Source organism: Streptomyces sp. 15-116A, from assembly GCF_025290915.1.
GTDB lineage: Bacteria > Actinomycetota > Actinomycetes > Streptomycetales > Streptomycetaceae > Streptomyces.
Map to the genome: position 1 here is coordinate 1 of NZ_JAOCQE010000024.1, position 43,626 is coordinate 43,626.

General features: G+C 72.4%; 43 protein-coding genes and 2 pseudogenes. 21 read left to right on the top strand and 24 right to left on the bottom strand.

From position 1 onward, the window contains the following. A pseudogene (locus tag N4P33_RS07155) lies at nucleotides 1-332 on the top strand (SWF or SNF family helicase); the annotation flags it as partial. Nucleotides 333-337: 5 nt separating this feature from the next. On the opposite strand, the gene N4P33_RS07160 reads toward N4P33_RS07155, so the two are convergent. Together N4P33_RS07160 and xylA are read right to left on the bottom strand one after the other, a co-directional pair. Further along, nucleotides 338-838 carry a hypothetical protein gene (locus N4P33_RS07160; protein WP_260825451.1) on the bottom strand — a complete coding sequence of 167 codons (501 nt, stop codon included), beginning with the start codon at nucleotides 836-838 and terminating at the stop codon, nucleotides 338-340. 522 nt (nucleotides 839-1,360) lie between these two features. Then, the gene (gene xylA / locus N4P33_RS07165; protein WP_260825452.1) at nucleotides 1,361-2,527 is read right to left on the bottom strand and encodes a xylose isomerase; all 1,167 of its coding nucleotides are present in this window, start codon (nucleotides 2,525-2,527) and stop codon (nucleotides 1,361-1,363) included. A gap of 95 nt (nucleotides 2,528-2,622) precedes the next feature. On the opposite strand from xylA, the gene xylB reads away from it, so the two are divergent. Next, nucleotides 2,623-4,068, top strand: coding sequence for a xylulokinase (gene xylB, locus N4P33_RS07170; RefSeq protein ID WP_260825453.1), 1,446 nt, complete (start codon nucleotides 2,623-2,625; stop codon nucleotides 4,066-4,068). Nucleotides 4,069-4,266: 198 nt separating this feature from the next. Continuing rightward, nucleotides 4,267-5,478, top strand: a complete 1,212-nt coding sequence (locus tag N4P33_RS07175; RefSeq protein ID WP_260825454.1) for an ROK family transcriptional regulator — start codon at nucleotides 4,267-4,269, stop codon at nucleotides 5,476-5,478. A gap of 24 nt (nucleotides 5,479-5,502) precedes the next feature. Here the strand turns inward: N4P33_RS07175 and N4P33_RS07180 are convergent, their stop codons facing one another. The 6 genes from N4P33_RS07180 to N4P33_RS07205 all read right to left on the bottom strand — a co-directional run bounded on the left by N4P33_RS07180 (nucleotide 5,503) and on the right by N4P33_RS07205 (nucleotide 10,782). Continuing rightward, a complete protein-coding gene (locus N4P33_RS07180) occupies nucleotides 5,503-5,697 on the bottom strand; it encodes a hypothetical protein (RefSeq protein ID WP_260825455.1) in 195 nt (64 codons plus the stop codon). A gap of 103 nt (nucleotides 5,698-5,800) precedes the next feature. Beyond that, nucleotides 5,801-6,664, bottom strand: a complete 864-nt coding sequence (locus tag N4P33_RS07185) for a phosphatidylinositol-specific phospholipase C/glycerophosphodiester phosphodiesterase family protein (protein ID WP_260825456.1) — start codon at nucleotides 6,662-6,664, stop codon at nucleotides 5,801-5,803. Nucleotides 6,665-6,842: 178 nt separating this feature from the next. Next, complete coding sequence (locus N4P33_RS07190) at nucleotides 6,843-7,919, bottom strand: acyl-CoA dehydrogenase family protein (RefSeq protein ID WP_260825457.1); 1,077 nt, start codon at nucleotides 7,917-7,919, stop codon at nucleotides 6,843-6,845. After that, nucleotides 7,916-9,097, bottom strand: a complete 1,182-nt coding sequence (locus tag N4P33_RS07195) for an acyl-CoA dehydrogenase family protein (RefSeq protein WP_260825458.1) — start codon at nucleotides 9,095-9,097, stop codon at nucleotides 7,916-7,918. The genes N4P33_RS07190 and N4P33_RS07195 overlap by 4 nt, the downstream gene beginning before the upstream one ends. Next, on the bottom strand, nucleotides 9,094-10,071 hold the full coding sequence (locus N4P33_RS07200) for an NADPH:quinone oxidoreductase family protein (RefSeq protein WP_260825459.1): 978 nt from the start codon (nucleotides 10,069-10,071) through the stop codon (nucleotides 9,094-9,096). Before N4P33_RS07200 ends, N4P33_RS07195 begins: the two co-directional genes overlap by 4 nt. Nucleotides 10,072-10,200: 129 nt before the next feature. Beyond that, complete coding sequence (locus N4P33_RS07205; RefSeq protein WP_260825460.1) at nucleotides 10,201-10,782, bottom strand: helix-turn-helix domain-containing protein; 582 nt, start codon at nucleotides 10,780-10,782, stop codon at nucleotides 10,201-10,203. Between the two features lie 76 nt (nucleotides 10,783-10,858). Here N4P33_RS07205 and N4P33_RS07210 point away from each other — a divergent pair, with 76 nt between their 5' ends. From N4P33_RS07210 to N4P33_RS07230, 5 genes are all read left to right on the top strand, one after another. Then, nucleotides 10,859-11,794 carry an NAD(P)/FAD-dependent oxidoreductase gene (locus N4P33_RS07210; protein WP_260825461.1) on the top strand — a complete coding sequence of 312 codons (936 nt, stop codon included), beginning with the start codon at nucleotides 10,859-10,861 and terminating at the stop codon, nucleotides 11,792-11,794. Nucleotides 11,795-11,860: 66 nt separating this feature from the next. Beyond that, nucleotides 11,861-13,399: an ATP-dependent DNA ligase gene (locus N4P33_RS07215; RefSeq protein WP_260825462.1), complete on the top strand. Its 1,539-nt coding sequence runs from the start codon at nucleotides 11,861-11,863 to the stop codon at nucleotides 13,397-13,399. Next, nucleotides 13,396-13,860 (top strand): NUDIX domain-containing protein, encoded by a 465-nt coding sequence (locus N4P33_RS07220; RefSeq protein WP_260825463.1) that lies wholly within the window; start codon nucleotides 13,396-13,398, stop codon nucleotides 13,858-13,860. Before N4P33_RS07215 ends, N4P33_RS07220 begins: the two co-directional genes overlap by 4 nt. A 73-nt stretch (nucleotides 13,861-13,933) precedes the next feature. Next, complete coding sequence (locus tag N4P33_RS07225; protein ID WP_260825464.1) at nucleotides 13,934-15,319, top strand: NADP-dependent succinic semialdehyde dehydrogenase; 1,386 nt, start codon at nucleotides 13,934-13,936, stop codon at nucleotides 15,317-15,319. A gap of 25 nt (nucleotides 15,320-15,344) precedes the next feature. Beyond that, nucleotides 15,345-15,581, top strand: coding sequence for a DUF6213 family protein (locus N4P33_RS07230; RefSeq protein WP_190096812.1), 237 nt, complete (start codon nucleotides 15,345-15,347; stop codon nucleotides 15,579-15,581). 31 nt (nucleotides 15,582-15,612) lie between these two features. Here the strand turns inward: N4P33_RS07230 and N4P33_RS07235 are convergent, their stop codons facing one another. Next, entirely contained in the window at nucleotides 15,613-16,275 is a 663-nt protein-coding gene (locus N4P33_RS07235; RefSeq protein WP_260825492.1) for a transcriptional regulator, read from the bottom strand. Between the two features lie 97 nt (nucleotides 16,276-16,372). Continuing rightward, nucleotides 16,373-17,599, bottom strand: coding sequence for an acyl-CoA dehydrogenase family protein (locus tag N4P33_RS07240; protein ID WP_260825465.1), 1,227 nt, complete (start codon nucleotides 17,597-17,599; stop codon nucleotides 16,373-16,375). 172 nt (nucleotides 17,600-17,771) lie between these two features. On the opposite strand from N4P33_RS07240, the gene N4P33_RS07245 reads away from it, so the two are divergent. Further along, complete coding sequence (locus tag N4P33_RS07245; RefSeq protein WP_260825466.1) at nucleotides 17,772-18,413, top strand: TetR/AcrR family transcriptional regulator; 642 nt, start codon at nucleotides 17,772-17,774, stop codon at nucleotides 18,411-18,413. A gap of 64 nt (nucleotides 18,414-18,477) precedes the next feature. On the opposite strand, the gene def is transcribed toward N4P33_RS07245, so the two are convergent. Continuing rightward, the gene (gene def, locus N4P33_RS07250) at nucleotides 18,478-19,023 is read right to left on the bottom strand and encodes a peptide deformylase (protein WP_260825467.1); all 546 of its coding nucleotides are present in this window, start codon (nucleotides 19,021-19,023) and stop codon (nucleotides 18,478-18,480) included. Nucleotides 19,024-19,171: 148 nt separating this feature from the next. On the opposite strand from def, the gene N4P33_RS07255 reads away from it, so the two are divergent. From N4P33_RS07255 to N4P33_RS07275, 5 genes are all read left to right on the top strand, one after another. Further along, nucleotides 19,172-20,410 (top strand): MurT ligase domain-containing protein, encoded by a 1,239-nt coding sequence (locus tag N4P33_RS07255; protein ID WP_260825468.1) that lies wholly within the window; start codon nucleotides 19,172-19,174, stop codon nucleotides 20,408-20,410. Between the two features lie 17 nt (nucleotides 20,411-20,427). Beyond that, a complete protein-coding gene (locus tag N4P33_RS07260; protein ID WP_260825469.1) occupies nucleotides 20,428-21,156 on the top strand; it encodes a type 1 glutamine amidotransferase in 729 nt (242 codons plus the stop codon). Nucleotides 21,157-21,322: 166 nt separating this feature from the next. Then, complete coding sequence (locus N4P33_RS07265) at nucleotides 21,323-22,348, top strand: 6-phosphofructokinase (RefSeq protein WP_260825470.1); 1,026 nt, start codon at nucleotides 21,323-21,325, stop codon at nucleotides 22,346-22,348. 205 nt (nucleotides 22,349-22,553) lie between these two features. Next, nucleotides 22,554-23,504 carry a cytochrome c oxidase assembly protein gene (locus N4P33_RS07270; protein ID WP_260825471.1) on the top strand — a complete coding sequence of 317 codons (951 nt, stop codon included), beginning with the start codon at nucleotides 22,554-22,556 and terminating at the stop codon, nucleotides 23,502-23,504. A gap of 97 nt (nucleotides 23,505-23,601) precedes the next feature. Beyond that, nucleotides 23,602-23,778, top strand: a complete 177-nt coding sequence (locus N4P33_RS07275) for a membrane protein (RefSeq protein ID WP_030865508.1) — start codon at nucleotides 23,602-23,604, stop codon at nucleotides 23,776-23,778. Between the two features lie 3 nt (nucleotides 23,779-23,781). Here the strand turns inward: N4P33_RS07275 and N4P33_RS07280 are convergent, their stop codons facing one another. The 4 genes from N4P33_RS07280 to N4P33_RS07295 are packed head-to-tail and all read right to left on the bottom strand — an operon-like array spanning nucleotide 23,782 to nucleotide 27,837. Then, on the bottom strand, nucleotides 23,782-24,984 hold the full coding sequence (locus tag N4P33_RS07280; RefSeq protein ID WP_260825472.1) for a sensor histidine kinase: 1,203 nt from the start codon (nucleotides 24,982-24,984) through the stop codon (nucleotides 23,782-23,784). Further along, nucleotides 24,981-26,693, bottom strand: a complete 1,713-nt coding sequence (locus N4P33_RS07285; RefSeq protein WP_260825473.1) for a cation acetate symporter — start codon at nucleotides 26,691-26,693, stop codon at nucleotides 24,981-24,983. Before N4P33_RS07285 ends, N4P33_RS07280 begins: the two co-directional genes overlap by 4 nt. Before the next feature lie 18 nt (nucleotides 26,694-26,711). Continuing rightward, entirely contained in the window at nucleotides 26,712-27,071 is a 360-nt protein-coding gene (locus N4P33_RS07290; protein ID WP_260825474.1) for a hypothetical protein, read from the bottom strand. Nucleotides 27,072-27,081: 10 nt separating this feature from the next. Next, nucleotides 27,082-27,837 carry a LytTR family DNA-binding domain-containing protein gene (locus N4P33_RS07295; RefSeq protein ID WP_260825475.1) on the bottom strand — a complete coding sequence of 252 codons (756 nt, stop codon included), beginning with the start codon at nucleotides 27,835-27,837 and terminating at the stop codon, nucleotides 27,082-27,084. Between the two features lie 99 nt (nucleotides 27,838-27,936). Here N4P33_RS07295 and N4P33_RS07300 point away from each other — a divergent pair, with 99 nt between their 5' ends. The 5 genes from N4P33_RS07300 (at nucleotide 27,937) to N4P33_RS07320 (ending at nucleotide 34,478) form a co-directional block, all read left to right on the top strand. Continuing rightward, nucleotides 27,937-28,440 carry an Lrp/AsnC family transcriptional regulator gene (locus tag N4P33_RS07300; protein WP_260825476.1) on the top strand — a complete coding sequence of 168 codons (504 nt, stop codon included), beginning with the start codon at nucleotides 27,937-27,939 and terminating at the stop codon, nucleotides 28,438-28,440. 124 nt (nucleotides 28,441-28,564) lie between these two features. Then, on the top strand, nucleotides 28,565-29,377 hold the full coding sequence (gene ddaH / locus N4P33_RS07305) for a dimethylargininase (protein WP_260825477.1): 813 nt from the start codon (nucleotides 28,565-28,567) through the stop codon (nucleotides 29,375-29,377). Next, entirely contained in the window at nucleotides 29,374-30,600 is a 1,227-nt protein-coding gene (rocD, locus tag N4P33_RS07310) for an ornithine--oxo-acid transaminase (RefSeq protein WP_260825478.1), read from the top strand. The genes ddaH and rocD overlap by 4 nt, the downstream gene beginning before the upstream one ends. A gap of 145 nt (nucleotides 30,601-30,745) precedes the next feature. Beyond that, complete coding sequence (locus tag N4P33_RS07315) at nucleotides 30,746-33,229, top strand: SpoIIE family protein phosphatase (RefSeq protein WP_260825479.1); 2,484 nt, start codon at nucleotides 30,746-30,748, stop codon at nucleotides 33,227-33,229. 19 nt (nucleotides 33,230-33,248) lie between these two features. Further along, on the top strand, nucleotides 33,249-34,478 hold the full coding sequence (locus N4P33_RS07320; protein ID WP_260825480.1) for a PP2C family protein-serine/threonine phosphatase: 1,230 nt from the start codon (nucleotides 33,249-33,251) through the stop codon (nucleotides 34,476-34,478). Nucleotides 34,479-34,512: 34 nt separating this feature from the next. On the opposite strand, the gene N4P33_RS07325 is transcribed toward N4P33_RS07320, so the two are convergent. Beyond that, on the bottom strand, nucleotides 34,513-34,962 hold the full coding sequence (locus tag N4P33_RS07325; RefSeq protein ID WP_260825481.1) for an RpiB/LacA/LacB family sugar-phosphate isomerase: 450 nt from the start codon (nucleotides 34,960-34,962) through the stop codon (nucleotides 34,513-34,515). Between the two features lie 162 nt (nucleotides 34,963-35,124). On the opposite strand from N4P33_RS07325, the gene N4P33_RS07330 reads away from it, so the two are divergent. Next, nucleotides 35,125-35,856 (top strand): 1-acyl-sn-glycerol-3-phosphate acyltransferase, encoded by a 732-nt coding sequence (locus tag N4P33_RS07330; RefSeq protein WP_260825482.1) that lies wholly within the window; start codon nucleotides 35,125-35,127, stop codon nucleotides 35,854-35,856. A 71-nt stretch (nucleotides 35,857-35,927) separates the two neighbouring features. Here N4P33_RS07330 and N4P33_RS07335 read toward each other — a convergent pair whose 3' ends face one another. From N4P33_RS07335 to N4P33_RS07370, 8 genes are all read right to left on the bottom strand, one after another. Further along, complete coding sequence (locus N4P33_RS07335; protein ID WP_260825483.1) at nucleotides 35,928-37,535, bottom strand: alpha/beta hydrolase; 1,608 nt, start codon at nucleotides 37,533-37,535, stop codon at nucleotides 35,928-35,930. Between the two features lie 119 nt (nucleotides 37,536-37,654). Then, complete coding sequence (locus N4P33_RS07340; protein ID WP_260825484.1) at nucleotides 37,655-38,434, bottom strand: urease accessory protein UreD; 780 nt, start codon at nucleotides 38,432-38,434, stop codon at nucleotides 37,655-37,657. Then, nucleotides 38,422-39,096: an urease accessory protein UreG gene (gene ureG / locus N4P33_RS07345; protein WP_260825486.1), complete on the bottom strand. Its 675-nt coding sequence runs from the start codon at nucleotides 39,094-39,096 to the stop codon at nucleotides 38,422-38,424. The genes N4P33_RS07340 and ureG overlap by 13 nt, the downstream gene beginning before the upstream one ends. A 134-nt stretch (nucleotides 39,097-39,230) precedes the next feature. After that, nucleotides 39,231-39,905, bottom strand: coding sequence for an urease accessory protein UreF (locus N4P33_RS07350; RefSeq protein ID WP_260825487.1), 675 nt, complete (start codon nucleotides 39,903-39,905; stop codon nucleotides 39,231-39,233). 11 nt (nucleotides 39,906-39,916) lie between these two features. Then, complete coding sequence (locus N4P33_RS07355) at nucleotides 39,917-41,638, bottom strand: urease subunit alpha (RefSeq protein WP_260825488.1); 1,722 nt, start codon at nucleotides 41,636-41,638, stop codon at nucleotides 39,917-39,919. Beyond that, nucleotides 41,631-41,942 carry an urease subunit beta gene (locus tag N4P33_RS07360; RefSeq protein ID WP_260825489.1) on the bottom strand — a complete coding sequence of 104 codons (312 nt, stop codon included), beginning with the start codon at nucleotides 41,940-41,942 and terminating at the stop codon, nucleotides 41,631-41,633. The genes N4P33_RS07355 and N4P33_RS07360 overlap by 8 nt, the downstream gene beginning before the upstream one ends. Nucleotides 41,943-41,958: 16 nt before the next feature. Next, a complete protein-coding gene (locus N4P33_RS07365; RefSeq protein ID WP_260825490.1) occupies nucleotides 41,959-42,261 on the bottom strand; it encodes an urease subunit gamma in 303 nt (100 codons plus the stop codon). Between the two features lie 137 nt (nucleotides 42,262-42,398). Then, the gene (locus N4P33_RS07370; RefSeq protein ID WP_260825491.1) at nucleotides 42,399-43,028 is read right to left on the bottom strand and encodes a TetR/AcrR family transcriptional regulator; all 630 of its coding nucleotides are present in this window, start codon (nucleotides 43,026-43,028) and stop codon (nucleotides 42,399-42,401) included. A gap of 120 nt (nucleotides 43,029-43,148) precedes the next feature. On the opposite strand from N4P33_RS07370, the pseudogene N4P33_RS07375 reads away from it, so the two are divergent. Further along, nucleotides 43,149-43,626: pseudogene (locus N4P33_RS07375) on the top strand (ABC transporter permease); the annotation flags it as partial.

Here is a 43,626-nt window from a genome sequence, read left to right on the forward strand (position 1 = left end):
CGCTGGCGGTGCTCGACGAGGAGTGGACGGTGGACGGCGAGACCCTCGCACGTGCGCGTGCGGCCCTCGACTCGGCCTGGGAGGAGGACGAACGCCCGCGCCTGAGCGCCCGCGCCAACCGCTGGACCGTCGTAGGCACACCGCACCAGCTGCGCCTCGGACGGGACGGCCGCTGGTGGCCCTACCGCAAGGAGCGCGGCCGCTGGACCCCGGCGGGAGCCCCCGCCCAGGACCCGGCGACCGCACTGGCGACGGCGGAAGGCGCCGCCGGCGACCAGGGCTGCCCGCCTGGGTCGGGGCGCGGATCGGGGGAACGGCAGGCCCTCGGCTGAGCAGGTCACCTCGCGGCGGCCTCGCCCAGGGACGGCAGCAGCGACTCCAGGCCGCTCGGCAGGTGACTGGGGAACCCGGACGGCCACGCCGTCGGGAAGTCGGACGGCACCTCGGACGGGAAACCTGACGGGAGTTCGCTCGGGAGCTCGGTGGGGAATCCGGACGGCAGCCGGCTCGGCAGACCGCTGGGGAGCTCGGAAGGGATGCCCAGGGAGGGGTCGGGCGAGCCACGGGTGCCTGTTCCGGTCGGCTCCGTGTCCGGAGAGCCCTCGTCGCCCGAGGCGAACAGCACGATCAGGGACAGGGCCGTGACGGCCACGATCGCGGCGAGCAGGACGAGCAGCACCCTGCGCCCGCCGGGCCCGCGGGCCCCGCCGCCGTGGTCGTCCGGGGGCTCGGGCGGCGGTGCGCCACCGTACGAGGGCGGTCCGAAACCACCGCCCGGAGGCGGCACGTCGTCCGGCGGTCCGGCCGGCGGCCGGGGCGGTACGGGTGGAATGGCCATGCGCCCCATGGTCGCCGCCGACAGGACACGACGCGAGCATGCCGCGCGGAAGGGAGGCCGTCACCGAAGCACACACACGCGCACGTGGCGACACACCGGCATCAACACGGGCCGGGCGCCCCATCGCATGCACGCCCAGGCGCCCCATCGCACCCACGCATGCACGCCCGGGCGCCCCATCGCACCCGCGCACGCACGCCCGGGCGCCCCATCGAACCCACGCACCCCACGCCCAGGCGTCCCGCCGCCGCACGGACGCCCGGCGCCCCACCGACACGCACACGTGCGCGGCAGCTCAGGCGCACGCACTGACACGCGCGCGTGGTGTCCCGCCGTCACCCTCGTGCCCAGTGCCGCTCACGGCACGGAGACACGCGCCTGGCCATTGCACCGGCACGCACGCGTGCGTGACCCCCACGCCGCACGTACGCGTGCAGCACGTCGCGCGGACGACACCGCGGACGCGGACTCTCACCAGACACACCGTCAGGCGAGAGCCCGCGCCCGCACCGTCCACGACCCTCAGCCTCGCGCCCCCAGCAAGTGATCCATCGCCAGCTGGTCGAGCCGTTCGAAGGCCATGCCTCGTGCCGCCGCCGCGTCCACGTCGAAGTCCTCGAAGGCCGACCGGTCGTCCAGCAGCGCCTGGAGGCCGTCCGCCGCGGTCGGCTGGGCCAGCTCGTCCAGGCGGGCCGCGCGCAGCGCCTCCCGCACCTCGGGGTCCGCGCGGAAGGCGGCCGCGCGCTCCTTGAGGATGAGGTAGTTGCGCATGCAGCCCGCGGCCGACGCCCACACACCGTCCAGGTCCTCGGTCCGCGGCGGCTTGAAGTCGAAGTGCCGCGGGCCGCTGTAGCCGGCCGACTCCAGCAGGTCCACCAGCCAGAACGCGGCCCGCAGATCACCCGCGCCGAAGCGCAGGTCCTGGTCGTACTTGATGCCGGACTGGCCGTTGAGGTCGATGTGGAACAGCTTGCCCGCCCACAGCGCCTGCGCGATGCCGTGCGGGAAGTTCAGCCCGGCCATCTGCTCGTGGCCGACCTCCGGGTTCACGCCGTACAGCTCGGGCCGCTCCAGGCGCTCGATGAACGCCAGGGCGTGCCCGACGGTGGGCAGCAGGATGTCGCCGCGCGGCTCGTTCGGCTTCGGCTCGATGGCGAAGCGCAGGTCGTAGCCCTGGGAGGTGACGTACTCGCCGAGCAGGTCGAAGGCCTCCTTCATCCGCTCCAGCGCCACCCGTACGTCCTTCGCCGCCCCGGACTCGGCGCCCTCACGTCCGCCCCAGGCGACGTACACCTGCGCGCCCAGTTCGACGGCGAGGTCGATGTTGCGGATGGTCTTGCGCAGCGCGTAGCGGCGCACGTCGCGGTCGTTGGCGGTGAACGCGCCGTCCTTGAACACCGGGTGGGTGAACAGGTTGGTGGTGGCCATCGGCACCTTCATGCCGGTGGAGTCCAGCGCCTGCCGGAACCGCTTGACGTGCTGCTCGCGCTCGCTGTCGCTCGAGCCGAAGGGGATGAGGTCGTCGTCGTGGAAGGTGACCCCGTAGGCGCCCAGCTCGGCCAGGCGCCGCACCGACTCGACCGGGTCGAGGGCGCGCCGGGTGGCGTCGCCGAAGGGGTCCCGTCCCTGCCAGCCGACGGTCCACAGGCCGAAGGTGAATTTGTCCTCGGGGGTGGGCTGGTGGCTCATGCCGCGGCTCCTTGCTCGCTGAGGCTATTTCGTCATGGCGGTTTACAAATTAGTATGCGAACGCGTTCCTGGGAACCCGGAAGAGGGAGAGACCGATGTCAGCAGCCGAGGGTCCGCTCGTCGTCGGCGTGGACTCGTCCACCCAGTCCACCAAGGCGCTGGTCGTCGACGTCGCCACCGGCAGGGTGGTGGCGAGCGGCCAGGCGCCGCACACGGTGACCTCGGGCGCGGGCCGGGAGAGCGATCCGCGCCAGTGGTGGGACGCGCTGTGCGAGGCGCTGCGCCAGTGCGGTGAGCCGGCGCACGAGGCCGCGGCGGTGTCGGTCGGCGGGCAGCAGCACGGACTGGTCACCCTGGACGAGCACGGCGAGCCGGTGCGTCCGGCGCTGCTGTGGAACGACGTGCGCTCCGCGCCGCAGGCGCGCCGGCTGACCGAGGAGCTGGGCGGCGCGAAGTTCTGGGCCGAACGCACCGGCAGTGTCCCCGCCGCCTCCTTCACGGTCACCAAGTGGGCCTGGCTGGCGGAGCACGAGCCGGAGGCGGTCCGCGCCACCAGGGCGGTACGGCTCCCCCACGACTACCTCACCGAGCGGCTCACCGGGCAGGGCACCACCGACCGCGGCGATGCCTCCGGCACAGGCTGGTGGGCGTCCGGGACCGAGGCGTACGACGAGGAGATCCTCGCCCACGTGGGGCTGGACCCGGCGCTGCTGCCGCGCGTGGTGCGCCCCGGCGAGGTGGCGGGAACCGTGCGCGACAGCCACGACCTGCCGTTCTCGAAGGGCACCCTGGTGGCGTGCGGCACCGGTGACAACGCGGCCGCCGCGCTGGGCCTCGGGCTGCGGCCAGGTGTGCCGGTGATGAGCCTCGGCACCTCGGGCACGGTGTACGCCGTGTCGCGCCGGCGGCCCGCCGATCCGAGCGGCACCGTGGCGGGTTTCGCCGACGCCCGCGGCGACTGGCTGCCGCTCGCCTGCACCCTGAACTGCACCCTCGCCGTGGACCGCGTCGCCGCGCTGCTGGGCCTGGACCGCGAGGCCGTCGAGCCGGGCGGCGAGGTCACGCTGCTGCCGTTCCTGGACGGCGAACGCACCCCGAACCTCCCGAACGCCGCCGGACTGCTGTACGGGCTGCGCCACGACACCACCGGCGGCCAGCTGCTCCAGGCCGCCTACGACGGTGCCGTGCACTCCCTCCTCGGCGCGCTCGAGCTCGTCCTCGACGAGGACGCGGACCCGTCGGCGCCCCTGCTGCTGATCGGCGGCGGCGCCCGCGGAACGGCCTGGCAGGAGACGGTACGGCGGCTGTCGGGACGACCCGTGCAGGTGCCCGAGGCGAAGGAACTGGTCGCGCTCGGCGCGGCGGCCCAGGCGGCCGGGCTGCTCACCGGCGAGGATCCGGCGGCGGTCGCCCGCCGCTGGAACACGGCAGCGGGTCCGGTCCTGGACGCCGTGGAACGGGACGACAGCACGCTGGCCAGGATCGCCGGGGTACGCTCCGACGCGGCCCCGCTGCTGGAGCGCGGGACGGACAGGACCTGACGGCACCGCCGCCGGGGCGCTGCACGGATACGGCCGACGAACGGACACGACCCGCCGGCACCGCCGCCCGAGGCCCTGAACGGACACGACCGACAACGCGGCCGAGCCGCCCCCCGGCACGGGCAGTCGCCGAGGGCGCGAAGGCCACCCCCGGCCGCAAGGCCGCCCACGCACGACCGACCGAGGACTGACGGAGGCATGAGCGCACCGCTGCACGAGGCACGACCGGCCGCCGGTGCCGGGCGGGCGCTGCCCGACACTCAGCAGGGCATGCGCCGCCGCAACCTCTCGCGCGTCCTGCACACCGTGAGCGCCGAGGGGCCGCTGTCCCGGGCCGCCGTCGCCTCGCGCATCGGACTGACCCGGGCCGCGGTGTCGACCCTGGTCGACGAACTGATCCGCTCGGGGCTGCTGGAGGAGCTCGGCCCCGAGCGTCCCGGCCGGGTGGGCCGCCCCGGCTCCGCGCTCGCGGTGAGCGGGCACGGACCCGCCGGCCTCGGCGCCGAGGTGGGTGTCGACCATCTCGCCGTGTGCGCGGTCGACCTGCGCGGCGAGGTCCGCTCGCGGGCGGTACGGCGCGTGGCGAACCGGGACCGCGCCCCCGAGCCGGTGATCGCGGAACTGACGGAGCTGATGGACCGGGTCGTCGCGGAGACGGAGGGGGAGGGCCTGTGGCCGGCGGGGCTCGCGGTGGCCGTGCCGGGTCTCGTGGGCCGTGACGCCCGGACCGTCGTCCGCGCACCGAATCTCGGCTGGCAGGACACCGATCTCGGCGCGCTGCTCCCGGCCCGGTACCCGCTGACGGTGGGCAACGAGGCCAACTTCGGCGCGCTCGCCGAACTCTGGCTCGGCGAGGACACCGGCCGGGACTTCCTGCATGTGTCGGCGGAGATCGGCATCGGCGCGGCCGTGGTCGTCGACGGACGGCTGCTGCACGGCAACCGCGGATTCGCCGGCGAGCTGGGTCATGTGCCGGTGCACCCGGACGGGCCCGCGTGTCCCTGCGGGGGACGCGGCTGCCTGGAGCAGTACGCCGGTGAGGAGGCCGTGCTGCGGGCGGCGGGTCTGGAGCCCGGTGAGGACCGCGTGGGTCTGCTCGCGGGCCGCGCCGAGGAGGGCGACACGGACGTACGACGTGCCCTGCACGACGCGGGAACCGCGCTCGGCATCGCCCTGACCGGCGCGGTGAATCTGCTGGACCCGGAACGTGTGGTGCTGGGCGGCGCGCTGGCGGCTCTCGCGCCCTGGCTGCTGCCGTCGCTGCGATCGGAGCTGGCCCGGCGGACGGCGGGCCCGGCCTGCCCCGTCACGGTCTCGGCGCTGGGCCCGGAGGGACCGCTGCTTGGCGCGGCGCACTCGGTGGTCCGGGGCGTCCTGGACGACCCGGCTGCGGTGTCCGAGCGGGCCTGACGCACAGTCAGACACCGGGCCGGCTCAGGGCCGCAGGCTGCTGACGATGTCCGCCGTCGCCGTGAGGCCGCTGTGGATGGTGGGGGCGATGCTGGTGCTGGCCAGGTAGAAGCCGAGCAGCAGACAGACCAGGGCGTGGGAGAACTTCAGCCCGCCGTTGCGCAGGAAGATCACCGCCAGGATCCCCAGCAGCAGCACCACAGAGATGGAAACGGCCATCGTCAACCTCCTCCGCCACGTCCGCTTCGCGGCGTTCGGCCGCAAGTGTGGCGTAGCGGAGGGTTCGTCCGGGCGGCTGGCGTGTCCTCCGAACGAGTGGTGTCTAGGCCGGACGGTATGCGTCGAGGAAGGACTCCAGGCCCGCCAGGTCGTCGGTGTTGAGGTAGTCCACGTCCGCGGCGACCAGTTCACCCCACAGGGCGTCGCGTTCGGGGCCGGGCAGGTCCGGGGTGGCCCAGAAGCGCACCTTCTGCCCGCGCGCATGGGCGGTGCGCACGATCTCGCGCAGCTTCGCACGCTCGGCGTCCGGGAACACGCCGGCGCCCCGCCAGGTGAAGTGCAGCGTCCAGTTGTCGCTGATCAGCGGGATGAAGGAGGCCCGCGCCGGACCGCCGAGGTCGGCGAGCCGGCCGTCGTAGAAGGCGCGGCGCACCCGCTGTGCCTCCATCGGCAGCCGGGCGGCGCGGTCGCCGGAGACGACGGCGGTGACCGGCCCGGGCAGTACCCGGCCGTGCGTGTAGGCGGTGAACAGGTGCCGGTAGCGGCGCAGATGACGGTCGAGTTCCACGTAGGTGGACGAGCCCTCGGTCTTGATGTCGATGAGCAGCTGGAGCGGCTTGAAGTACCCCCGGTACACGGAGCCGCGGTTCGCGCGGACCCGGGCGGCGAGCGGGTCGAGGTACAGGGACTCCAGGGTGCGGGACGGGTCGAGGTCCACGGGGTCGTGGGCGACGAGGAGTTGGCCGTCGACGAGGAAGATGTCGGCCTCGACGCTGCCGAAGCGGTGGTCGAGGGCGTCGAGCAGGGGGCGCGGGTGCTCGTAGTCGTTGTGGGCGTGGGCGCGCCACAAAGGGCGCGGGCGGTGCCCCTGTTCACCGGCCAGCGCCTGCGTGGCGGGCAGCGCGATCGAGCCGGCGAGGGCGGCACCGAGGGTGGTGAGGGCTCTGCGACGGGTGGTGAGGGCCATGCTCTGCCTCCCTGGAAGGGCCTGTGGGACCTCAAGGAGTATGAGGTCCGCACGGGGCCAAGGAGCAGGGCCCTGCGGGGAGTTGGCCGATCCGCCGCCGGGGGTTCACCTCACCGGCGCAGGGCGCGAGCGAAAGAGCCCGCCCCCTCGCGGGAACGGGCTCCGGTCGGTCCGCGGATCAGGGCGCCCGGAGATCCACCAGTTCGGCCAGCGCCTCGCGGTGGGCGCCCGCGGTGCCGTAGGCGATCGAGTCGGCCTTGGCGCGCTTGAGGTAGAGGTGCACCGGGTGTTCCCAGGTCATGCCGATGCCGCCGTGCAGTTGCAGGGCCTCCTCGGCCGCGTGCACGGCGACGGAGGGCGCGTAGGCCTGGGCGACGGCGACCGACACGTCGGCGTCCTCGCCGGTCGCGAGGGCGTCGGCGGCGGCGCGAGCGGCGGCGCGGAGGTTGACGACCTCCAGCCACAGCTGGGCGAGCCGGTGCTTGAGCGCCTGGAAGCCGCCGACGGGGCGGTTGAACTGCTTGCGGTCCTTCAGATACCGCACGGTTTCGGTCAACGCCCATTCTGCGAGCCCCAGTTGCTCAGAGGCCAGCAGTCCGGCACCGGCCCGCAGGGCACGTCGTACGGCGGGTTCGGCGTCGCCGATCCGGCGGCCCGGGGCGGCGTCGAACGTCACCTTGGCGACGGGCCGCGTGAGGTCCAGGGACGTCTGCGGGGTCACGGTGACCGCGTCGGCGTCCACCGCGTACAGCCCGCCGTCGTCCGCGGGGACGAGCAGGACGTCGGCGACGGCTGCGTCCGCGACGGCCGTCAACGCGCCGTGCAGCGTGCCGTTCTCGGCGCGAACGGTCGTGAATACGCCACCCGGAGCGGTGTGGAGTCCGACGGCGAGGGCCCCGATCTTCCGCCCGGAGGCCAGCTCGGCGAGCAGCTCTCCCTCGCCGTCGCAGGCGAGCAGCGCCTCGGTGGCCACGATCGCGCCGGTCAGATACGGCACGGGAGCGACCGCTCGGCCCAGCTCCTCAAGGACGACGGCGGCTTCGCGGTGGGTGGCGCCCTGGCCGCCCCGGTCCTCGGGGACGAGCAGGCCCGCGAGGCCCATGCCGTCGGCGAGGGCCTTCCACAGCGACAAGTCGTGCGGGGTGTCCGTCTCGGCGCGGGCGATCACGCCGGCCGCGTCGCAGTGGTCCGTGAGCAGGTCACGGACGGCGGCGCGCAGCGCCTCTTCCTCCTCCGAGTACAACAGGTCAGTCATCGGGCGAGGTCCTTCCATGCGACGTCCTTGTCGGTGCGCGGCTCGGCCGGCAGGCCCAGGACGCGCTCGGCGACGATGTTCAGCAGGACCTCGCTGGTCCCGCCCTCGATGCTGTTGCCCTTGGCGCGCAGGTAGCGGTAGCCGGCCTCGCGGCCGGTGAAGTCGACCTGCTCCGGGCGGCGCATGGTCCAGTCGTCGTACAACAGGCCCTCGGCGCCGAGGAGTTCCACCTCCAGGCCGCTGATCGCCTGGTTGAGGCGGGCGAAGCCCAGCTTCATGCCGGCGCCCTCGGGGCCGGGCTGGCCGGCGACGAGCTGCTGGCGCAGGCGTTCGCCGGTGAGGCGGGCGACCTCGGCGTCGACCCAGAGCTTCAGCAGCCGCTGGTGCAGGTCGTGGGTGCGCAGTTCGGGGCGTTCGCGCCAGGTCTGGGCGACGGGGCCGATCATGCCGCCCTCGCGGGGCAGGCGCATGCCGCCGATAGCGACGCGCTCGTTGTTCAGCGTGGTCTGCGCGACGCGCCAGCCGTCACCGACCTCGCCGAGGCGGCGGGAGTCGGGGATGCGGACGTCGGTGAGGAAGACCTCGTTGAACTCGGCCTCGCCGGTGATCTGGCGCAGCGGCCGCACCTCGACGCCGGGGTCGGTCATGTCGCACAGGAAGTAGGTGATGCCCCGGTGCTTGGGCACGTCCGGGTCGGTGCGGGCGATGAGGATGGCCCAGCGGGCGACATGGGCGCTGGACGTCCACACCTTCTGCCCGTTGACCACCCACTCGTCGCCCTGCCGCACCGCGCGCGTGCCGAGCGCGGCCAGGTCGGATCCGGCGCCCGGCTCGCTGAACAGCTGGCACCAGACCTCCTCGCCGGTCCACAGCGGCTTGAGGAAGCGCTGCTTCTGCTCCTCGGTGCCGTACTGGAGGATGGTCGGCGCGGCCATGCCGAGGCCGATGCCGATGCGCCGGGGGTCGTTGTCGGGCGCTCCGGCGGCCTCCAGCTCGGCGTCCACGACGGCCTGGAGGGAGCGGGGCGCGCCGAGTCCGCCGAGTCCTTCGGGGAAGTGCACCCAGGCGAGTCCGGCGTCGAAGCGGGCGCGCAGGAAGTCGAGACGGTCGGTTTCGGCGGGCGGGTGCGCCGCGAGGAACTCCTGGGTGCGGCGGCGCAGTTCGGCGGCGTCGGTCATGCGGCGGCTCCGTTCTGAAGCGAGGGCAGCACGGCGACGCGGCCGGTGGTGACACCGTCGGCGACGCGCTGGACTGCGGCGGCGGCACCGGCGAGCGGGACGCGCTCGCTCACCAGCGGTTTGATCGCGCCGCGTGCGGCGAGTTCGGTGAGCTGCTCGTGGCAGTGCTGGACCAGCTTGGGGTTCTTGGTGTTGTACAGGCCCCAGTGCAGGCCGAGGATCGAGTAGTTCTTCACCAGGGCGTGGTTGAGCGCCGGGCTGGGGATGGTGCCGCTGGCGAAGCCGACGACGACGATCCGGCCCTCGAAGGCGACGACCTTGGCGGACTGGGCGTAGGCCTGGCCGCCGACCGGGTCGTAGATCACGTCGGCGCCCCGGCCGCCCGTGGCCTCCTTGACGGCGGCGACGACGTCCTGCTCGCGCCGGTCGATCACCACGTCGCAGCCCAGCTCGCGGGCGACGGCGGCCTTCCCGGCGCCGCCGACGACGCCGATGACGGTGGCGCCCGCCGCCTTGCCGAGCTGCACGGCCGCGCTGCCGACCCCTCCTGCGGCAGCGTGGACGAGCAGCGTCTCGCCGGCCTCCAGACCGGCCCGGCGGTGCAGGCCGAACCAGCCGGTCTGGTAGCCGATGTGCAGGGCGGCCGCCTCGGCGTCGTCCAGCGCCTCGGGCGCGGGCAGCAGCGCCCTCGCGTCGGCGACGGCGTACTCGGCGAAACCGCCGTACGGCAGCGCCGGGTTGGCGATCACGCGGCGCCCGTCCTCGGTCTCGCCGCAGATCTCCACGCCCGGCGTGAACGGCAGCGGCGGCCGGACCTGGTACTGGCCCCGGCACAGCAGCGCGTCGGGGAAGTTGATGTTGGCGGCGCGCACCCTCAGCAGGACCTGACCGTCGCCGGGGGCGGGCGTCTCGACGTCCTCGAGCCGCATCACCTCGCCCGGCTCGCCGTTCTCGTGCACTTGCCATGCCTGCATGCGGGGCCTCCACGGGACTGCTTCGTCTGACCGGGGTCGGTTCGCATACTAAGCGGTCGCTTGCCGATGAGGGAACAGCCGGACGCGCCTCAGCCGCGAGTAAGACGCGTCACTCACGGAACAGACAGGTCAGGCACGCCGCGCCCGCTTCGGCCGCGCCCGCACATGCATCCGCTCCCCCTGCGGCCCGAACAGGCTGAGGAACTCCACCGGCCCCTCCCCCGTCGACCCGAACCAGTGCGGCACGCGCGTGTCGAACTCGGCGGCCTCACCGGCGGTCATCACCACGTCGTGCTCGCCCAGCACCACCCGCAGCCGCCCGGAGAGCACATACAGCCACTCGTAGCCCTCGTGAGTGCGCGGCTCGGGCTCCTCCGTGCCCTGCGGCACCAGCACCTTGTAGGCCTGAAGGCCTCCTGGCTGCCGGGTCAGCGGCCAGTAGGTACGCCCGTGCCGCACCAGGGGCTTGGCCGTCACCCTGGGGTCCCCCACCGGGGGCCGGCCCACCAGCTCGTCCAGCGCCACCTGGTGCGCCTGCGCGATCGGCAGCAACAGCTCCAGACTGGGCCTGCGCAGCCCGGACTCCAGCCGCGAGAGGGTGCTGACAGAGATCCCGGTCGTCTCGGAGAGCGCCGCGAGCGTCACCTCCCGCTCCTTCCGGAGCCGCCGCAGCCGGGGGCCCACTTCCGCGAGTACATCGTCCGTCGTCATATCGATATTGCAGGTTCGGCAAAGAAGTTTGTCAATCCCGCAGCGGTGGGAGACGGTCGTCCTGGAGGTGGTCACCATGAACGAGTTCCACAACAACCGTTACGACGTGGTCGTCGTCGGAGGCGGCCCGGCCGGGCTGTCCGCCGCGCTGGTGCTGGGCCGGGCCCGGCGCCGGACGCTGGTGGTGGACGCGGGCGAGCCGCGCAACGCGTCCTCCTCGCACATGCAGGGCTATCTGTCGCGGGACGGCATGTCACCGGCCGAGTTCCTGGCCGCGGGGCGGGAGGAGATCGCGCGGTACGGCGTCGAGCTGGTCCGGGACCGGGTGTCGGACGTGGCCAGGGGCGAGGACTTCACCGTCGCCCTGGAGGCGGGGCGTGAGGTGCGCGCCCGGCGCCTGATCGTCGCCACCGGGCTCAAGGACGAGCTGCCCGACGTCCCCGGGGTAGCCGAGCGGTTCGGGCGGGACGTGCTGCACTGCCCGTTCTGTCATGGCTGGGAGGTGCGGGACGAGCCGTTCGGGGTGCTGGCGTCGAGCGCGGCGAGCGTGCACCAGGCGTTGATGGTGTCCCAGTGGTCCAAGGACGTGACCTTCTTCCTGCACGCGGTCGCCGAGGAGGAGCTGTCCGACCAGGATCTGCGCCGGCTGGCCGCCGCCGGGGTGGCCGTGGTACCCGGCGAGGTCGCCGGGCTGGTGATCGACGACGACCGGCTCACCGGGATGCGCCTCGCGGACGGTTCGACCCACGCCCGGTCGGTCCTCTACGTCGGCCCGCGCCCGGTTCCGCAGACGGGACTGCTGCAGAAGCTGGGTGCGGAGATGAACGAGACGCCGTTCGGGACGTACCCGGTGGTCGACGCGACCGGCCTGACCACCGTGCCGGGCGTGTGGGCGGCGGGCAATGCCATCGGCTTCGCCGAGCAGGTGATCCACGCGGCGAGCGGCGGCTACCGGGCCGCGGCGGCGATCGTGGGCGACCTGCTGATGAGCGAACTGGACGCCGCCGTGTAAACGCGTGAAAAGACACCACCACGTATCCCGGGTGTGGAGCGCACGCCTCCGTAGCACCATGGCTGCATGCTGCTGACCCGGCTGGCCCGTGTGTCCCAGGAGGTCGCCGCCACCTCGGCGCGGTCCCGGAAGATCGCTCTGCTCGCCGAGCTGTTCCGCGAGGCGGAGGCGGAGGACGTGCCGATCGTCATCCCGTATCTGGCGGGCCGGCTGCCGCAGGGGCGGCTCGGCGTGGGCTGGAAGGTGCTGAGCCGGCCGGTGGCTCCCGCCGACGAGCCGACGCTGACCGTGCGAGAGGTCGACGCGCTGCTCGGGGCGCTCGGCAAGGTGTCCGGGCCCGGCTCTCAGGCCGAGCGGGCCCGGCTGGTCGGGGAGTTGATGGGCGCGGCCACCGAGGACGAGCAGCGCTTCCTGTTCGGGCTGATCACCGGCGAGGTGCGGCAGGGCGCCCTGGACGCGGTCGCCGTGGAGGGGCTGGCCCAGGCGACCGGGGCGCCCCCGGACGCCGTGCGGCGGGCGGTGATGCTCGCGGGCTCGTTGCAGACGGTGGCCGAGGCGCTGCTGGCGGACGGACCGGAGGCGCTGAAGCGGTTCCGGCTCACGGTCGGCCGGCCGGTGCTGCCGATGCTGGCGCACAGCGCCTCCTCGGTCGCCGAGGCGGTGGAGAAGCTGGGCGCCTGCGCGGTGGAGGAGAAGCTGGACGGCATCCGCGTCCAGGTGCACCGCGACGGCGACACCGTGCGCGTGCACACCCGCACCCTGGACGACATCACCGACCGGCTGCCGGAAGTCACCCGGGCCGCGCGGGAGTTGCGGGGCGAGCGGTTCATCCTGGACGGCGAGGTCATCTCCTTCGACGCCGACGGCCGGCCGCGCTCCTTCCAGGAGACCGCCGGCCGGGTCGGCTCGCGGGTGGACGTGGCCACGGCCGCCCGCGAGGTCCCGGTCTCCCCCGTCTTCTTCGACGTGCTGTCCGTCGACGGCCGCGACCTGCTGGACCTGCCGTTCACCGGGCGGCACGCGGAACTGGCCCGGCTCGTCCCCGAGCCGATGCGGGTCCGGCGCACGGTGGTGTCCGGACCGGGCGACGCGTCCGAGGCGGAGGAGTTCCTCGCCGAGACCCTGAAACGCGGCCACGAGGGGGTCGTCGTCAAGGGCCTCGACGCGCCCTACAGCGCGGGCCGGCGCGGCGCCTCCTGGCTGAAGGTCAAGCCGGTGCACACGCTCGACCTGGTGGTGCTGGCCGCCGAGTGGGGCCACGGCCGGCGCACCGGCAAGCTGTCCAACCTGCACCTGGGTGCCCGCACCGCGGACGGCGGCTTCGCCATGCTCGGCAAGACCTTCAAGGGCATGACCGACGCGATGCTGGCCTGGCAGACCGAACGGTTGCGGGAGCTGGCCGTCGACGAGGACGGATACGTCGTCACCGTGCGCCCCGAACTCGTCGTGGAGATCGCCTACGACGGCCTCCAGCGCTCCACCCGCTACCCGGCCGGTGTCACCCTGCGCTTCGCGCGTGTGGTCCGCTACCGCGAGGACAAGCGCCCCGAGGAGGCGGACACCGTCGAGTCCCTGCTGGCCGCGCATCCGGAGGTGCGGCCGTGACGGGCGCCCGCAGCGCCGGGCTGCTGGTGTTCCGACACACCGATCAGGGCCTGGAGGTGTTGCTCGGTCATATGGGCGGCCCGTTCTTCGCCCGCAGGGAGACCGGCGCCTGGACCCTGATCAAGGGCGAGTACGACCCCGCCGAACCGGCCTGGGAGGCGGCCCGCCGGGAGTTCCAGGAGGAGCTGGGCCTGCCGCCGCCGGACGGTGAGGCCGTACCGCTCGGGGAGGTCCGGCAGTCCGGCGGCAAGATCGTCACGGCGTGGGCCGTGGAGGGCGATCTCGACCCGGCGACGGTCGTGCCGGGGACGTTCGAGATGGAGTGGCCGCCGAGGTCGGGGCGGACCCAGGAGTTCCCCGAGCTGGACCGGGTGGCGTGGTTCGCCCTGGACCGGGCCCGCGAGGTGATCGTCAAGGCGCAGACGGCGTTTCTCGACCGCCTGGCGGAGCACTCGCCCTGAGGAACCCTCCCGCGTTGCGCCGCCCCCGGGCGCGCGGGAAGGTCGAAACGCACAGTCCCGAGGGAGGTCGGCCATGCCCATCGCAACGGTGAACCCGGCGAACGGCGAGACGCTCAAGACGTACGAGGCCATGGGCGAGGAGGAGATCGAGCGCCGGCTCCAGCTCGCCGAGGCCACGTTCCGTACGTACCGGACGACGAGCTTCGACGAGCGGGCCGCCCTGCTGCGCCGCGCCGCCGACCTTCTCGACGAGGACCAGCGGAGCATCGCCCAGGTGATGACCACCGAGATGGGCAAGCCGGTCAAGCAGGCCCGCGCGGAGGCCGCCAAGTGCGCCAAGGCGATGCGCTGGTACGCCGACCGCGCGGCGGATCTGCTGGCCGACGAGGAGCCCGACGCCGCCGACGTGAAGGACTCCGGTGCCTCGCGTGCCGTGGTGCGCTACCGGCCGCTGGGACCGGTGCTCGCGGTGATGCCGTGGAACTTCCCGCTGTGGCAGGTGGTGCGCTTCGCCGCGCCCGCGCTGATGGCGGGCAACGTCGGCCTGCTCAAGCACGCCTCGAACGTGCCGCAGACCGCCCTGTACCTGGAGGACCTGTTCCACCGCGCGGGCTTCACCGAGGGCTGCTTCCAGACGCTGCTCATCGGCTCCGGCGCGGTCGACGAGATCCTGCGGGACGAGCGGGTCAAGGCGGCCACCCTCACCGGCAGCGAGCCGGCGGGGCGCGCGGTGGCCTCCACCGCCGGGGAGATGATCAAGAAGACGGTGCTGGAGCTGGGCGGCAGCGACCCGTACATCGTCATGCCCTCCGCCGACGTGGACCGGGCCGCCGAGGTCGCGGTGACCGCGCGGGTGCAGAACAACGGGCAGTCCTGCATCGCCGCGAAGCGGTTCATCGTGCACACGGACGTCTACGACGCCTTCGCCGAGCGCTTCACCGAGGGCATGAAGGCGCTGAAGGTCGGCGACCCGATGGAGGAGGGCACGGACGTCGGACCGCTGGCGAGCGAACAGGGACGCAAGGACCTGGAGGAGCTGGTCGACGACGCCGTACGCGGCGGGGCGACCGTGCTGTGCGGCGGCGAGCGCCCGGAGGGGCCCGGCTGGTACTACCAGCCGACGATCCTGTCCGGGATCGGCCGCGAGATGCGCATCCACCGGGAGGAGGCGTTCGGTCCGGTGGCGACGCTGTACCGTGCGGCGGACCTGGACGAGGCGGTGCTGATCGCCAACGACTCCCTGTTCGGGCTGAGTTCGAACGTCTGGACCCGGGACGAGGCGGAAGTCGACCGGTTCGCACGGGACCTGGAGGCGGGCGGCGTGTACGTCAACGGCATGACGGCCTCGCATCCGGCGTTCCCGTTCGGCGGGGTGAAGCGGTCCGGGTACGGGCGTGAGCTGTCCGGGCACGGAATCCGCGAGTTCTGCAACATCACCACGGTTTGGCAGGGTGCGTGATGCTTCCGGGGCTACGATCCGATCTGTGAACCGCGAAGTGACTCTGCCTCTGATCGTCGACGACCGCGGGACCCTGCAGGTGGCCGCGGCCGATGTCAGCAAGCTGCTGCGGACGGTGGGTGGCCGGTGGGTGCGTCTGGTCGAGGCCGGCGAGGACGGGCTCGACGAGGACACGGTGGCGGCGCTCACCATCGAGCTGGCCAAGCTGGCCGACCGGATCGACGTGGCGTGCATCGCCCACAGCAGCGGCGGAACGCCGTAGCAGCGTGTGCTACGTCGGCTAGCAGCGTGTGCTACGTCGGCCGGTTGAGGGTCCGCCAGAACAACGACTCGTAGCTCTGCAGCAGATGGCCGTACGCGCGTGCGCGGTTCTCGTCCAGACGGCCGGTGTCCAGGGCCGCCTGGACCGCGCGCTCGGCCGTGCGGTCCAGTTCGGGGGCCGGTTCGGCGAAGAAGTCGAAGAAGCCGCACGCATCGTCGGTGAAGCCGTAGTGCGTGCGCAGGGCCCCGGCGATCGTCGCGCAGTAGCCGCCCCACGCCGAGAAGTTGGCGGTCAGGGCCAGCACGGCGTCGGCCGGTGCGGCGTTCAGGGCCAGCCAGGCGACATGGGCGGGGTAGGCCTGGCAGCCCGGCAGGGGCGTGTACGCGGACGCGCGGGCCTCGTCCACGCCGCACGCCGCGGCGAACGCGCCCAGCCGCTGCTGTGCGACCGCCTCGCCCTGGGCGAGGGCGGTGAAGTAGGCGTCCGCCTCAGGCTCGGCCGTGGACCGCAGGGCCAGGTGGAGGAACGCGCGGCGGTCGGCGGGGATCACCCACATCTGTTCCAGCGCGAGCACGGCCAGGACGTCCCGGTCCGCCTCGCCGGAGGCGATCAGCGGCACGAGGGGGTTGGACCGCGGGTCAGGGGCGAGCTCCGCGGTGATCGTCTCCAGCAGGTCCCGGGCGGTCCGTGTCATCGCGTCCTCCGTCGCGTCGGTCACCCACGAGGGTTCCCCGGAGACGGAGGAGGGGCAACCCGGCGGAAGCCGCCGGGTCGCCCCTCTTCATGCCGGTTCAGCGGATCGGCATGCCCGACAGGGTGCGGGCGATGACCAGGCGCTGGATCTCGCTGGTGCCCTCGAAGATCGTGTAGATCGCGCTGTCGCGGTGCATGCGCTCCACCGGGTACTCACGGGTGTAGCCGTTGCCGCCGAGGATCTGGATGGCCTGGGCGGTGACCTTCTTCGCGGTCTCGCTGGCGAACAGCTTGGACATCGAGCCCTCGGCCGCCGTGAACGGCTTGCCGTTGATCGCCATCCAGGAGGCACGCCAGACCAGCAGACGCGCGGCGTCGATCTGGGTGCGCATGTCGGCGAGCTGGAAGGCGACGCCCTGGTTGTCGATGATCGGGCGGCCGAACTGCTCCCGCGTCTGCGCGTAGTCCAGGGCCACCTCGTACGCGGCACGCGCGGTGCCGACCGCCATGGCGCCGACGGCCGGGCGGGACGCCTCAAACGTGGCCATCGCGGCGTTCTTCACGCGCTCGCCGCCCTGCTTGGCCTTCTCCCGGGCGCGGGCGAGGCGCTCGTCGAGCTTCTCCTTGCCGCCGAGCAGGCAGGAGCCGGGGACGCGCACGTTGTCGAGGATGACCTCGGCGGTGTGCGAGGCGCGGATGCCGTGCTTCTTGAACTTCTGGCCCTGGGACAGTCCGGGGGTGTTGGGCGGGATGATGAAGGAGGCGTGGCCCTTGGAGCCGAGCTCCGGGTCGACGACCGCGACCACCACGTGGACGTTGGCGATGCCGCCGTTGGTCGCCCAGGTCTTGGTGCCGTTGATCACCCACTCGTCCTTGGCCTCGTCGTACACGGCGCGGGTGCGCATCGAGGCCACGTCGGAGCCGGCGTCGGGCTCGGAGGAGCAGAACGCGGCGACCTTGACATCGTTGGCGTCGCCGTACATCTGCGGGATCCAGGTGCCGATCTGCTCCTCGGTGCCGTTGGCGAGGACGCCGACGGCGGCGAGGCCGGTGCCGACGATCGACAGGGCGATGCCCGCGTCGCCCCAGAACAGCTCCTCCATCGCCATGGGGATGCCGAGACCGGTGGGGTCGAAGTACTGCTGCGCATAGAAGTCGAGGGAGTAGATTCCGACCTTGGCGGCCTCCTGGATGACCGGCCAGGGAGTCTCCTCACGCTCGTCCCATTCGGCGGCGGCGGGGCGGATGACGTCGGCGGCGAAGCCGTGCAGCCAGTCCCGCACCTCCTTCTGTTCGTCGTTGAGCTCCATGGTGAACTCGGCCATGTCCCCTCCAGCGGCGGCGCACGTGCGTGTTACTTGCGGTAACCGCAGTCTGTTACCGGTGGGTAGGAAAAGTCAACTCCCGAGGACGGGTCGGCATCCCGTTCGATGTGCCAGGCCGCGTCAGTGTTAGTTTGCGCTGGCGTCACCGAACCAGCACGGGTGGGGAGAGCTCATGGACACCACACACCGGACCGATCAGCAGCGGTCCGCCGACCGCCGCAGGCGCGAGCTGCTGGAGGCCGCGGACCGGGTGGTGCTGCGCGACGGTCCGCAGGCGTCGATGAACGCGATCGCCGCGGAGGCGGGGATCACCAAGCCGATCCTGTACCGGCACTTCGGTGACAAGGGCGGGTTGTACGCGGCGCTGGCGAAGCGGCACACCGATGCGCTGCTGGACTCACTGCGGGCCGCGCTGGACGCTCCCGCGGAGCGGCGGGAGCGGGTGGAGCACACGCTGGACACGTATCTCGCGGCGATCGAGGCTCGGCCGCAGGTGTATCGGTTTCTGATGCATCCGGCGGAGGGGGCGTCGGGGGATCAGGGCTTCGATGTGGGGAAGCACTCGGCGCCGTTGTTGCGGCGGATGGGTGAGGAGCTGGCGCGGGTCATCGAGGAGCGGGTGGATCTCGGGCCGGGGTCGCAGCAGCTGGCGCGGGTGTGGGGGCATGGGATTGTCGGGATGATGCATGCGGCGGGTGACTGGTGGCTTGGTGAACGCCCCTGTTCCCGGGCGGAGTTGGTGCGGAGTCTTGCGGATCTGTTGTGGGGACGGCTTGCTGCGGCTGGGGACAAGGTCGGAGGTCCGGGGTTCTGACGGTTGGGGGGCGGCTGCGGGTCCGTTGCGGCTTGTCGCGCAGTTCCCCGCGCCCCTGAGTCAGTCACCTGGGCCGGTGCCATGAAGCTCGGGCCACTTGGCGCATGAGCCGACGATGACGCCAGCCCGTGAGGTGATCGGCGTACACGCGACCCTCCAGGTGGTCGTACTCGTGTTGCAAGCACCTCGCGAACCATCCCGTCCCATGGACCGTGATCGGCTCCCCCGTCATCGTGACGCCCTCGATCACCGCGTGGTCGTAACGCTCCGTGCCCGCTTCCAGGCCCGGCAGGGACAGGCAGCCCTCCGGGCCGCGGATCACCACTCCGTCCGCTTCCACCAGGCGCGGATTCACCACATGTCCCAGATGCCGGACATCCTCGTCGTCCGGGCAGTCGTAGACGAAGACGCGCAGCGGGACGCCGATCTGGTTCGCGGCCAGGCCCACGCCTTGTGCCGCGTACATCGTCGCGAACAAGTCCTCCACCAGGCGGGCCAGTTCCGGGCCGAAGTCGGTGACCTCGCGGCAGGGGGTGTGCAGGGTGAGGTCGCCGAGGAGGGTGAGGGGGCGGACGCGTCCGTGGACGCCGGGGATGGGGCCGTGTCGCATGGCGGTCAGAGTACGGTCCTTGCAGCAACGCCCGTCTCATGGTGGTGCCGCGGTGCCGGGGTGCTAAAGGATCTCGATAGGCTGAGGTCCACACCACGTGACCGTCAGGCGCAAGGCGCGGCGCGTACGCAAGGAGGATCGAGAACTGATGGCAGGCAACTCGGACCCGCTCACGCCGCGGGCCAAGCTGGCCGTGACCGCGGGTAAGGCGGTCGCAGCGGCATCCCGCGCCGCCGGGCGCGGCAGCGGTTCGGTGATCGGCGGCCGGGTGGCGCTGAAACTCGACCCCGACCTCCTCGCGCGGCTCGCGCAGAACCTGGACTGCGTTCTCGTCTCGGCGACCAACGGCAAGACGACCACGACGCGGCTGATCGCCGAGGCGCTGCGGGCCGCGGGGCCCGTGGTCTCCAACGCCCTCGGCGCGAACATGCCGGCCGGCATCACCTCGGCGCTCGCCGGGGGCTCGGACGCGAAGTTCGGTGTCATCGAGGTCGACGAGAAGTACCTCGCCGGCGTCGCCCGCGACACCGACCCCAAGTGCATCGCCCTGCTCAACCTCTCCCGCGACCAGCTCGACCGCGCCGCGGAGACCCGCATGCTCGCGGAGAACTGGCGTGAGGGGCTGGCCGGCTCCAAGGCCGTCATCGTCGCCAACGCCGACGACCCGCTGGTCGTGTGGGCCGCCTCCTCGTCCCCGAACGTGATCTGGGTCGCCGCCGGGCAGATGTGGAAGGACGACGCCTGGTCCTGCCCGTCCTGCGGCGGCGTGATGCAGCGCCCCGGCGACGACTGGTTCTGCGGCGAGTGCGGCTTCCGCCGGCCGACGCCGAGCTGGGCGCTGTCCGGCGACCATGTGATCGACCCGCACGGGTCGGCCTGGCCCATCCACCTCCAGCTGCCCGGGCGGGCCAACAAGGCCAACGCCGCGAGCTCCGCCGCCGTCGCCGCCGTGTTCGGCGTGCCGCCGCAGGTCGCGCTGGAGCGGATGTACCAGGTGCAGGCCGTGGCCGGGCGCTACGACGTGGTGCAGTTCCAGGGACGGGACCTGCGGCTGCTGCTGGCGAAGAACCCGGCCGGCTGGCTGGAGACCTTCTCGCTCATCGACCCGCCGCCCACCCCGGTGATCCTCTCCGTCAACGCGCGCTCCGCCGACGGCACCGACACCTCCTGGCTGTGGGACGTCGACTACACCCGGCTCACCGGGCACCCGATCTGCGTCATCGGCGACCGCAGGCTGGACCTCGCGGTACGTCTGGAAGTGGCGAACCAGCAGTTCCAGGTCTTCGAGAACCTCGACCAGGCGGTGGCGGCGTGCCCGCCGGGCCGGATCGAGGTCATCGCCAACTACACCGCCTTCCAGGACCTGCGCCGCCGCGTCGGCAACTGACAACTCAGGGGACTTTTGTGAGTGACAACAGCCTGCGGGTCGTCTGGGTCTACCCCGACCTGCTCAGCACCTACGGCGACCAGGGCAACGTACTCGTCGTGGAGCGCCGTGCGCGGCAGCGCGGCCTGGACGTGGCCCGGCTCGACGTGCGCAGCGACCAGCCGATCCCCACGTCGGGGGACATCTATCTGATCGGCGGCGGCGAGGACCGCCCGCAGCGGCTCGCGGCCGAGCGGCTACGCCGGGACGGCGGCCTGACCCGGGCCGTGGAGAACGGCGCGATCGTGTTCTCGGTGTGCGCCGGCTACCAGATCCTCGGCCACGAGTTCATCAACGACCTCGGCCAGCGCGAGCCCGGCCTGGGACTGCTCGATGTGGTCTCGGTACGGGGTGAGGGCGCGCGGTGCGTCGGCGACGTGCTGGGCGACATCGACCCGCAGCTCGGGCTGCCGCCGCTGACCGGCTTCGAGAACCACCAGGGCGTCACCCATCTGGGCCCGACGGCCCGCCCGTTCGCGCGCGTGCGGTTCGGCAACGGCAACGGCACGGGTGACGGCACGGAAGGCGCGTACAACGACACCGTGTTCGGCACCTACATGCACGGTCCGGTGCTGGCCCGCAATCCGCAGATCGCCGACCTGCTGCTGAAGCTGGCGCTGGACGTCAACGCGCTGCCGCCGACCGACGACCGGTGGTACGAGGCGCTGCGCAACGAGCGCATCGCCGCTGCTCAGCAACCCGCGTAAGAGGGTCAGTGAAGCCCGTCTGACGGCTGGTCCGCACAGGTGAGCGGGGTCGTCCAGCAGGCGGACGCGACGTGCGACCCCGCCCCCTTCTGCCGCTAGGGTGGCGGGGATCGAGCCGGACAGCGCGGTCCGGTCCCGGCCCACTTCGAGAAGGTTGTTTCGGGCTATGCGCATTGGTGTCCTCACGTCCGGCGGCGACTGCCCCGGCCTGAACGCCGTCATCCGGTCCGTCGTGCACCGTGCCGTCGCCGACCACGGCGACGAGGTCATCGGCTTCCGGGACGGCTGGAAGGGCCTCCTGGAGTGCGACTACCTCAAGCTCGACCTCGACGCGGTGAGCGGCATCCTCGCTCGCGGCGGCACGATCCTCGGCTCCTCCCGGGTCCGCCCCGAGCATCTGCGGGACGGTGTGGAGCGGGCCAAGGGGCACGTCCGTGAGCTCGGCCTCGACGCGATCATCCCGATCGGCGGGGAAGGCACGCTCAAGGCGGCCCGGCTGCTGTCCGACAACGGGCTGCCGATAGTCGGCGTGCCGAAGACCATCGACAACGACATCGCGGTCACGGACGTCACCTTCGGCTTCGACACGGCCGTGGGCGTCGCCACCGAGGCCCTGGACCGGCTGAAGACCACCGCCGAGTCCCACCAGCGGGTGCTGATCGTGGAGGTCATGGGCCGCCACACCGGCTGGATCGCACTGCACTCCGGCATGGCGGCCGGCGCGCACGCCATCGTCGTGCCCGAGCGGCCCTTCGACATCGACGAGTTGACCGCGCGGGTCGGCGAGCGGTTCTCGGCGGGCAAGCGGTTCGCGATCGTCGTCGCGGCGGAGGGGGCCAAGCCGAAGGCCGGGACGATGGACTTCGACGAGGGCGGCAAGGACATCTACGGGCACGAGCGGTTCGCCGGGATCGCGCGGCAGCTGTCCGTGGAACTGGAGTCGCGGCTCGGGAAAGAGGCGCGGCCGGTGATCCTGGGGCATGTGCAGCGGGGTGGTACGCCTACGGCGTACGACCGGGTGCTGGCCACGCGGTTCGGGTGGCATGCGGTGGAGGCCGTGCATCGCGGGGAGTTCGGGATGATGACGGCGCTGAAGGGGACGGACATCGTGATGGTGTCGTTGGCTGAGGCGGTGGAGAGGCTGAAGACGGTGCCGGAGGGGCGGTATGCCGAGGCCGAGTGTGTGTTGTAGTCCCGGGTAGAGCTCGGGTTCTGCGGTTCGTCGCGGGCTGACGGTCGTATGTGGTTGATCGCGCCCACGCGGCGGAGCCGCAAATGGATACAGCCCCGCGCCCCTGAGTTGGCTGCCCTTGCCCCCGGTCGGAAGCTCGACCGGGGGCAGTTCTACTCTGGTGCGGACACACTGCGTACAACCCCCACGAATCAGGAGCCGGTGGATGGATCACAGCGGGCACGGCATGACCATGGATCTGCCGCCGTTCACGCTGGGGCGAGGGCTCGCCTGGTCGGCGGACCCCTTCTTTCTCGTCGCCTGTCTGCTGGCGCTGGCGCTGTACGGGTGGGGGGTCGCGCGGCTGGTCCGGCGCGGGGACAAGTGGCCCGTGGGGCGGACCGTCGCGTTCGTGCTCGGGGTGCTGAGTGTCGCGCTGATGATGTGCACCAAGCTGAACGACTACGGCATGGTCATGTTCAGCGTGCACATGGTGCAGCACATGATGATCAGCATGGTGTCGCCGATCCTGGTGCTGCTCGGCGCCCCCATCACCCTGGCCCTGCGAGCCCTGCCGACGGCGGGGCGGGGGCGCAAGGGGCCGCGTGAGCTGCTGCTGATGCTGCTGCACAGCCGGTACATGCGGATCGTCACCCACCCGGTGTTCACCATTCCGCTGTTCATCGCGAGCCTGTACGGGCTGTACTTCACCCCGCTGTTCGACTTCCTGATGGGCTCCAGGGTGGGGCACATCGCGATGATGGTGCACTTCCTCGCCGTGGGGCTGGTGTTCTTCTGGCCGATCATGGGGGTCGATCCGGGCCCGCACCGGCCGGGGTATCTGATGCGGATGCTGGAGCTCTTCGCGGGCATGCCGTTCCACGCGTTCTTCGGGATCGCGCTGATGATGGCGTCCACGCCGATGATCTCGACGTTCGAGAATCCGCCGGCTTCGCTGGGGATCGACGCCCTGTCCGACCAGAACGCGGCCGGGGGCATCGCGTGGGCGTTCAGCGAGGTGCCGTCCGTGCTGGTGCTGATCGCCCTGCTGTTCCAGTGGTACGCCTCCGACCAGCGACAGGCCCGGCGCAAGGACCGCGCGGCCGACCGGGACGGGGACAAGGAGCTGGAGGCGTACAACGCCTATCTGGCCTCGCTGCACGCCCGCGGGAACTGAGCGGCGCGGAAAGCGCCCAGAAACTGGGTGTCTGAACGCATGTGCGGACGGTGTCCAGGGGGCACCATGGAGGGAACCGCATGAGGAGGGTGTTGCGATGCCCGGTTCCACGAACGGTTCCACCTCGACGAAGACCATGGGAGTGCTCACCGTGGGCGGGCTCGTCGCCGTCACGGCCTACACGGTGGCGCTCGGCAGCAACGGCTGGCTGTGGTTCGGCTGGGTCGTCCTGGGCCTGATCACCCTCGGTATGGTCGCCACGCGCAGCACCTGAGCCTCATCCTCCGAGCCGCGCCGCGGAGTGCACGCCCGGCTGGTACTTCGGCAGCCGGACGGTGATCTTCATGCCCGCGCCCACGGCGGTCTCGATGACGAGGCCGTAGTCGTCGCCGTAGACCTGGCGGAGCCGGTCGTCGACGTTGGACAGTCCGATGCCGCCCGTGGGGCTGACCTCGCGGGCGAGGATGCGTCGCAGCAGGTCGGGGTCCATTCCGGCGCCGTCGTCCTCGATGACGACCAGGGCCTCGGCGCCGGTGTCCTGAGCGGTGAGCTGAATGTGGCATTTATCCGCCTTGCCCTCCAGGCCGTGCTTCACCGCGTTCTCCACCAGGGGCTGCAGGCACAGGAACGGCAGCGCGACCGGCAGCACCTCGGGGGCGATCTGCAGGGTGACGGAGAGGCGGTCGCCGAAGCGTGCCCGTACCAGGGCCAGGTAGTGGTCGATGGCGTGCAGCTCGTCGGCGAGGGTGGTGAAGTCGCCGTGCCGGCGGAACGAGTAGCGGGTGAAGTCGGCGAACTCCAGCAGCAGCTCGCGGGCCCGCTCGGGGTCCGTGCGGACGAAGGACGCGATCACCGCGAGCGAGTTGAAGATGAAGTGCGGGGAGATCTGGGCGCGCAGGGCGCGGATCTCGGCCTCGATGAGACGGGTGCGGGACTGGTCGAGGTCGGCCAGCTCCAGCTGGACGGAGACCCAGCGGGCCACCTCCCCCGCGGCCCGGACCAGGACGGCCGAGTCCCGGGGTGCACAGGCGACCAGGGCGCCGTGCACGCGGTCGTCGACGGTGAGCGGGGCGACGACGGCCCAGCGGACGGTGCAGTTGGGGGTGTCGCAGGTGAGCGGGAAGGCCTCGCCGCGGCCGGTGTCGAGGGGGCCGGCGAGGCGTTCCATGATCTCGGTGCGGTGGTGGGAGCCGACGCCGTCCCAGACGAGGACCCGCTCGCGGTCGGTGAGGCACAGGGCGTCCGTGCCGAGCAGGGAGCGCAGTTTGCGGGCGGACTTGCGGGCGGTCTCCTCGGTGAGTCCCGCGCGGAGTGGGGGTGTGGCCAGGGAGGCGGTGTGCAGGGTCTCGAAGGTGGCGTGTTCGACGGGGGTGCCGAGGCCGGCGAGGCTGGTGGGGCGGGCGGTGCGGCGGCCCAGCCAGTATCCGGCGGCGAGCAGGGGCAGCACGGCCACCAGGAGGCCCGCGAGGAATCCGCTCATGGCGACACCTCCGTCCGCAGTTCCTCGGGCAGGTGGAAGCGGGCCAGCACGGACGCCGTGCCGGGCGGTACGCGGCCCGGGGTGGCCAGGGACACCAGGATCATGGTGAGGAAGCCCAGCGGCACCGACCAGAGGGCGGGCCAGGCGAGCAGGGCGTGCCAGGTGCCCTCGCCCGGGTAGCCGGTCATGGTCGCGGCGACCGCGAGGAAGGCGGAGCCGCCGCCCACCAGCATCCCGGCGGCGGCGCCGGGCGGGGTGAGCCGACGCCACCAGATGCCGAGGACGAGCAGCGGGCAGAACGACGAGGCGGACACGGCGAAGGCGAGCCCGACGGCGTCGGCCACGGGCAGCCCGCCGACCAGGATGCTCGCCGCGAGGGGTACGGCCATGGCGAGCACCGTGCCGAGCCGGAAGTGCCGGACACCGCGTGCGGGCAGGACGTCCTGGGTGAGGACTCCGGCGACGGCCATGGTGAGCCCGGACGCCGTGGACAGGAAGGCGGCGAAGGCGCCCCCGGCGACCAGCGCGCCGAGCAGGTCGCCGCCCACTCCCCCGATCATGCGGTCGGGCAGCAGCAGGACGGCGGCGTCCGCGTTGCCGGTGAGGGTCAGCTCGGGGGCGTACAGGCGGCCGAGGGCGCCGTACACGGGCGGCAGCAGGTAGAAGGCGCCGATCAGGCCCAGCACGGCGACGGTGGTGCGGCGGGCGGCGACTCCGTGCGGACTGGTGTAGAAGCGGACCACGACGTGCGGCAGGCCCATGGTGCCGAAGAAGGTGGCGAGGATCAGTCCGTACGTGGCGTACAGCGGGCGTTCCTCGCGGGACTCGGCGCGGGACGGGGACAGGGCATCGTCGGCGCCGCGTCCGGCGGCGGGGACCTCGGCGCCCTTGGCGAAGGTCAGGCGGGTGCCGCTGTCGATGCGGTGGGTGCCGGCGCGGAGCACGAGGTCGGTGCCGTCGTGGGTCCGGCCGTCGACCCTGCCGTCGACGGTGACGGACAGCGGTTCGTCGAGGCGGAGGTCGAGGCTGTCCTCGACCCGCACGACACGCTGCTCACGGAAGGCTGCCGGTTCGTCGAAGGCGTGGCTGGGCGCTCCGTCGCGCTGCCAGGCGAGCACCAGGAACAGCGCGGGGACGAGCAGGGCGGTGAGCTTCAGCCAGTACTGGAAGGCCTGCACGAAGGTGATGGAGCGCATGCCGCCCGCGGCGACGATGACGGTCACCACCACGGCGACGATCAGGCCGCCCAGCCAGTCGGGCGCCCCGGTGAGCACGGTGAGGGTGAGCCCGGCGCCCTGGAGCTGGGGCAGCAGGTACAGCCAGCCGACGCCGACCACGAAGGCGCCCGCGAGCCGCCGCACCGGGTACGAGGCGAGCCGGGCCTCGGCGAAGTCGGGCAGCGTGTAGGCGCCGGAGCGGCGCAGCGGGGCGGCGACGAACAGCAGCAGGACCAGATAGCCGGCGGTGTAGCCGACCGGGTACCAGAGCATGTCCGGGCCCTGGACCAGGACGAGTCCGGCGATGCCCAGGAAGGAGGCGGCGGAGAGATACTCGCCGCTGATGGCGGCGGCGTTGAGGCGGGGGCCGACGGTGCGGGAGGCGACGTAGAAGTCGGAGGTGGTGCGGGATATGCGCAGGCCGAATGCGCCCACGAGGACGGTCGCGAGGACGACCAGGGCGACGGCGGGGACGGCGTAGCTGGAGTTCACGGCCGGTGCGGTCCTGTCTCAGCGGTCCTCGACGAGCCGCACGAAGTCGCGTTCGTTGCGTTCGGCGCGGCGCACGTACCAGCGGGCGAGCAGGACCAGTGGGACGTACAGGCCGAAGCCGAGCACCGCCCATTCCAGGCGGCGGGCGTCGGGGGCGGCGGCGAAGACCAGCGGGAGCGGGCCGATCAGCAGGGCGAGGACCGCGAAGACGATGAGTCCGGTGCGCAGCTGGATGCGCATGAGGGAGCGGACGTAGGTGTGGCCGAGGGTCGTCTGCTCGTCGATCTCGGTGCGCGGCCGGTAGTAGCCGGAGGCACGCCGGGTGCGGCGGGGCGGGCCGGTGACGGTGACGCGGCGTTCGGTCGGGTCCTGTGGCATGCGGGCTCCCCTAGCTCGTGGTCCGGCGCATCAGCAGGTCCCGCAGCTCACGGGCGTGCCGCCGGCTGACCTGGAGCTCCTCGGAGCCGATCAGGACGCTCACCGTGCCGGCGTCCAGGCGCAGCTCGCCGATGTGGCGCAGGGCGACCAGATGGCGGCGGTGGATGCGGACGAAGCCGCGGGAGCGCCAGCGCTCCTCGAGGGTGGACAGCGGGATCCGTACGAGGTGGCTGCCCTTGTCGGTGTGCAGGCGGGCGTAGTCGCCCTGGGCCTCGACGTGGGTGATGTCGTCGACGGCGACGAAGCGGGTCACTCCGCCGAGTTCGACGGGTATGTGGTCGGGGTCGGGTTCGCTGACGGGGATGCGCGGGGCGGTGCCGCGCTGTGCGGCGGCCCTGCGGACCGCTTCGGCCAGCCGTTCCTTGCGCACGGGCTTGAGGACGTAGTCGACCGCCTTGAGGTCGAAGGCCCGCACGGCGAAGTCCTCGTGGGCGGTGACGAACACGACGAGCGGCGGCCGGGCGAAGCCGGTGAGCAGCCGGGCGAGGTCGAGTCCGTCGAGGCCGGGCATCTGGATGTCGAGGAAGACCACGTCGATGGCCTCAGGCCCGTCAGGTCCCGACTCCAGGGCGCGGTTGATGCGACGCAGCGCCTCGGTCGCGTCGCCGGCGCCCTCGGCGCTGCCGATGCGCGGGTCCGCGTTCAGCAGGTACAGCAGTTCCTCCAGCGAGGGGCGTTCGTCGTCGACGGCCAGGGCGCGCAGCATGAAGCGGAGTGTAGGGGCGAGGTCCGCGTCCGGTACATGGCCGGACGTGGGCTTCTCCCGCCGGGCACGGTGGTGCGGCGCGCTGGATACAGTGCCCGCATGAGCAGCAGGCCCGCGTCGTTCGACGAGCTCGACCGGAAGATCGTCACCGCCCTGATGGCGAACGCGCGCACGTCCTTCGCCGAGATCGGCGCGGCGATCGGGCTGTCGTCGACGGCCGTCAAGCGCCGGGTGGACCGGTTGCGCGAGACCGGGGTGATCACCGGTTTCACGGCGACCGTGCGGCCCTCCGCGCTGGGCTGGCGCACGGAGGCGTACGTCGAGGTGTACTGCGAGGGCGCGGCGCCGCCGAGGCGGCTGGCGGAGGTGGTGCGCGCCTATCCGGAGATCGCCGCGGCGATGACGGTGACCGGGGGCGCGGACGCGTTGCTGCATGTGCGGGCGCGGGACGTGGAGCACTTCGAGGAGGTGCTCGAACGCATCCGTGCGGAGCCGTTCATCCGGAAGACGATCAGTGTGATGGTGCTGTCCCATCTGCTGCCGGACAGTCCTGAGGCCGGGGCGAGCCAGCTCGCCCCGGACGGCGCAGCGGACGTGCGCTGAGCTGTCGGGATGCGCAGGATTGCTGCGTGAAGACGCAGCTCTTGTTCCTTGTCGTCCCTCGGCATGGCTTCCTAACGTGGAGTCATCCCTAGTCGACAGCGCGTGGAAGCGGAGGAACCCCTTCGTGCCCGACTCCCGTGTGGCGTCCCGGCGGCGATACCTCGTCTGTGAACCCAGATACTTCGCCGTGCGGTACGCGATCAATCCCTGGATGCATCCTGACCGTCCCGTCGACGTCTCGCTCGCCCAGCGGCAGTGGCGGACGCTCGTCGACACCTACCGTGCCCACGGTCATACCGTGGAGACCGTGGAGCCGGTGCCCGCTCTGCCCGACATGGTGTTCGCCGCGAACGCGGCGGTCGTCGTGGAGGGCCGGGTGCTCGGCTCGCTGTTCCACGCGCCCGAGCGGCGCCCGGAGTCCGTGCCGTACGAGTCCTGGTTCAAGGCGGAGGGCTTCGACGTCCGCGAGCCCGAGTCGGTGTGCGAGGGCGAGGGCGATCTGGTGCCGGCCGGGCGCTGGATCCTCGCGGGCACCGGCTTCCGGACCACCCGGGAGGCGCATCGCGAGGCGCAGGAGTTCTTCGGGGTGCCGGTGATCAGCCTGACGCTGGTGGATCCGTACTTCTACCACCTGGACACGGCGCTGTTCGTGCTGGACGGTGAGAACGTCGCGTACTACCCGGAGGCGTTCTCGCCCGGCAGCCGTGAAGTGCTGGAGCGGCTGTACCCGGAGGCGGTGATCGCCACCCGTGAGGACGCGATGGCCTTCGGTCTGAACTCCGTCTCCGACGGACGCCATGTGTTCATCTCGCCGGGGGCGACGGCCCTCGCCGCTCAGCTCGCCGGCCGCGGCTATGTCCCCGTCCCCGTCGACCTGTCCGAGTTCCACAAGGCAGGCGGCGGTATCAAGTGCTGCACTCAGGAGATCCGCTCATGACCTCTGTCGCCCACCCGCGTTCCTCCGCCGAGCTGATCGGCGCGGAGGAGCCGGTTCTCGCGCACAACTACCATCCGCTGCCCGTGGTCGTGGCCCGCGCGGAGGGCACCTGGGTGGAGGACGTGGAGGGCCGCCGCTATCTCGACATGCTGGCCGGCTACTCGGCGCTGAACTTCGGCCACCGGCACCCGGCGCTGATCGAGGCGGCGCACCGCCAGCTGGACCGGCTGACCCTCACCTCGCGCGCGTTCCACAACGACCGGCTCGCCGAGTTCGCCGAGCGGCTCGCCGCGCTGATCGGGCTCGACATGGTGCTGCCCATGAACACCGGCGCGGAGGCGGTGGAGAGCGCGGTGAAGGTGGCCCGCAAGTGGGCCTACGACGTCAAGGGCGTCCCGGACGGCCGGGCGACGATCGTGGTCGCGGCGGACAACTTCCACGGCCGGACAACGACGATCGTCAGCTTCTCGACGGACGACGTCGCGCGGACGGGCTTCGGCCCCTTCACGCCCGGCTTCCGGATCGTGCCGTACAACGACCTGGCAGCGATGGAAGCGGCGATCGACGAGACCACGGCGGCGGTGCTGATCGAGCCGATCCAGGGCGAGGCGGGGGTGAACATCCCCGACGACGGCTATCTGGCGGGCGTGCGGGAGCTGACCCGCCGGGCCGGATGCCTGTTCGTCGCCGACGAGATCCAGTCGGGTCTCGGCCGCACCGGTCGCACGCTGGCCGTGGAGCACGAGTCGGTCGTGCCGGACGTGGTGCTGCTCGGCAAGGCGCTGGGCGGCGGGATCGTCCCGGTGTCGGCGGTGGTGGCCCGGCGCGAGGTGCTCCAGGTGCTGCACCCCGGTGAGCACGGCTCCACCTTCGGCGGCAATCCACTGGCCGCCGCGGTGGGCACGGCGGTGCTGGACCTGCTGGAGACGGGCGAGTTCCAGCGCCGGGCGGCGGAGCTGGGCGTGGTGCTGCGCGGGGGGCTGGAGTCCCTGGTCGGCAAGGGCGTCGTGCGCTTCCGCGCGCGGGGACTGTGGGCCGGTGTCGACATCGACCCGTCCCTGGGCACCGGCCGCGACATCAGCGAACGCCTGATGCGGGAGGGCATCCTCGTAAAGGACACCCACGGCTCGACGATCCGCCTGGCCCCGCCCCTGACGATCACGGCGGACGAGTTGCAGGGCGCCCTCGGCACGCTGGAGAAGGTGCTCGCCCAGGGCGCCTGAGAGCCCTCCGGCCGCCTCCAGCCGCACCCCGACGGCCGTATCACCTCATGAGACCGCATCTCACCCGAAGCGCCCCGTTTCCGGGCAAGGGTGAAGATTGAGGCATGAGGTGGTAGACCACTCTCAGGCGACAGAGAGGTCGGCCGTGGGCGGACACAAGGAGCAGGACGTGGCCCGGCAGGGGTTCGACGTGGCCGACGCCGCTCCCCTGTTGCTCGATCCGCAGGGCGTGGTGGCGAGCTGGACCGCCCCGGCCGAGCGGCTGCTGGGGTACCCGGCGTCCGAGGCGGTCGGCCGGAAGCTGGCCGAGCTGCTGACCGCCGAGGACGCCGAGCGGGTGCCGGAGCTCGTCGAACGGTGCCGGACGCGCGGCGGCTGGACCGGGCCGCTGAGGGTCCGGCACCGGGACGGGCGGCCCGTCGGCCTCCTGGCGCGGGTCACGCCGACGGTGGGACCGCGGGGCCGTTCATCGCTGCTGGTCCTGCTGTCCTCGCCGGCCCGCGCCTCCGGGTGGGCCACGAGCCGCACGGTGCTGGAGCAGTTGGTCGCCGGATCGCCGATCGGGATCGCAATCGTGGACACGGACCTCAGGTTCGTGTGGTGCAACGCCGCGCTGGAGCAGTTCGGCGGCGGAGGCACCGAGCAGCGCCTCGGGCTGCGGTTCGCCGACATCCAGCCGGGTCTGGACGCCGACGCCGTCGAGGACCGGATGCGGCATGTGCTGGCGACCGGGGAGCCGGTGGTCGGCTACGAGCACGTCGGCCGCATCCGCTCGGCGCCACTGCGCCAGACCGCGCACATGATGTCGTTCAACCGCCTCGACGACGAGCGGGGCCGTCCGATGGGCGTGTACTACACGGTCGTCGACATCACCGAGCGGCACCGCGCCCGTCAGCGCCTCGCGCTGCTCGACCGGGCCGGCGAGCACATCGGCCGCTCCCTGGACATCATGCGCACCGCGCAGGAGCTGGCCGATGTGACGGTGCCGGGGCTCGCGGACGTGGTCACGGTGGATCTGCTGGAGACCGTGCTGCGGGGCGCCGAGCTGCCGCCGGGACCGCTCGCGGGGACCGACACCGTGGCGCTGCGCCGCGCGGGTCAGCAGGCGTCACAGGGGGAGCTGCCGCGGACGGTGGTGGAGATCGGTGACGTGGCGGCCTATCTGGCCGGTTCGCCGCCGGTGCGCTGTCTGACCTCGGGCCGCTCCTGGCGCCAGGACGAGCTGACGCCGCTCGCCCTCGAATGGGCCGTGGGCACGGGGGGCGACCGGGAGAACACCTTCCTGGAGCTGGGACTGCAGAGCGTGATGATCGTGCCGATCCGCGCCCGTGGCGTCACGCTGGGAGTGACGACGTTCTTCCGGCGCCACCGCCAGGAGCCCTTCGACCGGGACGACATGCATCTGGCCGAGGAACTGGTGGCGCGCGCCGCCCTCTGCGTGGACAACGCCCGCCGCTACACCCGGGAGCGGGACGCCGCGCTGGTCCTGCAGCGCAGCCTGCTCCCGCGCCGGCTGCCCGAGCAGGACGCCGTGGAGGTGTCCGCCTGCTACCGCCCGGCCGACGAGCTGACCGGCCTGGGCGGCGACTGGTACGACCTGATCCCGCTGTCCGGGGCGCGGGTCGCGCTGGTCGTCGGGGAGGTCCCCGGGCACGGCATCGACGCCGCCGCGGCGATGGGCAGGCTGCGGACGGCGGTGCGGACGCTGGCCGCGCTGGATCTGCCGCCCGAGGAGGTGCTGGCGCACCTGGACGACCTGGTGGCCCGCTCGGCGCGGGACGAGGACCCCGGGGCGGAGGCCGTCGGCCCCTACGGCCAGGACGTGGGGTCCGGCTGTGTGTACGTCGTCTACGACCCGGTGGAGGGCCGGTGCACGATGGCCGCCGCGGGACATCCCGCGCCCGCCGTGGTGACGCCCGGCGGCACGGTCACCTTCGTCGAACTGCCGCAGGGGCCGGCGCTCGGGGTGGGCGGGCCGCCGTTCGAGTCGGTGGAGCTGACCCTGGACGAGGGCAGCACGCTCGCGCTGCACACCGACGGGCTGCTGGCCCACGAGGGCCGTGGCGAGGGCGAGGACGGGGGTACGACCCGGACCGCCGGCACCGGACCGGAGCGGCTGCGCGCGGCGCTCGCGGAGCGCGCGACCACGCTCGACCGGCAGTGCCGGGCCGTCGTGGACGCGCTGGCTCCCGCCCGTCCCTACGACGACGTGGCGCTCCTGATGGCCCGCACCCGGCGGCTGGCGCCCGGTCAGGTGGCCGTCTGGGACCTGCCCGCGGACCCGGCGGTCGTGGCCGAGGCCCGCAGGACAACCACCCGGCAGCTGACCGAGTGGGGGCTGGAGGACCTGGTCTTCACCACGGAGCTGGTGGTGAGCGAGCTGGTCACCAACGCCATCCGGTACGCCGGCGGCCCGGTCCGGCTGCGGCTGATCCGCGAACGGGCCCTGGTGTGCGAGGTCTTCGACGGCGGCGCCACCGCGCCCCATCTGCGCCATCCGCGCGCCATGGACGAGGGCGGCCGGGGGCTGCTGCTGGTGTCCCAGCTGGCCCAGCGGTGGGGCACCCGCTTCGTCGCCGACGGGAAGATCATCTGGGCCGAGCAGTCCCTGACCGGACCGGCCGAGTGAGCGAGGGGTGACGGTGGCCATGAGCGAGCCGGTGATCGACTACGAGGCGGTGTACCAGTCGCTGCCCGGCATGGTGGCGCTGCTCACCCCCGAGCTGGTGTACGCCGACGTCAACGCGGCGTACGAGCGCGGCAGCGGGCACTCCTCCGCGGACCTGGTGGGCCGCTTCGTGTTCGACGTCTTCCCGGACAATCCGAACGACCCGGAGGTCACCGGCGCGCGTTCCCTGCGCACCTCGCTGCTGCGCGTGCTGGCCACCGGCGAACGCGATTCGATGCCGCTGCAGCGCTACGACGTGGAGGACCCGCACGAGCCCGGCGTGTGGCGGGAACGCTACTGGAGCACGGTGAACACCCCGCTGCTCGACACCGAGGGCAAGGTCGTGCTCATCGTGCACCGGGTCGAGGAGGTCACCGAGCTGATACGGGCCCGCGGCACCCCGGAACCGGGCCGTACCGAGGTCATGGAGGCCGACCTGTACACACGGGCCCGGGAGCTGCAGGAACTCAACGACCGGCTGCGCCGGGCCCACGCCGAGGAGCGGGAGGTGGCGCTGTCGCTCCAGGAGGCGATGCTGCCCGCCCGCCGGCAGGTCCGGCACCAGGGCACCGCTGTCCGCTACCGGCCCGCGGCGGGCTCCCTCAACGTCTGCGGCGACTGGTACGACATGGTCGACCTGGTGGACGGACACCGGATCGGCGTGTCCGTGGGCGATGTGGTCGGGCACGGCCTGGAGGCGGCCGGTGTCATGGGCCAGCTGCGCAGCGCGCTCAGCGCCGCCTCACGCGTCGCCGCGGGACCTTCGGAGGCGCTGAACGTCGTCGGGCGGTACGCCCACGTCGTGGACGGCGCGGAGTCGGCGACCGTGGTCACCACGTTCATCGACTTCGACGCGCACACCATCCGCTACAGCAGCGCCGGTCATCCCCCGCCCGTGCTGGTGCATCCCGACGGCCGGGTGGAGTTCCTCGACCGGGCGACCGACCCGCCGCTCGACGCCCGCCCCGACCCCCGGCCACGGCCCGAGGCGGCGACGACGTTCACTCCCGGGGCGACCCTCGTGCTCTACACCGACGGTCTGATCGAACGGCGCCGGGAGGACATCGACGTCGGGCTGCGGCGGCTCGCCGAGGCGGTGTGCCGGCACCGGACGCGGGATCCTGAGCCGCTCGCGGACATCGTCCTCCAGGAGCTGCTGCCGCCGGGCGGCGCCACGGACGACACGGCCCTGGTCGTCGTGCGGCTGTGAGGGTACGGCTGTGACGGCCGGCGGCGTGCCCGGCTCAGGCGCGTGAGGCATCCAGGCGGGCCACGTGGTCGACGTTGAGCCGGTCGTCGGCGTCGTCGCTGGGCGCGCCGGCGAACCAGGCGTCGAGGATCTCCTTCAGCAGCGGCTCGGAGGTCAGCCGCAGGCTCAGCGCCAGCACGTTGGCGTCGTTCCAGCGGCGCGCTCCGTCCGCCGTGTAGGCGTCGGTGCACAGGGCGGCCCGCACGCCGGGCACCTTGTTCGCGGCGATGGAGGCCCCCGTGCCGGTCCAGCAGCACACCACCGCCTGGTCCGCGGTGCCGTCGGCGACCTCGCGGACGGCGGCCTCGGTGCAGGCGGCCCACTGGGTGTCGTCCCCGGGGCTCAGCGCGCCGTGCGGACGCACCTCGTGACCCCGCTCGCGCAGCTCGGCGAGGAGCGCCCGGGCCACGGGTTCGTCCATGTCGGAGGAGACGGAGATCCTCATGGTCCGGAGCCTACTCGGCGCCCGCGCCGCCCGCACACGTCCCTCCGTCCCATCCGCTGACGGGCGTTCAGACCCGGACGTAGACTGGCACCCCTACGACGTGCCGGTTGACCTGCTGGAACGCGGTGGACGCGGTGTCCGCCAGAGTCGAGGAGCGTGCCCTTGTTCTACTACCTGCTCAAATACGTGCTGCTGGGCCCGCTGCTGAGACTGGTCTTCCGGCCGCGAATAGAGGGCCTCGAGCACGTTCCGTCGAGCGGAGCGGCCATCGTCGCGGGCAACCATCTGTCGTTCTCGGACCACTTCCTGATGCCCGCGGTGCTCAAACGGCGCATCACCTTCCTGGCCAAGGCCGAGTACTTCACCGGCCCCGGCATCAAGGGCCGGCTGACCGCGTTCTTCTTCCACAGCGCGGGCCAGATCCCGGTGGACCGCTCCGGCAAGGAGGCGGGTCAGGCGGCGATCCGCGAGGGCCTCGGCGTACTGAGCAAGGGCGAACTCCTCGGCATCTACCCGGAGGGCACCCGGTCGCACGACGGCCGCCTGTACAAGGGCAAGGTGGGCGTCGCGGTGATGGCGCTCAAGGCCGGCGTCCCGGTGATCCCCTGCGCGATGATCGGCACGTTCGAGGCCCAGCCGCCCGGGAAGGTCGTCCCCCGCATCCACCCGGTGCGGATCCGCTTCGGCGAGCCCCTCGACTTCTCGCGCTACGCCGGCATGGAGAACGAGAAGGCGGTGCTGCGCGCCGTCACCGACGAGATCATGTACGCGATTCTCGCCCTGTCCGGCCAGGAGTACGTCGACAAGTACGCGGCGGTCGCCAAGGCCGAGGAGACCGGGCGGAAGGGCACGGCCGAGGAGAAGCGGCGGTTCCGCCGGGCACCCCAGGGCTGAGGGCGGACAGAGGCGAGGGGCGGCCGGGGATGTCTCCCGGCCGCCCCTCCCTCATGCGGTGCGCGGGGCCGCTACGGCTTGGGCGTGGCGTGCGGCGCGCACGTCACGTCGGAGCGGTCCAGCTCGCCGCTGAGCAGATAGGCGTCCACCCGCTCGTTGACGCACGGGTTGACCAGCCCGGTGACGCCGTGCGAACCGGCGTCCTTCTCGGTGATGAGCCGGGAGCCCTTGAGCCGCTCGTGCAGTTCGACGGCACCCTCGTACGGGGTGGCCGCGTCCCGCTCGGCCTGGACGATCAGCACCGGCGGCAGGCCCTTGCCGGTCTTCACGTTCAGCGGGGTCTGCTGCTTGACCGGCCAGGTGGCGCACGGCAGGTTCATCCACGCGTTGGCCCACGTCATGAACGGGTGGTCCTTGTGCAGCCGCGTGTTGTCGCGGTCCCACGTCTTCCAGCTGGTGGGCCACTTGGCGTCGGCGCACTCCACGGCCGTGTAGACCGCGTTGCCGTTCTCCGCGGCGGCGTTGCCCGCGGTGTCGGACAGGTCGGGGGCGGCGGCGTCGACGAGCGCCTGGGTGTCGCCGGCGACGTACTTGCTGAAGACGGTCGCCACCGGGACCCACGCGGAGTCGTAGTAGGGGGCGCTCTGGAAGAAGGAGATGAGCTCGGCCGGGCCGACGACCCCGCCGATCGGCTCCTCCGCGGCGGTGGCGCGCAGCTTCAGCCACTGGGCCTGGACGGCGTCGCGGGTGGTGCCGAGGTGGAAGACGGCGTCGTTCTTCGCCACCCAGTCCTGCCAGTCCTTCCAGCGGGTCTCGAAGGCGACGTCCTGGTCCAGGTTGGCCTGGTACCAGATCTTCTCGCGCGAGGGGTTGACCACGCTGTCGACGACCATACGGCGGACATGGCCGGGGAAGAGGGTGGCGTAGACGGCGCCCAGGTAGGTGCCGTAGGAGACGCCGAGGAAGTTGAGCTGCTTCTCGCCGAGGGCGGCGCGGATGACGTCGAGGTCGCGCGCGGTGTTCGGCGTGGTCATGTGGGGCAGCATCTCGCCGCTGCGCTCGTAGCAGCCCTCGGCGTACTCGCGGGCCAGCTTGCGCTGGGCGAGCTTGTCGGCCTCGGAGCCCGGCACCGGGTCCATCTTGGGCGCCTTGACGAACTCCTGCGGGTCCACGCAGGAGATGGGCGCGGACTTGCCGACGCCGCGCGGGTCGAAGCCCACGAAGTCGTAGGCCTTGGCGGTCTTCGCCCAGACCGGGTTCTTGCCGGTGACGCGGGCCGGGAAGCGCAGTCCGGAGCCGCCGGGGCCGCCCGGGTTGTACAGCAGGGCGCCCTGCCGTTCGCTCTTGGTGCCGGTGTTGCCGATCCGGTCGACGGCGAGCTTGATCTGCTTGCCGTAGGGCTTGGCGTAGTCGAGCGGCACGGAGACCCAGCCGCACTGGATGGGCTTGGCCAGGTTCCAGTCGGCGGGGCAGTCCTGCCAGTCGATACCGGTCTTCGCGGCCCGGGCGGCGGCGATGGCGACGCCCCGGGCCTCACGGTCCTTGCCGCGGTGGGTGGTCGTGTCCGCCGTGGCGCTCGCCGTGGGCGCCGCGACGGCGCCGGATATGAGTGTCGCGGTGACGAGCACTCCGGCCGAGCCGAGCGCCACCGCCCGCCTCTTCGGTCTGCTGTCCCTCAAGTGGGGCCTCCCCGTTCATCGTTGCGATGGGTACGGGGGATCCTTGCTGCTGCGAGGTGTCCGGCGACAGGGGCGGCCGCGCTTCTTTGCCAATCCGATAACCGGTGAAAGAGGTTCTGTTAACCGGACGCCGGGGTGAGGGACGCCAGCGCAGCGTCCAGCAGGCGCCGCAGCCGCAGTGCGTCCGGGGCGACGGCGCCGACCAGGACCGCCGGCCCGGCGAGCGGCAGGACGACGGCACCCTCGCCCACGACCCGTGCGGCCACCGGAGCGTCCGCGAACTCCGGGCGGGCAACGAGCAGTTGCCCGACCGCCCGGTGTCCGGCGAGCACGGCGGGCCCGTCCCAGCCGCCGGGGGCCCCGGCCCCGCAGACCAGCTCCTGATCGAGGACGGTACGCCCGGCGATCCGCAGGGTCAGACGACTGGCGAGCCCTCCGGGTTCCTCCCCGGCCCGCCCGAGCACCTGCTCCTCCCGCAGCACGAGCCTGGCACCGGCGGCCAGGTCCACCTGGGTGGAGACGCGCAGCTCGCTGTCCCGCACGGAGATCAACTGCTCGGGCAGCCAGTGCAGTTCCGCCCCGTCGGCGACGGTGAGGCGTACGTCGTACCGTGCCTCGCCCTTGCTCTGCCCGGGCAGGGCGAGGGTGGCGGCGGCCGAGCCGACGCGCAAGCGCGCGCCCTGTTCCACGTCCGCCCGCACGGTGAAGTGGTCCCCGCCGAGCGGTCCGCTCATGGCGCCGACCAGCATGACGCGGGCCTCGGCACCACTCCCCCGGGTCCGCCGCACCGCGAGCGGCCCGTCGCTCTCCAGCACGGGCAGGCTTGTACCGCCCCGTCCGTCGCCGTGGGCGCGGATGCGGGCGGTGGCGCGGACGCCGGTGGTGTTCACGCGGTCCATTCCGCGACGCGCCCGCGCACCCAGTCGGCGACATCCGCGACGCCCGCCTCGCTGCGCAACGACTGGAACACCACGGGCAGATGGGCCCGCTGGGCCTTGGCGTCGGCCGCCATCCGCGCGAGGTCGGAGCCGACGTACGGGGCGAGGTCGGTCTTGTTGACGACCAGCAGATCGGCGGTGGCCACACCGGGCCCGCCCTTGCGCGGGATGTCGTCCCCGCCGGCCACGTCGATCACGAAGATCTGCGCGTCGACGAGCCCCTTGGAGAAGGTGGCGGTGAGATTGTCCCCGCCGGACTCGACGAGGATCAGATCCAGCGGCCCGACCTCGTCCTCGAGGTCCTCCACCGCTTCGAGGTTGGCGGAGATGTCGTCGCGGATGGCGGTGTGGGGGCAGGCCCCCGTCTCGACGGCGGCGATCCGCTCGGGGGGCAGCACGGCTTCCCTGAGCAGGAACTCGGCGTCCTCGCGCGTGTAGATGTCGTTGGTCACGACGGCGAGCGACAACTCGTCGCGCAGGACCCGGCAAAGAGTGGCGACCGTGGCCGTCTTACCGGACCCCACGGGCCCACCGAGCCCGATCCGCAGAGCCCGCCGACTGCCGTCGGGGCGACGGGCGTCGGCACTGAGGGCGGTAGCGCTGTGATGGTGGTCAAGGTGCATATACGGCTCCATGTCGAGATGCTCGTGCTATCAGCCCGTCCGGCGCTTGAGGACGAGGCCGTTCAGGCCGATACGGGGGTCCGGGGGCAGAGCCCCGGGGTCGGGAACGGGAAGGGGCGGCGGGGGCGAAAAACTCATGACGCGAACAACCGCACGGGCCACCCCGCATGCAGCTCCGCCCCGATCTCCAGCAACGGCGCGGAACACGCCGGCAGCGCATCCACCCCCTCGTCGACCACCTCCCGAGCCGCCGCAACCGCCCGGTCCACCACCCGATCCAGCTCCGGAGCCAACCTCGCCAGTACCCCCGTCGCCTCGAACGGATCAAGACTCAGCAACCGCACCGTCGCCGTAGCCGCCCCACTCACGCTCTCGTACGCGGAGCAGTACGCGGCATCCACCGCGTCCAGCCCCGCCGCCCGCGCCGCCACGCCGAGCACCACCGGCTGATGGGCTCCCTTGGGGAACTCCCGCGCCAGGACGTCCAGTTCGGCCGACGGCCAGACGGCCCGCGCCGCCCGCATCAACTGCCGCCCCAGCTTCCGCGCAGCACTCCGCAGCGCCGACGACGGCGTCCGCGCATCGGCCGCCGCATCGAGCACCACCGGATCCACGCCGAGCGCCGCCGCCGCGGCCAGCGACGCCGAGACCAGCCCCGCCGTGTGCAACCGCCCCCGGCAGAAGTCCTCCAGGCTCGCCGCTCCGGTGATCCGCCCGGCCTTGACGGCGGCCTCGGCCCCACCGGAGTGGGCGTGCCCGCCCGCCGGAAAGCGCCCGTCGGCCAGCACGAGCAACGCGGCTCTCGACATCACACCGTCCCTCAGAAGAGGAAGTACCGCTGGGCCATGGGCAGTTCCGCCGCCGGTGTCGCCTCGACCAGCTCCCCGTCGATGTGCACCGCGAAGCTGTCGGGGTCGATGCGTACGTCCGGCCGGGCGTCGTTCTCCCGCATGTCCGCCTTGGTCACCCCGCGCGTGGAGTCGATCGCGACGAACCGCTTGCCGAGCCGCAGCCGCTCAGGCAGCCCGTCCTCGATCGCCGCCGGGGCGACGAAGTTGACCGAGTTCGCGGCGGGCGCCCGCCCGATCGCCCCGTACATCGGGCGCGGGAGGATCGGCTGCGGGGTGGGGATGGAGGCGTTGGCGTCGCCCATCTGCGCGTAGGCGATCTGTCCGCTTTTCAGGACCAGTTGGGGCTTGACGCCGAAGAACGCCGGTTCCCAGAGCACCAGATCGGCGAGCTTGCCGCTCTCCACGGAGCCGATCTCCCGGGCGAGGCCCTGCGCGAGCGCCGGGTTGATGGTGTATTTGGCGACATAGCGACGTACCCGGCGGTTGTCCGCGCGCCCGTCCCCCGGCAGCGCGCCCCGGCGCCGCTTCATCACATGGGCGGTCTGCCAGGTCCGCAGGATCACCTCGCCGACGCGGCCCATGGCCTGGGAGTCCGAGGAGATGATCGAGATCGCGCCGAGGTCGTGGAGGATGTCCTCGGCCCCGATGGTGGACGGCCGGATCCGGGACTCGGCGAAGGCGAGGTCCTCGGGCACGGCCGCGTTGAGGTGGTGGCACACCATCAGCATGTCGAGGTGTTCCTCGGCGGTGTTGACGGTGAACGGCCGGGTGGGATTGGTGGAGCTGGGCAGGACGTGCGGCTCGGAGACCACGGTCATGATGTCGGGCGCGTGCCCGCCGCCCGCGCCCTCGGTGTGGTACGCGTGGATGCCGCGCCCGGCGATCGCGGCGAGCGTGTCGCCCACGAATCCGGCCTCGTTGAGGGTGTCGGTGTGGATGGCGACCTGGATGCCGGTCCGTTCGGCGACGGTGAGGGACGCGTCGATGACGGCCGGGGTGGAGCCCCAGTCCTCGTGGAGCTTCAGCCCGACCGCGCCGCCGCGGATCTGGGAGAGCATCGCCTCGTGGGAGACGGTGTTGCCCTTGCCGAGCAGGCCGATGTTGAGCGGGTACGCCTCCATCGCCTCCAGCATCCGCGCCAGATGCCAGGGCCCCGGCGTGACGGTGGTGGCCTTGGAGCCCTCGGCGGGCCCGGTGCCGCCGCCGACCAGGGTGGTGATGCCGGAGGCGAGCGCCTCGTCGGCGATCTGCGGGCAGATGAAGTGGACGTGCGCGTCGATGGCGCCCGCGGTGAGGATGCGGCCGTTGCCGGCGATGATCTCGGTCTCGGGGCCGATGACGAGGTCCGGGTGGACGCCGTCCATGGTGTCGGGGTTGCCGGCCTTGCCGATGCCGGTGATCCGGCCGTCCCGGATGCCGACGTCGGCCTTGACGACGCCCCAGTGGTCGACGATCACCACCCCGGTGATCACGGTGTCCGGAGTGCCTTCGGCCCGCGTGGCGCGGGACTGGCCCATGGACTCGCGGATGACCTTGCCGCCGCCGAAGACGGCCTCGTCACCGGCGCGTCCGGGCCCGCCGGCGCGGTCCTCCTCGATCTCGATCAGCAGATCGGTGTCGGCGAGCCGGATGCGGTCGCCGGTGGTGGGGCCGAACAGGTCGGCGTAGGCGGCGCGGGAGATCTCAGGCATCGAGGGCGCCTCCGGTCTCGCCGCGCAGCCCGGGCACGACGCGGGCTCCGGTGAGCGGGACGAGCTCCACCTCGACGGGGATGCCGGGTTCGAAGCGCACGGCCGTCCCCGCGGCGACGTCGAGCCGCTTGCCGCGGGCCGCCGCGCGGTCGAAGTCGAGGCCGGGGTTGGCCTCGGCGAAGTGGTAGTGGGAGCCGACCTGGACGGGCCGGTCGGCGGTGTTGAGGACGGTCAGGCGGGTGACCTCTCGGCCGGTGTTGTATGCGATCGGGTCGTCGGCGAAGAGGATCTCTCCGGGAATCACGGCGGCCTCTCCCCCGTCAGACGATCGGGTCGTGGACGGTGACGAGCTTGGTGCCGTCCGGGAAGGTGGCCTCCACCTGGACGTCGTGGATCATCTCAGGGACGCCCTCCATGACGTCGTCCCGGGTGAGCAGCTTGCGGCCGGAGGCCATGAGTTCGGCGACGGTCCGGCCGTCGCGCGCGCCCTCGAGGATGTGCGAGGTGATGAGGGCGACCGCCTCGGGGTGGTTCAGCCTCAGCCCGCGCGCCCGGCGCTTGTCGGCCACGTCGGCCGCCACATGGATCAGCAGCCTCTCCTGCTCGTGCGGGGTCAGTTGCACGGCGTCCCACCTCACAGTCCTCGCTCCGGACCGTGCGGGGTCCGGCTGCCGCAGCCACCGGCAGCGTCCCTGGTGGCATGGAGCGGCAGGCTAGTGGGGTGGCGTTTCCGGCACGTTAACCGCGCCGTGACGGACGATCAGGCTTCCGGCGTGGTCCGGCCCAGCGCCATCAGCGCCCGCAGACCGTCGCCCAGGGTCTGCTCGGACACCCCGCCGAACAGCGCCATCTGGGCGGCGAAACCCTGCGCGAGCGCGATCATCGTGCGCGCCATGGCGTCGGCATCGGCGCCGGCGGGCATGAGGCCGGCGTCCTTGTACTTCTCGACCACCTTGGCCCAGGCCGCCCGGACCTTCAGGTATCCCTCCTCCAGCACGGCCGCGAGTTCCGGGCTGCGCGTGGTCTCCGTCCACACCTGGATCATCAGGCGCGGGAACATCCACTGCCCCCCGTCCAGGGTCGCCGGGCGCAGTTCCCGCATCCGGCCCAGGGTGCGCGGGATCAGCACGTCGGGGGTGGGGGGCGGGCTCTCCTGGGCCGCCTGCTCGAAGGTGCCGCGCACCGTGTCGAGCACATCGGTGACGATCGCGGAAATCAGCTGGTCCTTGCCGCTGAAGTACCGGTAGACCGCGCCCGCGGAGAGGTCCGCCTCCTTGAGCACGTCCTGCATGGAGGTGGCGTGGAAGCCGTTGCGGGCGAAGCAGAGGGCGGCCGCGTCGAGGATCTGGCGGCGGCGGGCGTCGAGGTGTTCCTGGGATACGCGGGCCATGCACCCAAACTAAAACGAACGTTCCTTCTTGACAAGGAGCAGGGTCAGCGGGACGGTAGCACCACCAACAAAAACGAACGATCCTTCTTTTTGGACTCCGGGACACCCCGAAGGAGCATCATGTCCACCACGTCCGTCACTCCGAGGCGCCGCACGGCCGCCGTCCTGGTGCTCATCCCGGCCCTGGTGGCCCTGGCGCTCTGGGCGTTCGCCTGGCCCGCCGCCCGTACCGCGCCCCGCGATCTGCCGCTCGGTGTGGCCGGTCCGGCAGCCGCCACCGCCCCTGTGGAGCAGCGGCTCGCCCAGCACGAGGGCGCCTTCGACCTCCACCGCTACGCCGACGAGACGGCCGCCCGGGAGGCCGTCGAGGGCCGGGAGGTGTACGGCGCGCTCGTCGTCACCCCGCAGGGCCCGAAGCTGCTCACCGCCACGGCCGCCGGCCCGGCGGTCGCCCAGGCACTCCAGCAGGCCGTGGCACAGCAGGCCTCCGCCTCGGGCACGCCGATGACGACCGTCGACGTCGTACCTGCCGCCGCGCAGGATCCGCGGGGTGCGGCCCTGACCGCGAGCGTGCTGCCGCTGGCGCTGGCCGGGATCG

Coding starts and splice junctions, on each gene's coding strand:
- N4P33_RS07160 (WP_260825451.1), bottom strand. CDS start 838: ATGGCCATTCCACCCGTACCGCCCCGGCCGCCGGCCGGACCGCCGGAC.
- xylA (WP_260825452.1), bottom strand. CDS start 2,527: ATGAGCCACCAGCCCACCCCCGAGGACAAATTCACCTTCGGCCTGTGG.
- xylB (WP_260825453.1), top strand. CDS start 2,623: ATGTCAGCAGCCGAGGGTCCGCTCGTCGTCGGCGTGGACTCGTCCACC.
- N4P33_RS07175 (WP_260825454.1), top strand. CDS start 4,267: ATGAGCGCACCGCTGCACGAGGCACGACCGGCCGCCGGTGCCGGGCGG.
- N4P33_RS07180 (WP_260825455.1), bottom strand. CDS start 5,697: ATGGCCGTTTCCATCTCTGTGGTGCTGCTGCTGGGGATCCTGGCGGTG.
- N4P33_RS07185 (WP_260825456.1), bottom strand. CDS start 6,664: ATGGCCCTCACCACCCGTCGCAGAGCCCTCACCACCCTCGGTGCCGCC.
- N4P33_RS07190 (WP_260825457.1), bottom strand. CDS start 7,919: ATGACTGACCTGTTGTACTCGGAGGAGGAAGAGGCGCTGCGCGCCGCC.
- N4P33_RS07195 (WP_260825458.1), bottom strand. CDS start 9,097: ATGACCGACGCCGCCGAACTGCGCCGCCGCACCCAGGAGTTCCTCGCG.
- N4P33_RS07200 (WP_260825459.1), bottom strand. CDS start 10,071: ATGCAGGCATGGCAAGTGCACGAGAACGGCGAGCCGGGCGAGGTGATG.
- N4P33_RS07205 (WP_260825460.1), bottom strand. CDS start 10,782: ATGACGACGGACGATGTACTCGCGGAAGTGGGCCCCCGGCTGCGGCGG.
- N4P33_RS07210 (WP_260825461.1), top strand. CDS start 10,859: ATGAACGAGTTCCACAACAACCGTTACGACGTGGTCGTCGTCGGAGGC.
- N4P33_RS07215 (WP_260825462.1), top strand. CDS start 11,861: ATGCTGCTGACCCGGCTGGCCCGTGTGTCCCAGGAGGTCGCCGCCACC.
- N4P33_RS07225 (WP_260825464.1), top strand. CDS start 13,934: ATGCCCATCGCAACGGTGAACCCGGCGAACGGCGAGACGCTCAAGACG.
- N4P33_RS07235 (WP_260825492.1), bottom strand. CDS start 16,275: ATGACACGGACCGCCCGGGACCTGCTGGAGACGATCACCGCGGAGCTC.
- N4P33_RS07240 (WP_260825465.1), bottom strand. CDS start 17,599: ATGGCCGAGTTCACCATGGAGCTCAACGACGAACAGAAGGAGGTGCGG.
- N4P33_RS07245 (WP_260825466.1), top strand. CDS start 17,772: ATGGACACCACACACCGGACCGATCAGCAGCGGTCCGCCGACCGCCGC.
- def (WP_260825467.1), bottom strand. CDS start 19,023: ATGCGACACGGCCCCATCCCCGGCGTCCACGGACGCGTCCGCCCCCTC.
- N4P33_RS07255 (WP_260825468.1), top strand. CDS start 19,172: ATGGCAGGCAACTCGGACCCGCTCACGCCGCGGGCCAAGCTGGCCGTG.
- N4P33_RS07265 (WP_260825470.1), top strand. CDS start 21,323: ATGCGCATTGGTGTCCTCACGTCCGGCGGCGACTGCCCCGGCCTGAAC.
- N4P33_RS07270 (WP_260825471.1), top strand. CDS start 22,554: ATGGATCACAGCGGGCACGGCATGACCATGGATCTGCCGCCGTTCACG.
- N4P33_RS07275 (WP_030865508.1), top strand. CDS start 23,602: ATGCCCGGTTCCACGAACGGTTCCACCTCGACGAAGACCATGGGAGTG.
- N4P33_RS07280 (WP_260825472.1), bottom strand. CDS start 24,984: ATGAGCGGATTCCTCGCGGGCCTCCTGGTGGCCGTGCTGCCCCTGCTC.
- N4P33_RS07290 (WP_260825474.1), bottom strand. CDS start 27,071: ATGCCACAGGACCCGACCGAACGCCGCGTCACCGTCACCGGCCCGCCC.
- N4P33_RS07295 (WP_260825475.1), bottom strand. CDS start 27,837: ATGCTGCGCGCCCTGGCCGTCGACGACGAACGCCCCTCGCTGGAGGAA.
- N4P33_RS07300 (WP_260825476.1), top strand. CDS start 27,937: ATGAGCAGCAGGCCCGCGTCGTTCGACGAGCTCGACCGGAAGATCGTC.
- rocD (WP_260825478.1), top strand. CDS start 29,374: ATGACCTCTGTCGCCCACCCGCGTTCCTCCGCCGAGCTGATCGGCGCG.
- N4P33_RS07320 (WP_260825480.1), top strand. CDS start 33,249: ATGAGCGAGCCGGTGATCGACTACGAGGCGGTGTACCAGTCGCTGCCC.
- N4P33_RS07325 (WP_260825481.1), bottom strand. CDS start 34,962: ATGAGGATCTCCGTCTCCTCCGACATGGACGAACCCGTGGCCCGGGCG.
- N4P33_RS07340 (WP_260825484.1), bottom strand. CDS start 38,434: ATGGACCGCGTGAACACCACCGGCGTCCGCGCCACCGCCCGCATCCGC.
- ureG (WP_260825486.1), bottom strand. CDS start 39,096: ATGCACCTTGACCACCATCACAGCGCTACCGCCCTCAGTGCCGACGCC.
- N4P33_RS07350 (WP_260825487.1), bottom strand. CDS start 39,905: ATGTCGAGAGCCGCGTTGCTCGTGCTGGCCGACGGGCGCTTTCCGGCG.
- N4P33_RS07355 (WP_260825488.1), bottom strand. CDS start 41,638: ATGCCTGAGATCTCCCGCGCCGCCTACGCCGACCTGTTCGGCCCCACC.
- N4P33_RS07370 (WP_260825491.1), bottom strand. CDS start 43,028: ATGGCCCGCGTATCCCAGGAACACCTCGACGCCCGCCGCCGCCAGATC.